This window comes from Streptomyces sp. NPDC046870 (assembly GCF_040704595.1).
Lineage (GTDB): Bacteria > Actinomycetota > Actinomycetes > Streptomycetales > Streptomycetaceae > Streptomyces > Streptomyces argyrophylli.
Genome location: NZ_JBEYXM010000003.1, coordinates 1 through 56,984 on the forward strand (window position 1 = coordinate 1; position 56,984 = coordinate 56,984).

The 56,984-nt window shown below is 71.8% G+C and carries 52 protein-coding genes, 1 pseudogene and 1 riboswitch (1 of these 54 running past the window's edge); of the genes and pseudogenes, 31 read left to right on the forward strand and 22 right to left on the reverse strand.

The window, feature by feature from the left end; translation table 11 throughout:
- Positions 1–337: 337 nt before the first annotated feature.
- Positions 338–1,468, reverse strand: coding sequence for a hypothetical protein (locus AB0946_RS08565; protein WP_366759833.1), 1,131 nt, complete (start codon positions 1,466–1,468; stop codon positions 338–340).
- A 373-nt stretch (positions 1,469–1,841) separates the two neighbouring features.
- Positions 1,842–3,275: a trypsin-like peptidase domain-containing protein gene (locus AB0946_RS08570; protein ID WP_366759834.1), complete on the reverse strand. Its 1,434-nt coding sequence runs from the start codon at positions 3,273–3,275 to the stop codon at positions 1,842–1,844.
- A gap of 238 nt (positions 3,276–3,513) precedes the next feature.
- On the opposite strand from AB0946_RS08570, the gene AB0946_RS08575 reads away from it, so the two are divergent.
- The 3 genes from AB0946_RS08575 to AB0946_RS08585 all read left to right on the forward strand — a co-directional run bounded on the left by AB0946_RS08575 (position 3,514) and on the right by AB0946_RS08585 (position 6,252).
- A complete protein-coding gene (locus AB0946_RS08575; RefSeq protein WP_366759835.1) occupies positions 3,514–4,341 on the forward strand; it encodes a glycerophosphodiester phosphodiesterase in 828 nt (275 codons plus the stop codon).
- A gap of 83 nt (positions 4,342–4,424) precedes the next feature.
- On the forward strand, positions 4,425–5,084 hold the full coding sequence (locus tag AB0946_RS08580) for an ATP-binding protein (protein WP_366759836.1): 660 nt from the start codon (positions 4,425–4,427) through the stop codon (positions 5,082–5,084).
- Positions 5,085–5,289: 205 nt separating this feature from the next.
- On the forward strand, positions 5,290–6,252 hold the full coding sequence (locus tag AB0946_RS08585; RefSeq protein WP_366759837.1) for a DUF5926 family protein: 963 nt from the start codon (positions 5,290–5,292) through the stop codon (positions 6,250–6,252).
- A gap of 262 nt (positions 6,253–6,514) precedes the next feature.
- Here the strand turns inward: AB0946_RS08585 and AB0946_RS08590 are convergent, their stop codons facing one another.
- Entirely contained in the window at positions 6,515–6,988 is a 474-nt protein-coding gene (locus tag AB0946_RS08590; protein WP_366760274.1) for a hypothetical protein, read from the reverse strand.
- A gap of 208 nt (positions 6,989–7,196) precedes the next feature.
- Positions 7,197–7,862, reverse strand: coding sequence for a bifunctional DNA primase/polymerase (locus AB0946_RS08595; RefSeq protein ID WP_366759838.1), 666 nt, complete (start codon positions 7,860–7,862; stop codon positions 7,197–7,199).
- Positions 7,863–8,474: 612 nt separating this feature from the next.
- Here AB0946_RS08595 and AB0946_RS08600 point away from each other — a divergent pair.
- From AB0946_RS08600 to AB0946_RS08610, 3 genes are all read left to right on the forward strand, one after another.
- On the forward strand, positions 8,475–9,860 hold the full coding sequence (locus AB0946_RS08600; protein ID WP_366759839.1) for a PP2C family protein-serine/threonine phosphatase: 1,386 nt from the start codon (positions 8,475–8,477) through the stop codon (positions 9,858–9,860).
- A gap of 157 nt (positions 9,861–10,017) precedes the next feature.
- The gene (locus tag AB0946_RS08605) at positions 10,018–11,502 is read left to right on the forward strand and encodes an aminopeptidase P family protein (RefSeq protein ID WP_366759840.1); all 1,485 of its coding nucleotides are present in this window, start codon (positions 10,018–10,020) and stop codon (positions 11,500–11,502) included.
- Between the two features lie 122 nt (positions 11,503–11,624).
- A complete protein-coding gene (locus AB0946_RS08610) occupies positions 11,625–13,022 on the forward strand; it encodes a PLP-dependent aminotransferase family protein (RefSeq protein WP_366759841.1) in 1,398 nt (465 codons plus the stop codon).
- On the opposite strand, the gene AB0946_RS08615 is transcribed toward AB0946_RS08610, so the two are convergent.
- On the reverse strand, positions 13,012–13,455 hold the full coding sequence (locus tag AB0946_RS08615; RefSeq protein WP_366759842.1) for an ATP-binding protein: 444 nt from the start codon (positions 13,453–13,455) through the stop codon (positions 13,012–13,014). The genes AB0946_RS08610 and AB0946_RS08615 overlap by 11 nt on opposite strands.
- A 186-nt stretch (positions 13,456–13,641) precedes the next feature.
- Here AB0946_RS08615 and AB0946_RS08620 point away from each other — a divergent pair, with 186 nt between their 5' ends.
- The 9 genes from AB0946_RS08620 (at position 13,642) to AB0946_RS08660 (ending at position 23,567) form a co-directional block, all read left to right on the forward strand.
- The gene (locus AB0946_RS08620) at positions 13,642–14,502 is read left to right on the forward strand and encodes a hypothetical protein (RefSeq protein WP_366759843.1); all 861 of its coding nucleotides are present in this window, start codon (positions 13,642–13,644) and stop codon (positions 14,500–14,502) included.
- A gap of 175 nt (positions 14,503–14,677) precedes the next feature.
- On the forward strand, positions 14,678–15,400 hold the full coding sequence (locus AB0946_RS08625; RefSeq protein ID WP_366759844.1) for a YcnI family protein: 723 nt from the start codon (positions 14,678–14,680) through the stop codon (positions 15,398–15,400).
- A 103-nt stretch (positions 15,401–15,503) separates the two neighbouring features.
- The gene (locus AB0946_RS08630; RefSeq protein WP_366759845.1) at positions 15,504–16,157 is read left to right on the forward strand and encodes an SCO family protein; all 654 of its coding nucleotides are present in this window, start codon (positions 15,504–15,506) and stop codon (positions 16,155–16,157) included.
- A complete protein-coding gene (locus AB0946_RS08635) occupies positions 16,154–16,618 on the forward strand; it encodes a copper chaperone PCu(A)C (protein ID WP_366759846.1) in 465 nt (154 codons plus the stop codon). Before AB0946_RS08630 ends, AB0946_RS08635 begins: the two co-directional genes overlap by 4 nt.
- Positions 16,619–16,631: 13 nt before the next feature.
- Entirely contained in the window at positions 16,632–18,551 is a 1,920-nt protein-coding gene (locus tag AB0946_RS08640; RefSeq protein WP_366759847.1) for a copper resistance protein CopC, read from the forward strand.
- Between the two features lie 8 nt (positions 18,552–18,559).
- The gene (efeB, locus tag AB0946_RS08645) at positions 18,560–19,840 is read left to right on the forward strand and encodes an iron uptake transporter deferrochelatase/peroxidase subunit (RefSeq protein ID WP_366759848.1); all 1,281 of its coding nucleotides are present in this window, start codon (positions 18,560–18,562) and stop codon (positions 19,838–19,840) included.
- A gap of 119 nt (positions 19,841–19,959) precedes the next feature.
- Positions 19,960–20,892, forward strand: a complete 933-nt coding sequence (gene pheA / locus AB0946_RS08650) for a prephenate dehydratase (protein ID WP_366759850.1) — start codon at positions 19,960–19,962, stop codon at positions 20,890–20,892.
- Positions 20,893–21,492: 600 nt separating this feature from the next.
- Entirely contained in the window at positions 21,493–22,770 is a 1,278-nt protein-coding gene (serS, locus tag AB0946_RS08655) for a serine--tRNA ligase (protein WP_171154776.1), read from the forward strand.
- Positions 22,767–23,567 carry an HAD family hydrolase gene (locus tag AB0946_RS08660; RefSeq protein WP_366759851.1) on the forward strand — a complete coding sequence of 267 codons (801 nt, stop codon included), beginning with the start codon at positions 22,767–22,769 and terminating at the stop codon, positions 23,565–23,567. Before serS ends, AB0946_RS08660 begins: the two co-directional genes overlap by 4 nt.
- 86 nt (positions 23,568–23,653) lie before the next feature.
- On the opposite strand, the gene AB0946_RS08665 is transcribed toward AB0946_RS08660, so the two are convergent.
- Complete coding sequence (locus AB0946_RS08665; protein ID WP_366759853.1) at positions 23,654–23,845, reverse strand: hypothetical protein; 192 nt, start codon at positions 23,843–23,845, stop codon at positions 23,654–23,656.
- A 62-nt stretch (positions 23,846–23,907) separates the two neighbouring features.
- Between AB0946_RS08665 and AB0946_RS08670 the strand changes: the two genes are divergently transcribed.
- Entirely contained in the window at positions 23,908–24,309 is a 402-nt protein-coding gene (locus AB0946_RS08670) for a hypothetical protein (RefSeq protein WP_366759854.1), read from the forward strand.
- A 220-nt stretch (positions 24,310–24,529) separates the two neighbouring features.
- Here the strand turns inward: AB0946_RS08670 and AB0946_RS08675 are convergent, their stop codons facing one another.
- From AB0946_RS08675 to AB0946_RS08695, 5 genes are all read right to left on the reverse strand, one after another.
- On the reverse strand, positions 24,530–24,772 hold the full coding sequence (locus AB0946_RS08675; protein WP_366759855.1) for a hypothetical protein: 243 nt from the start codon (positions 24,770–24,772) through the stop codon (positions 24,530–24,532).
- A 78-nt stretch (positions 24,773–24,850) separates the two neighbouring features.
- On the reverse strand, positions 24,851–25,570 hold the full coding sequence (locus AB0946_RS08680) for an ABC transporter permease (protein WP_366759856.1): 720 nt from the start codon (positions 25,568–25,570) through the stop codon (positions 24,851–24,853).
- Positions 25,571–25,580: 10 nt separating this feature from the next.
- Entirely contained in the window at positions 25,581–26,492 is a 912-nt protein-coding gene (locus AB0946_RS08685; protein WP_366759857.1) for an ABC transporter ATP-binding protein, read from the reverse strand.
- A 52-nt stretch (positions 26,493–26,544) separates the two neighbouring features.
- Entirely contained in the window at positions 26,545–27,462 is a 918-nt protein-coding gene (locus AB0946_RS08690) for an ABC transporter permease (protein WP_366759858.1), read from the reverse strand.
- Positions 27,452–28,456, reverse strand: a complete 1,005-nt coding sequence (locus AB0946_RS08695) for an ABC transporter ATP-binding protein (protein ID WP_366760275.1) — start codon at positions 28,454–28,456, stop codon at positions 27,452–27,454. The genes AB0946_RS08690 and AB0946_RS08695 overlap by 11 nt, the downstream gene beginning before the upstream one ends.
- Before the next feature lie 230 nt (positions 28,457–28,686).
- On the opposite strand from AB0946_RS08695, the pseudogene AB0946_RS08700 reads away from it, so the two are divergent.
- The 5 genes and pseudogenes from AB0946_RS08700 to AB0946_RS08720 form a co-directional block, all read left to right on the forward strand.
- Positions 28,687–28,955: pseudogene (locus AB0946_RS08700) on the forward strand (Xaa-Pro aminopeptidase); the annotation flags it as partial.
- Positions 28,952–30,706 carry an SDR family oxidoreductase gene (locus AB0946_RS08705; protein ID WP_366759859.1) on the forward strand — a complete coding sequence of 585 codons (1,755 nt, stop codon included), beginning with the start codon at positions 28,952–28,954 and terminating at the stop codon, positions 30,704–30,706. The pseudogene AB0946_RS08700 and the gene AB0946_RS08705, both read left to right, overlap by 4 nt.
- A gap of 136 nt (positions 30,707–30,842) precedes the next feature.
- Positions 30,843–31,391, forward strand: a complete 549-nt coding sequence (locus AB0946_RS08710; protein WP_366759860.1) for an RNA 2'-phosphotransferase — start codon at positions 30,843–30,845, stop codon at positions 31,389–31,391.
- 102 nt (positions 31,392–31,493) lie between these two features.
- The gene (locus tag AB0946_RS08715) at positions 31,494–32,396 is read left to right on the forward strand and encodes an LLM class flavin-dependent oxidoreductase (RefSeq protein WP_366759862.1); all 903 of its coding nucleotides are present in this window, start codon (positions 31,494–31,496) and stop codon (positions 32,394–32,396) included.
- Between the two features lie 101 nt (positions 32,397–32,497).
- Positions 32,498–33,370: a Cof-type HAD-IIB family hydrolase gene (locus AB0946_RS08720; RefSeq protein WP_366759863.1), complete on the forward strand. Its 873-nt coding sequence runs from the start codon at positions 32,498–32,500 to the stop codon at positions 33,368–33,370.
- A 180-nt stretch (positions 33,371–33,550) separates the two neighbouring features.
- Here AB0946_RS08720 and cydD read toward each other — a convergent pair whose 3' ends face one another.
- The 4 genes from cydD to hisC form a co-directional block, all read right to left on the reverse strand.
- Entirely contained in the window at positions 33,551–37,198 is a 3,648-nt protein-coding gene (gene cydD / locus AB0946_RS08725) for a thiol reductant ABC exporter subunit CydD (RefSeq protein WP_366759864.1), read from the reverse strand.
- A 52-nt stretch (positions 37,199–37,250) separates the two neighbouring features.
- Positions 37,251–38,270 (reverse strand): cytochrome d ubiquinol oxidase subunit II, encoded by a 1,020-nt coding sequence (cydB, locus tag AB0946_RS08730; RefSeq protein WP_366759865.1) that lies wholly within the window; start codon positions 38,268–38,270, stop codon positions 37,251–37,253.
- Positions 38,271–38,285: 15 nt separating this feature from the next.
- A complete protein-coding gene (locus AB0946_RS08735) occupies positions 38,286–39,794 on the reverse strand; it encodes a cytochrome ubiquinol oxidase subunit I (RefSeq protein WP_366759866.1) in 1,509 nt (502 codons plus the stop codon).
- 256 nt (positions 39,795–40,050) lie between these two features.
- Entirely contained in the window at positions 40,051–41,130 is a 1,080-nt protein-coding gene (gene hisC / locus AB0946_RS08740) for a histidinol-phosphate transaminase (protein ID WP_366759867.1), read from the reverse strand.
- A 453-nt stretch (positions 41,131–41,583) separates the two neighbouring features.
- Between hisC and AB0946_RS08745 the strand changes: the two genes are divergently transcribed.
- From AB0946_RS08745 to AB0946_RS08755, 3 genes are all read left to right on the forward strand, one after another.
- Positions 41,584–42,696 (forward strand): LacI family DNA-binding transcriptional regulator, encoded by a 1,113-nt coding sequence (locus tag AB0946_RS08745; protein ID WP_366759868.1) that lies wholly within the window; start codon positions 41,584–41,586, stop codon positions 42,694–42,696.
- Between the two features lie 337 nt (positions 42,697–43,033).
- Positions 43,034–44,113 carry a metallophosphoesterase gene (locus AB0946_RS08750; RefSeq protein ID WP_366759869.1) on the forward strand — a complete coding sequence of 360 codons (1,080 nt, stop codon included), beginning with the start codon at positions 43,034–43,036 and terminating at the stop codon, positions 44,111–44,113.
- Positions 44,114–44,294: 181 nt separating this feature from the next.
- The gene (locus AB0946_RS08755) at positions 44,295–45,158 is read left to right on the forward strand and encodes a hypothetical protein (RefSeq protein WP_366759870.1); all 864 of its coding nucleotides are present in this window, start codon (positions 44,295–44,297) and stop codon (positions 45,156–45,158) included.
- Positions 45,159–45,278: 120 nt separating this feature from the next.
- On the opposite strand, the gene thiC is transcribed toward AB0946_RS08755, so the two are convergent.
- The gene (gene thiC / locus AB0946_RS08760) at positions 45,279–47,063 is read right to left on the reverse strand and encodes a phosphomethylpyrimidine synthase ThiC (RefSeq protein ID WP_366759871.1); all 1,785 of its coding nucleotides are present in this window, start codon (positions 47,061–47,063) and stop codon (positions 45,279–45,281) included.
- Positions 47,056–47,233, reverse strand: a riboswitch (TPP riboswitch). (Overlaps the previous gene by 8 nt.)
- A gap of 72 nt (positions 47,234–47,305) precedes the next feature.
- Between thiC and AB0946_RS08765 the strand changes: the two genes are divergently transcribed.
- Entirely contained in the window at positions 47,306–48,700 is a 1,395-nt protein-coding gene (locus AB0946_RS08765; RefSeq protein ID WP_366759872.1) for a YibE/F family protein, read from the forward strand.
- Positions 48,701–48,831: 131 nt separating this feature from the next.
- Here AB0946_RS08765 and AB0946_RS08770 read toward each other — a convergent pair whose 3' ends face one another.
- The 4 genes from AB0946_RS08770 to AB0946_RS08785 form a co-directional block, all read right to left on the reverse strand.
- On the reverse strand, positions 48,832–49,269 hold the full coding sequence (locus tag AB0946_RS08770; RefSeq protein WP_030640078.1) for an SsgA family sporulation/cell division regulator: 438 nt from the start codon (positions 49,267–49,269) through the stop codon (positions 48,832–48,834).
- Between the two features lie 99 nt (positions 49,270–49,368).
- Positions 49,369–50,103: an IclR family transcriptional regulator C-terminal domain-containing protein gene (locus tag AB0946_RS08775; protein ID WP_366760276.1), complete on the reverse strand. Its 735-nt coding sequence runs from the start codon at positions 50,101–50,103 to the stop codon at positions 49,369–49,371.
- 466 nt (positions 50,104–50,569) lie between these two features.
- The gene (locus AB0946_RS08780; protein WP_356118675.1) at positions 50,570–50,782 is read right to left on the reverse strand and encodes a DUF5326 family protein; all 213 of its coding nucleotides are present in this window, start codon (positions 50,780–50,782) and stop codon (positions 50,570–50,572) included.
- Between the two features lie 134 nt (positions 50,783–50,916).
- Positions 50,917–51,234 (reverse strand): cupin domain-containing protein, encoded by a 318-nt coding sequence (locus AB0946_RS08785; protein ID WP_171154736.1) that lies wholly within the window; start codon positions 51,232–51,234, stop codon positions 50,917–50,919.
- 104 nt (positions 51,235–51,338) lie between these two features.
- Between AB0946_RS08785 and AB0946_RS08790 the strand changes: the two genes are divergently transcribed.
- From AB0946_RS08790 to AB0946_RS08810, 5 genes are all read left to right on the forward strand, one after another.
- Positions 51,339–51,716, forward strand: a complete 378-nt coding sequence (locus tag AB0946_RS08790) for a phage holin family protein (protein ID WP_366759874.1) — start codon at positions 51,339–51,341, stop codon at positions 51,714–51,716.
- A 4-nt stretch (positions 51,717–51,720) separates the two neighbouring features.
- Positions 51,721–52,212, forward strand: coding sequence for a low molecular weight protein-tyrosine-phosphatase (locus AB0946_RS08795; protein WP_366759875.1), 492 nt, complete (start codon positions 51,721–51,723; stop codon positions 52,210–52,212).
- Complete coding sequence (locus tag AB0946_RS08800; protein WP_366759876.1) at positions 52,209–53,354, forward strand: cystathionine gamma-lyase; 1,146 nt, start codon at positions 52,209–52,211, stop codon at positions 53,352–53,354. Before AB0946_RS08795 ends, AB0946_RS08800 begins: the two co-directional genes overlap by 4 nt.
- 214 nt (positions 53,355–53,568) lie before the next feature.
- Entirely contained in the window at positions 53,569–54,474 is a 906-nt protein-coding gene (locus AB0946_RS08805) for a LysR family transcriptional regulator (protein WP_366759877.1), read from the forward strand.
- An 85-nt stretch (positions 54,475–54,559) separates the two neighbouring features.
- Positions 54,560–55,042, forward strand: coding sequence for an NUDIX hydrolase (locus AB0946_RS08810; protein ID WP_171154728.1), 483 nt, complete (start codon positions 54,560–54,562; stop codon positions 55,040–55,042).
- A 45-nt stretch (positions 55,043–55,087) separates the two neighbouring features.
- Here AB0946_RS08810 and AB0946_RS08815 read toward each other — a convergent pair whose 3' ends face one another.
- On the reverse strand, positions 55,088–55,720 hold the full coding sequence (locus tag AB0946_RS08815; RefSeq protein ID WP_366759878.1) for an HAD-IB family phosphatase: 633 nt from the start codon (positions 55,718–55,720) through the stop codon (positions 55,088–55,090).
- Between the two features lie 146 nt (positions 55,721–55,866).
- Here AB0946_RS08815 and AB0946_RS08820 point away from each other — a divergent pair, with 146 nt between their 5' ends.
- Positions 55,867–56,733 carry a GNAT family N-acetyltransferase gene (locus AB0946_RS08820; RefSeq protein ID WP_366759879.1) on the forward strand — a complete coding sequence of 289 codons (867 nt, stop codon included), beginning with the start codon at positions 55,867–55,869 and terminating at the stop codon, positions 56,731–56,733.
- A 78-nt stretch (positions 56,734–56,811) separates the two neighbouring features.
- Here AB0946_RS08820 and AB0946_RS08825 read toward each other — a convergent pair whose 3' ends face one another.
- Positions 56,812–56,984, reverse strand: the 3' end of a protein-coding gene (locus tag AB0946_RS08825) for a heme-binding protein (RefSeq protein WP_366759880.1). It continues 247 nt past the right edge of the window; 173 of the gene's 420 nt are visible here — the last part of the coding sequence; its start codon lies off the right edge, out of view — the gene reads right to left on this strand; it ends in the stop codon at positions 56,812–56,814.

Consider the following 56,984-nt stretch of genomic DNA (forward strand, 5'->3'; position numbering starts at 1 on the left):
GTGACCGTCCGCGGTCCTTCATATACCGCTGCTTTCATGATGACTTCCCTCGGTGTCGCGGCACGACGACCGCGGCACGGCGCTGATGAGACGACGCGAAGAGCCCGGCACCCGAAAGTCGCCGTGACGGGGTCCCTGGCTCCGGCAACGCCTCCGCGGGCCGCTCACCCGGATCAGGTGGAACGGTGTTCCGCCGCCGGCCTGCCCGACGGAACTCCGGCACTCCGACGGCGTGCGGTGCGGGTCCCCGTCGGCCTCCGACGTGAAACAACCACCCACCGATCGATCAGCGGATTCTCGTCCCCGGACGGCCACCGGTCCGGGGCACGTCTCCGGCTCAGGTCACCGACCGGTCGTCGTGCTCGTCCGCCCGCATGCGGCGACGTTCCTGTTCGCGCTTGGAGAAGGCGGCCGCCCGGATCGCCTCGTCGCTCTCCAGACCGGATCCCAGCGCGCCGCCCACCGTGGCGATCGACGCGACGAACCAGGACAGCGTCCAGTACTCCGTGGCGTGCAGCGGGGTCCGGGTCATCGAGGCGAAGACCTTGTCGTTGAGGATGAAGAACGCCCACACCAGGTTGATGGCCAACAGACCCGCGTAACAGACGACCACGCCGATGCCCAGGGTCACGACCGTGGACGCGTTGTAGAGAGTCGTCCTCTTCCGCTCCTCCCGTGAGGCATCCGTCGATCGGTGCCACAGCTTCGCGTCCACGATCAGCCAGCCGATCATGAGCGCGATGGACCCGAACATGGCGATCACGAGACGCGGCGTGCTCAGCGCCTCGGACAGGCTCCAGAGGGTGGAGTTCACGGTGGCGATGGCTCCCGTGGCGAGGGCGGCCGCCAGGGCTTTCGACAGGCCCGGCACCAACCGCCACGGCTGGTTGGCGCGGACCATACCGCTGAGCACCCTCAGGTAACCGCCCGGCCCGCTGACGACGTACCGCAGATCGGCGGTCTCGTCCTCACCGATCGGACCCGGGTGGACAGGCGCGAGACGACTGGTGAAACGTCCCAGCGAAGGACGCCGGGAAGGTTCCTCCTCCCCGGTGGCACGCGGAGTCGCCAGGCTGAGGACGGCTTCTTCGACCGCCCGCAGGGCCCTTCTCCGAAGTCGCAGGCCCCCCAGCGACGGAAGGGACAGCAGCGCCACGCCGTGTTCATGACTCAGTTCCACGACGAGCTTGCGCCCGTGCGAGTGCAGGGGCAGGTCGGTGAGGGCCACGACGACGTCCCAATGTTCCCCACGCGCGCGGTCCATGATCCGGCGCGTCAACGTGGACAGGTCCTCGGTCCCCCCGGTGAAGGGCTCACTGACCACCTTGACGTCGAAGCGGCGCCCCTGGCCCGCTCTGTCGGCGAGCCGAGCGGGAAGTACACGGGCGATGCGCCGCGCGATCTGCGTCGGCGCGTCCGGATCCGCCAGGAGAGCCACGACCGTGACGCCCTGCGACGATTCCCGCATGACCGGACCCTTCTCGTCGGCTGCCCCCGCGCTCACGGGTCCCCCAGGATGCTCCCGGGACACCGGGGCGGGCGCCGGGAGGCGAAGGTGCGAGGCGCGCCGGGCGAACCGATCGACGCCACGCTCGGTCCGGCACCCGGGGACCGGCCCACGAACTACGAGGCCGGCAAGGCGCCGAGCTGAACCGCAGACCGCAGACCCATGGGCAGAAGACCGGACCACCCCTCGGCCTGGACGGCATGGGGGTGGCCCGGTCAGCGGAATCCCAGGTCGGGACCCGGTGTCGCGGTATCGGGGCGGTCGGCGTAGCCGGCCACGACGGCGGGCGCGCCGAACGAGCGCCCGTCACGTGAGGCGGCACGGCCCCCGTGGGTCAGCTGTCGCCCACCCGGGAACCCAGCGTCAGTTCCACCGTGTGCTCCTGGCCGCCGCGCTTGTAGGTGACCGTCACCTTGTCGCCCGGCTTGTGGGTCCAGATCTCGCCGATCAGGGTCGGGCCGCTGTCGATCACGTGGTCGTCGAGCTTGGTGATGACGTCACCGGACTTGAGGCCGGCCTTGTCCGCCGGCCCGCCCGCCTCGACCGCGGCGGAGCCGCCCGTGCCCTGTTCGGTGATCTGCGCGCCGTCACCGGAGTCCTGCAGGGAGACGGACGCACCGATGCGCGCGTACACCGGCTTGCCGGTCTTGATCAGCTGTTGGGCGACGTACTTGGCCTGGTTGATCGGGATGGCGAAGCCCAGGCCGATCGAGCCGGACTGACCGGTGCCGAAGCCGCCGCTGCCGGTGGACTGGATCGCGGAGTTGATGCCGATGACCGCGCCGGACGCGTCCAGCAGGGGGCCGCCGGAGTTGCCGGGGTTGATCGACGCGTCGGTCTGCAGGGCGCTCATGTACGACGACTTGCTGCCGGAGCCGCCGTCGCTGGAGGCCACCGGACGGTTCTTGGCGCTGATGATGCCCGTGGTGACCGTGTTGGACAGGCCGAAGGGGGCGCCGATGGCGATGGTCTCGTCGCCGACGGCCACCTTGTCGGAGTCGCCGAGGGCGAGCGGCTTGAGGTCGGAGGGGGCGTTCTTGAGCTTGATCACCGCGACGTCGTAGCCCTGCGCGTGGCCGACGATCTCGGCGTCGTACTTCTTGCCGCTCGGGAAGGTGGCCGTCAGCTTGCCGCCGTCCACCGCGTCCGCCACCACGTGGTTGTTGGTGACGATGTGACCCTGGGTGTCGAAGACGAACCCGGTGCCCGTGCCGCCCTCGCCGCTGGTGCTCTCCGCCTCGATGGTCACCGTGCCGGGCAGCGCCTTGGCGGCCACGTTGGCGATCGTCCCCGGCGCGCGCTTGACCTGCGTGGCACCGCTGTCGGTCGCGGAGACGGTGGTGGAGCCGCGGTCGTCGCGGTCCTTGGCCAGCGTGTAGCCGAGGCCGCCGCCCAGGCCGCCCGCCACCAGCGCGGCCACCAGGACCGCCGCCACGAGCCCGCCGCGTCCGCCGCGCGGCTTGGGTGCGGGCTGCTGGTAGGTGCTCCCCCAGCCGGTGCCCGGGACGCCGGAGCCGCCGTCGGCGTACGCCGGGGTGGCCTGCGGCGGAGGCGGCCAGGTGCCGTCGGGGGCCGGGCCGGGCTGGTGCGCGGCGCCGTAGTCCGCCGCCGAGATCGCCGGGGCCTCGTGGGGCACGGGCGGCAGCGGAGCCGTCGGCGCGTTCCCCTCCGGGGCGGGGCCCTGCGGTGAAGCGGCGGGAGAGGCCATCGGCACGGGAGGTGCGGACGGCGCCGGGGGTACCGCGTTGCCCTCGTTCTCGGTGCTCACAGGTCTTCTCCTCGATCCACGCCTGGTGTCGTCGGTCGCACTGGTCTGCGGTCAGCTTTTCCCACGGGCCGTCAGAGCACCATAAGCGGTGGCTGTGGGTCCGGCAGTCGTCTTTATATAGGTTTATATAGGATCTTCCGAGCAAAAGTTTTGTAACGTGCATGCCGCAGGGCCCCGTGCACCGCACGAACGCGCCCGCGCCGCCCCGTCTGCCCGGCGACGGTGGCACCATGACGCGGTGACCCACGCACGACAGCACTCCCTCCAGGTCGTCGCCCACCGCGGCGCCTCCGAGGACGCACCCGAACACACCCTCGCCGCCTACCGGAAGGCCATCGAGGACGGCGCGGACGCCCTGGAGTGCGACGTACGGCTGACCGCGGACGGCCATCTGGTCTGCGTCCACGACCGGCGGGTGAACCGTACCTCCAACGGCCGCGGCGCGGTCTCCGCGCTGGAGCTGGCCGATCTGGCCGCCCTCGACTTCGGCTCCTGGAAGACGCGCGAGGCCTGGCACGGGCGGGACGAGGAGCCCGACTGGGAACACCGGCCGGAGGACCGCGAGGAGACCTCCGTGCTCACCCTGGAGCGGCTGCTGGAGCTGGTCGCGGACGCCGGGCGGCGGGTGGAGCTGGCCATCGAGACCAAGCACCCCACGCGCTGGGCCGGCCAGGTCGAGGACCGGCTGCTGACCCTGCTGAAACGGTTCGGGCTGGACGCGCCGGCCTCTCCCGCCGAGTCACCGGTCCGCGTCATGAGCTTCTCGGCGCGTTCGCTGCACCGCGTGCAGGCCGTGGCGCCGACGCTGCCGACGGTGTACCTGATGCAGTTCGTCTCGCCCCGGCTGCGCGACGGGCGGCTGCCCGCGGGCGTGCGCGTCGCGGGCCCCTCGATCCGCATCGTGCGCAGCCACCCCGCGTACGTGGAGCGGCTGAAGCGGGCCGGTCACCAGGTCCACGTGTGGACCGTGAACGAGCCCGAGGACGTCGATCTCTGCGTGGGGCTGGGCGTCGACGCCATCATCACCAACCGCCCGCGCGCGGTGCTGCGGCGACTGGGCCGCTGAGCCGGCCGCCGCCACCCCCTGGCGCGCGCGTGCCCGTCACGGGGTGTGCTCCGGCGCGTTCGCCGCGTGACCGCCTGTGTCGAATGCGTCACCGGAAGAGGATTGGCCGGTTTCCGGCACAGGCCAGGAGGGCATCCACCCCATGGCGTGGGGCGAAGGAGGTCTCGGGGGTGGCGTTGGTGGTGGCACAGGAGGTGCCCACGTCGTCGAGCATGGCCGTACCCCATGGCCCTGCGGGCGTGGGGAAGGCGCGGCACCGGATGCGGGCGCAGCTGCGCAGCGGTGGCGTGTCCGAGTCGGTCATCGACGACGCCGTACTGATCCTTTCCGAACTGTTGAGCAACGCCTGTAAGCACGGGCGGCCCCTGGGGGACGCGCCGGCCGGGGACGGGGACGTCCGCGCCGCATGGCGGGTCGACGCGCGCGGGCGGCTCGTCGTGGAGGTCACGGACGGCGGCGGCCCGACCCGCCCGGCGCCGGCCACGCCCTCGGTGACCGCGCACGGCGGTCGCGGGCTGAACATCATCACGGCCCTCGCCGACGACTGGGGCGTCCGGGACGACGTCCAGGGCGAGGTGACCGTCTGGGCGCTGGTCCACGAGGACGTCCACGATCCCGATGCCGGGTGCCGCCGCGACGGTTTCGCTACGCGCGTCACCAGATCCGCGCCGCTGCCGGGCCTGTCCGGTCTGTCCGGCCTGTCCGGCCTGGACTTCACCGAGACGTTCGACGAACTGGACTGAGCCGGGGCGGTCCCGCGTTGTCGAGGGCGGTGCGGTCCCGCGTCGTCGGGGACGTACGGGCGGACGACGTGTCTCCCGTCCACCGTCCGCGGATTCACCCGCCGGCGTCGAGCGCGCGTGCGTTGTCCACAGGTTCCCGTCGGCCATGGTCGGAACGGCTAGGCTCCGGACGTACGAGAAGAGCCGTAACCGGGAGACACCCACCATGGCCAAGAAGCGACCCCAGACGAAGGCCAAGCCGCAGCCGATCGACGGGGAGATCCCGGTTGTCGGCGCCCGCGAGCCCTGCCCCTGCGGCAGCGGCCGGCGCTACAAGGCATGTCACGGCCGGGCCGCCGCGCACGCCGCGACCGAGCTGGTGCAGCGCCCGTTCGAGGGACTGCCCGGCGAGTGCGACTGGGTCGCGCTGCGCGAGCTGGTCCCGGCCGCGACGGCCGGGCTGCCCCTGCGCGACGGCCTGCCCGAGGGCGTCCCGTCGGTCACCCTGGCCACCGTGCTGCCGATGGCCTGGCCCGCGCTGCGCCGCGACGACGGCTCCGTGCTGCTCGGCCTGCAGAACGACACGGCGTCCGGTGACATCAGCCGCGACCTCGCCGACACGCTGCTGCGGGCGCTGGAGGCCACGCCCGGCACCCCGGTGCAGGGCCGCCGGGCCCCCGCCGAGGGTCCGCGCCTGCAGGATCTGCTCGACCCGGAGGGTGCGTTCGAGCCGGTCGTGCACAGCGGCTTCGAGTTCTGGGTGCCGGACGCGGAGAACGCCACGCCGGAGGTGGCGGCCTCCCTGGAGCGGGCCAACGCCGCCGCCATCCCGACCGTGAAGCTGTCCGGCGTGGACGCCGCGTACTGGTGCGAGACCCCGGAGAAGAACCACCTGCGCTGGGTCATGCCCCACCCGGAGGAGCAGCTTCTGGACGCCCTCGCGCGGTTGCACGCGGCGGGCCGGTCCAGCCTCGGCGAGGGCACCAGGCTCGTGGGCTCCTTCCGTGCTCACGGACTGATCGTGCCGGTCTGGGACCTGCCGACCGGGGTCACCGCGGAGGACGTGGAGAAGCCGGCCGCCGAGTTCGCCGAGCGCCTCGCCGCCGCCCTCGCCGTGCAGGAGCCGCTGACCCCGGACGAGCGCCGGGCGCGCGGCGGCCTGACCAACCGGCAGGTCACGCTGAGCTGACTCCCGCGCCCCGGTGTCACGGCTGACTGGTCGGTCAGCCGTGACACCGGGCCGTGCGGCAGGTGACTCCTGTCACAACTGCCGGTTCGGACAGGGCAATCGGTGTCCGAATAGCCAACCCGGAATTTGCGAACCGCCGATCTCTTGTTACCGTTCCAGTAGCCCGGTTGCTGGTGCATCCCCCGTCGCCAGCAACCGGGTCTTTCCATGCCCGCGTACGGTGGGCCCGCGCGGCGATCGGCCGCCAACTCCCCCTGCGGGTTCAGGAGTTGCTGCCGGAGCGGAGCAGCAGCGCCCCCGCCGGACCGCGCTCGGCGAACTCGGTGACGGCCGTGTACGCGTCCGGGCCGCCCCGGCTGCGCTCGCGCGGCGTCTCACAGGTGGCGGGCTCGTCGTCGGCCCCGGTGGCGCAGCGCATCTGCACGGTCCGGTCGTCCGGGCCCATGAGGCTCAGCACGGAGTCCAGCGACTCGCCGGTGGCGTTGCGGTAGTAGGTGCGCGCCCAGGTGTCCTCGCCCTGTGTCAGCACACAGGTCTGCGCCTCGATGCCCTCGGGCGAGGTGACTTCGGGACCGCAGCGGGCGGCGGTGGCGAGCCCGAGGCCGAGCAGGCGGGGGGAGTGGCCGCCGGCGTGGGGGCGGGTTCCGGCGTCACCGCGGGAGACGGCCGGTACGGCGGGCCGGCCGGTGCCGCCCGGCTGCCGCGCGGAGGCCACGGCCAGCGGCAGCGCGGCCATCACCGCCACGAAGCCCACGAGGGCGAGCAGCCGGAACCGCCGGGGGTCGGGCTTTCGGTGGTTCCGCCGGCCTCGGTGCGGCCGTGGCGCGCGGTGCGGCCGTGGCGCGCGGTGCGGCCGTGGGGCTCGGTGACCGCCGGGTTGACGCTGCATATGCGGACGATAACGAGCGAGCGGGGCTCGCCCGCCCCGCCCGCGCCCGACACCCCTACAACTCGGGCGCGCTCACACCCGTACGAGTGAGGGCGTCGACCACGGCGTCCACGACGGCCTCCACATCGGGCACCCACGGCGCGGCCGAGCCGGGCAGCGGCGCGCGCTCCCAGCGGACGGCGCCCTGGCCGGTCTCGGACGGGGGCAGCGCGAGATAGCCGCCCTCGCCGTGGAAGCGCAGGGAGCCGGGGACGAAGTCCTTGGCGTAGAGCAGTTCGCCGAGCTGCTCCAGGGAGTACGGCTTGACGAGCAGCGCCCAGCGGGTGGGCGAGGCGATCACCGGTCCGAGCCGCATGCCGCGCCGGTCGAGCAGGGCGAGGGCGCGGGAGGCGGCGAGCGCCGGCAGGCTGACCGCGCAGGGCGCCTTGCCCCCGGTGGCCAGGACGATCGGGGCGGCCGGCCGGTTGGTCCACCACCAGCGCACCATGCGCGCGTCGGTGCTGGCGGCGAGCAGGCCGGGGTCGAAGGGGTGCGCGCCGGGCACCGTGCACTCCGGGTCGGGGCAGGCGCAGCGGGCCCGCCCCTGCGGGTCCGGCGCCACTCCGGGGAGCACCGGCCACTGCCACTGCGTCGCGAAGGTCAGGGCCGCGCCGATCAGTTCAGGCCTCCCGCCGTTCCGCCTGGACAGAAGCCTGCGTCGCCTTCCGAGGATCTCGCGCATGAGCGCTCGTTCCTTTCCGTTGCACCGCTGGCAACACCGTGGACCACATCACACCATGTGTCGATCACTTCACTGGGCGTACCTGTTGGCGCATCACACCCCCGCGCACGGCAGGGGGAACCCCGTGGGGTCGAGCGTTGGCCGCGTCCGCGTCCATAGTGCGTCTATCAAAAGCACGGCTGCGGCGTGGGGGTGGCGAAGTCTGGCGTTTTGCCGTCGCGCGTATTTCTCTCCGCCTCCGCCACGGGAGGATGGGGCTCGGCCGTCGGTGGCTATGACGCCCGGGTCCGTCGCCAGGTTCCGGGTGGCCCCCAACCACCCCTGGCCTTCTCCGAGTACGTACCCATCACGACCGCTGTGACGCTCCGTGGAGCAAGGCCAGTCGACCGCAATGAACCGATACCTAAGGCAGTTTTGAGCCAACTTGGCAGTAAGGCAAGGGGTTCGAGGAAAACCCTCACGAACCTCATGGACACCAGGAATCCCCGCAGGACAATGCTGGACATCCCCTCACGAGTGCGTGTACATGTGGAGACACTGCTAGCGGCGCAGAATGACATGGGGGTTTGCGATGCTTTTCAGCAATACGCACCGGTCTGAAGGCCGGACGCCATGAACGCCCCGCACCCTCCGAAAGTGGCTGGAATCGATTCAACGGTTCCCACTCCCGCCCACACTGCCGCACCCGTCTCCCCCGCCACAGGTCCCGCGCCAGCGGTCCCCGCGCCGCACAGCCCCGCCCCCGGCGCCCTGCTCCAGGACCGGCTGGCCGGCTGGGTCTCCGACCTCACGACCCTCCACGAACTCACCGAGCGCCTCTCCCGCACGAGCGCCCTCGACCCCGCGCTGCACGAACTCCTGCGCGGCGGTGCCGCCCTGGTCGGCGCCCGCCGCGGCCTGGCCGTCCTGGAGCCCGCCGACGGCGACGGTCCCCGCACCACCCTCGGCCTCGGCCTCGGCCGCGCCGACCTCGGCCACCTCGAGACCGTGCCGGGCTCCGCCCTGCCGTACGACACCCGCGGCGCCGCCGAGACCGTGCACCCCGACCTGTTCGCCGAGGAGGGCCTCGACCCGCGCCACCGCGAGGTGGCCGCCCGCCTCGGCTACGCCGCCAGCTACTCCCTCCCGCTCGCCACCGATTCCGCCGGCCGGCTCGGCGCCGTCGTCTGGCTCTACGACGAACCGGCCGAGCCGCACGAGCGCCGGCGCCACCTGGCGGGCCTGTACATCCGGCACGCCACCGAGCACCTCGCCCGGCTGCTGGAGGTGGAGCGCACGCGCGCGTGCGTGGCGACCCTCACCGAGGAACTGCTGCCCGCCCGGCTGCCCCGGGTGCCCGGCGTCCAGCTCGCCGCCCGGCACCGCACCGGCCCCCGCGGCGGCGGGGACTGGTACGACGCCCTGCCGCTGCCGGAGGCGGCCCTCGGCCTCTCCGTCGGCTCGGTCACCGGCTCCGGGCCGAGCGCGGTGGCCGCCATGGGACGGCTGCGCGCCTCGCTGCGCGCGTACGCCGTGATGGAGGGCGAGGACCCGGTCGCCGTCCTGTCCGACCTGGAGCTGCTTCTGCGGCTGACCGAGCCGGCCCGCTCGGCCACCGCCCTGTTCGCCTACTGCGAGCCCGCCGTGCGCAAGGTCACCCTGGCCGGTGCCGGGCACAGTCCGCCGCTGCTGATCGGCGAGCGGCGCACCGAGTTCGCCGAGACCTCCGTCTCCGCCCCGCTCGGCATGCTCGCGTGCTGGGAGGCGCCCAGTGCGGAGATCCAGGCGGAGGCCGGGGAGACCGTCCTGCTCTACACCGACGGGCTGCTGCACCGCACCGGCGACCCGATGGACCGGGCCTTCGCCCGGCTGCACGCCGCCGCCGCGGGTGTTCCGCGCGCGCTGCGGCAGGATCCGGGAGCCGTCGCCGACCACGTCCTGCGCGCGGTCCTGCCGGACGGCCTGGACGCGGCCGACAGCGAGGAGGACGTGGTCCTGCTGGCGGCCCGCTTCGACTGAGCCGCACGCTCCGGGCGGCCGGCATGACCGGGCATAACAGGTCATCCGCCCCCGCCCGCTCCTGGTACGACCGTACGATGATGGTGGTCCCCGCCCGGCCACAAGCAGGAGCGTCGCGGGCCCCGGGGGAGATCACTGGCGTATCGAGGAGGATCACGTGTCCGACGAGCTCAACCCGGCCGTCCCCGACTCCGCTACCGCGGAGGGCCCGGAGACCGAGGCCGAGGAGACCGTCAAGCAGCGGAAGAACGGCCTGTACCCGGGCGTCTCCGACGAGCTTGCCGAGAACATGAAGTCCGGCTGGGCCGACACGGAGCTGCGTGACCTGGAGCCGATCCCGCAGGCCGCCGAGACCGCGCGCCGCCGCGCCGCGCTCTCCGCCCGCTTCCCGGGCGAGCGCCTGGTGATCCCGGCGGGCAACCTGAAGACCCGCTCGAACGACACCGAGTACCCCTTCCGCGCCTCCGTCGAGTACGCCTACCTCACCGGCAACCAGACCGAGGACGGCGTCCTGGTGCTGGAGCCCAGGGGCGACGGCCACGAGGCCACCCTCTACCTGCTGCCGCGCTCCGACCGCGAGAACGGCGAGTTCTGGCTCTCCGGCCAGGGCGAGCTGTGGGTAGGCCGCCGGCACTCCCTCACCGAGTCCGAGACGCTGTACGGCATCCCGGCCGCCGACGTGCGGGAGCTGGCCGACCAGCTCCGCGAGGCCACCGGCCCGGTCCGCGTGGTGCGCGGCCACGACGCCGGCATCGAGGCGGCCCTGACCGACAAGGTCACCGCCGAGCGCGACGAGGAGCTGCGCGTCTTCCTGTCCGAGGCCCGTCTGGTCAAGGACGAGTTCGAGATCGGCGAGCTGCAGAAGGCCGTCGACTCGACGGTCCGCGGCTTCGAGGACGTCGTCAAGGTCCTCGACAAGGCCGAGGCGACGAGCGAGCGCTACATCGAGGGCACGTTCTTCCTCCGCGCGCGCGTGGAGGGCAACGACGTCGGCTACGGCTCCATCTGCGCGGCCGGCCCGCACGCCTGCACCCTGCACTGGGTCCGCAACGACGGCCCGGTCCGCTCCGGCGACCTGCTGCTGCTGGACGCGGGCGTGGAGACCCACACCCTCTACACCGCCGACGTCACGCGCACGCTGCCGGTCAACGGCACGTACAGCGAGATCCAGAAGAAGATCTACGACGCCGTGTACGAGGCCCAGGAGGCCGGTATCGCGGCCGTGAAGCCGGGTGCCAAGTACCGCGACTTCCACGACGCCGCACAGCGCGTGCTGGCCGAGCGGCTCGTCGAGTGGGGCCTGGTCGAGGGACCGGTCGAGCGGGTCCTGGAGCTGGGCCTCCAGCGCCGCTGGACCCTGCACGGCACCGGGCACATGCTCGGCATGGACGTCCACGACTGCGCCGCCGCGCGGACCGAGACGTACGTGGACGGCACGCTGGAGCCGGGCATGGTGCTCACCGTCGAGCCGGGGCTGTACTTCCAGGCCGACGACCTGACCGTGCCGGAGGAGTACCGGGGCATCGGCGTCCGGATCGAGGACGACATCCTCGTGACGGAGGACGGCAACCGGAACCTGAGCGCCGGGCTGCCCCGGCGGTCGGACGAGGTCGAATCCTGGATGGCCTCCCTGAAGGGCTGATCTGCGTTTGAATGGCCGGGCACCGGGGAGGTGCCCGGCCATTTCGTCTGCGGGTGGCGCCGTGGCCGGCCGCGCGGTTCCCCGCGCCCGCTCGGGGCGCGGGCAGTGACGGGGGTGGAAACGTGGACGACTTCTGGTCGGGCGTCGGTGTCGACCTGCATCTCGAACCCGACGCGGCCGACGGTCGCCGGGCCGGGCTCGAACGGGCCCTCAGGGACGCCGTACGGGACGGGCGGCTCGGGCCCGGCACCCGGCTGCCCGCCACCCGGCGGCTCGCGGCCGACCTCGGGATCTCCCGCGGCACCGCGAAGGCCGCCTACGACCAGCTGGTCGCCGAGGGCTACCTGACGGCACGGCAGGGTTCGGGCACCCGGGTCGCCGAGCTGCCGGCCGTGCAGGCGGAGGAGCCGGGGACGGACACGCGCGCGCGGGCGCCGCGCCTGGACCTGCGTCCCGGCAGCCCGGACGTCGGCGCCTTCCCGGCGGCGGCCTGGCTGCGGGCGCTGCGCCGCGCCATAGCGACGGCACCCTCGCTGGCGTACGACTACGGCGACCCGCGCGGCCGGATCGAGCTGCGCACCGCGCTCTCCGGCTACCTGGGGCGGGCGCGCGGGGTGCTGGCGCCGCCGGAGCGCATCGTCATCACCTCCGGCTACGTGCAGGGCCTGGCGCTGCTCACGCGGGTGCTGGACGGTGCCGCCGTCGCCATGGAGGACCCGGGGCTGCCCTTCCACCGGGAGGTGGTGCGGCACAACGGCGGCACGGTCCTGCCGGTGCCGGTCGACGCGCGCGGGGTACGGCCCGAGGAGCTGGGCGGGGCCGCGGCCGTGGTGGTCACGCCGGCCCACCAGTACCCGACCGGGGTGACCCTGCACCCCGAGCGGCGCCGGGCGCTCACCGACTGGGCACGCGCGCGGGGCGGGCTGATCGTGGAGGACGACTACGACGGCGAGTTCCGCTACGACCGCCAGCCCGTGGGCGCGGTGCAGGGGATGGCGCCGGGCCAGGTGGTGTACCTGGGCACCGCGTCCAAGACGCTGGGCCCGGCGCTGCGGCTCGGCTGGATGGTGCTGCCGCCGCACCTGGTCGACGCGGTCGCCGACGCCAAGCTGCACAGCGACCACCACACCGAGACCATCGGCCAGCTCGCGCTCGCCGAGCTGATCGACAGCCACGCGTACGACCGCCATGTGCGCGCGTGCCGGCTGCGCTACCGGCGGCGCCGGGACCAGCTGCTGGACCGGCTGGGGGCGCGCCGGAGCGTGCGCGGGATCGCGGCCGGACTGCACGCGCTGATCGAGGTGCCGGACGAGGCGGCCGTCCTGGAACGCGCGGAGGCGGAGGGCCTGGCGCTGGGCGCGCTCGGCGACCACTGGCACACCCCGGGCCCCGGCCGGCCCCAGGGCCTGGTCGTCGGCTACGGCACCCCCAGGGAGCGGCTGTACCCGGAGGCCCTGGAGACGCTGGCGAAGGTCCTCGGCCGGCTCGGCGGCACCGGCAGGGCGACCGCTAGGCCGTGAGCAGGGACGGGTCCTTCCGCCATTTGAGGATCTTGTCGAAGCTGACGACCGTCCCGCCCCGGCCGGCCTTCGGGCCGATGTGCACGTGGTCGGCCAGTTCGCGGATGAGACAGAGGCCGCGCCCGTGCTCGGCGTCGGGGCGGGCCGGCCTGGGGTCGGCCGGGCGGGTGAAGCCGGGACCCGCGTCGGTCACTTCGATACGGCACTTCTCCCCGTCGAGGTAGGCGGTCACCCGGTACGCCTCCGAGGCGCCACGGGCGGTGTCCCCGCCGTGCTCGACGGCGTTGGCGCAGGCCTCGCTCAGGGCGACGGACAGGTCGTAGGAGATCTCCGGGTCGACCCCCGCCGTCTCCATCGTGCCGATCAGCAGCCGCCGGGCGAGCGGCACACTGGCGGCCTCGCGCCGCAGATGGAGTGACCACCAGATGCTCATGCTCCAGCCTCCCGGCCGCGGCTCGACATACCGTTACGTATTGCCGCCCGTAGGCGGCCGTAAGCACTCCGTCGACATCTCAGCGCCCATCCGGCCGATGCGCCGGGGGAGGAATCGGTGTATGAGGGACGCCTCAGGCGCCCTGCCGTAGGCACGCGGTGAGGGCAGTGCGATGATGACCCCGCCATGACTGCCCCCCACCCGCGCACGGCGCACTCCGGAGCCGGGCTCCGGATCCTGCGGGCCGCGGTGTTCGCCGCGGTCTGCGTCGCGCTGGCCGCCGGCGGGCACTCCCTGGCCTCCTGCGCGCGCGTGCCGCTGTGGACGCTCGGCGCGGGCTTCCTCGGCGCCCTGCTGCTCGTGGCACCGCTCGCCGGGCGGGCCCGCTCGCTGCCGGGCATCGCCGTGCTCCTCGCCCTCGGCCAGACCGTGCTGCACACGCTGTTCGGGCTGGGCCAGCACGGGGTGACGATGGCCTCCGCCGGGATGTCGACGGCCGCGACGGGGCCGGCGGCCGGCGGGCCGGCGGGCGCCGCGCTGAGCGACAGCGCGCTGGTCGAGCGGGCCGCGCGGCTCGTATGCGGCTCGACCGCCGCGTCCATGACTCCGGGACACGCCTTCCGCCTGCTGCTCGACGCGCGTCTCATCGACCGCGCCGGCCGGCCGACGTCCGCCCTGGCCGGCCACCAGCACGTCCACGACGCCACCGGCGCCTCGGCCGGTCTGCTGCCCTCGCTGCCGATGCTGCTCGGCCATGTGCTCGCGGCCGTCGCCGCCGGCTGGCTGCTGCGCCGCGGGGATCTCGCGGTGCTGCGGCTGATCGAGCTATCGGCGCATGGAGTCGCGGAGGGGGCGCTCGTACGATCCCTGCGCGCGGCTCTCGCGCTGACGCGCGCCCTGTGCGCCGGGCTGCTGCCCGCCACCGGGCCGGGCCCGCGCCGTCCGCGTCCCGACCGGGACGGGGCACCGGCCCCGCACACCGCCGTACTCCAGCACACGGTGATCCGGCGCGGCCCGCCCGCCGCCGCCCTCCTCCTCGCCGCCTGACGCGGCCACTGCTCCCCCGACACGGACCCGGTGCGCCGCCGACGCGCGGCACACGCGCGTGCGCGTTCCCGGTCAGCCGAACGGCCGATTTCCGTGCCGTACCGCCACATCACCCGGCCCACGCGCGTATCCCTCTTCATCACCGGTTCCCACTCGAAGTGGAGTGCTTCCTTCCATGAAGGCTTCTCGTATCGCCGCCGCCGCCGCTGTCGCGGGTACTGCCGTCCTCACCCTGTCCGCCCCCGCCTTCGCGCACGTCTCCGTGCAGCCGGAGGGCACCGCGGCCAAGGGCGGTTACGCGGTCGTGGACTTCAAGGTCCCGAACGAGCGCGACAACGCCTCGACGACCAAGCTCGAGGTGAACTTCCCGGCCGACCACCCGATCGCCTCGGTGATGCCGGAGGCGATCCCGGGCTGGAAGATCGACATCACCAAGTCCAAGCTGGCCAAGCCGCTGACCATGCACGGCGAGAAGATCGACGAGGCCGTCACCAAGGTCACCTGGACCTCCGACGGCAAGGGCATCGAGCCCGGCTACTTCCAGAAGTTCCCGCTCTCCCTGGGCGCGCTGCCCGAGAACACCGACCAGCTGGTCTTCAAGGCGGTCCAGACGTACTCCAACAAGGAGGTCGTCCGCTGGATCGAGGTGCCGCAGGAGGGCCAGGACGAGCCGGAGAACCCGGCCCCGGTCCTGGAGCTGTCCGCCGCCACCGACGACCACCACGGCACGGCGAGCGCGGAGAAGACCTCCGAGAAGACCGGGCAGACGGCCGCCGCCGCTGACTCCGGCGACGACAGTGACACCACCGCGCGCGTGCTCGGCGTGGTCGGCATCGTCGTCGGCGTCGCGGGCGTGGCCTACGGCGTCCTCGCGGGCCGCCGCCGGACCGCCGCCTGATCCTCCGTTCCACCGCGCGCACCGGGGGCCGTACGACCCCGCCACCCGGACCGTCGCACGACCCCGGTGCGCGCCGGAGTACACACATCTGGGACATTTCTCTATGCGCAAGAAGACGTTCACCGCGGCCGTGCTGCTCGCCGCCGCCACCCTGACCCTCTCCGCCTGCGGCAGCGACGACGACGGCAAGCCGCCGGTCACCGTGGTCTCCGGAGGGTCGGACGCGGACAAGGCCGCCACCGTGCTGGACCAGCCGTTCGACAAGCCGGACCTGGTCCTCACCGACACCCACGGCCGGAAGTACGACCTCCGCAAGGCGACCCAGGGACACCCGACCCTGGTCTACTTCGGCTACACGCACTGCCCCGACATCTGCCCGACGACGATGAGCAACATCGCCGTCGCCAAGAAGGCGCTGCCCAGGGCCGAGCAGAACGACCTGCGGGTCGTGTTCGTCACCACCGACCCCGGCCGCGACACCCCGGCCGAGCTGGGCAAGTGGCTCAAGGGCATCGACCCGCAGTTCATCGGCCTGACCGGCGACTTCGCCAAGATCCAGGCCGGCGCCCGGTCCGTCGGCATCTCCGTGGAACCGACGACGAAGGACAAGAACGGCAAGCTCGTCTCCGTCCACGGCACCCAGGTCGTCGCCTTCTCGCCGAAGACCGACGCCGGGTACGTCCTCTACGGCGAGGACACCACCGTCGACGACTACACCAAGGACCTGCCCAAGCTCGTCGAGGGAGCCACCCCGTGAGGCGCCGCGCCGCCGTGCTGACCACGGGCGCGCTCGCCGGGGCCCTGGCCCTCACCGCCTGCTCCGGGTCCGGCTCGGAGCCGGACAGGGCCGAGCTGTCCGTCGGCTCCTCCTACATGCCCCAGCCCGTCTCCGCCGACATGGCCGCCGGGTTCCTGACGATCACCAACAAGGGCGGGACCGGGGACGAACTGACCTCGGTCACCAGTGACGTCGCCGGCGAGGTCACCATGCACAGCACGGTCGGCGGGGCCATGACGGAGAAGTCCTCCTTCGCGATACCGGCGCACGGGCGGCTCGTGTTCCGAAGCGGCGGCAACCATCTGATGTTCGAGCGGCTGAAGCGCGCGCCGAAGCAGGGCCAGACGGTCACCGTGAAGCTCACCTTCAGCAGGTCCGGGCCGGTCACCGTCGAGATGCCCGTGAAGTCCGCCACGTACAACCCGTCGACCGGCCACTGAGGGAGGGACCACCGTGACCCGGACCATCACCCCCCGCGTGCGGATCCTGGTGCTGCTGTTCATCGCCGTCACCGGCGCGCTGCTGGCGGGCGCCGGACCGGCCTCCGCCCACGCGGCGCTGACCGGCAGCGACCCCGCGCAGGGGGTGGTGGCCGCCAAGGCACCCACCCAGGTGTCGCTCACCTTCTCCGAGAAGGTGGCGCTGAACGACGACTCCCTGCGCGTCCTCGACCCGAAGGGCAAGCCGGTCCAGACCGGCGGCCCGGCCAACGTGAGCGGGACGACCTACGCCGTACGGCTCAAGAGCGGCCTGGCCGACGGCACGTACACCGTCACCTACCAGGTCGTCTCCGCGGACAGCCACCCCGTCGCCGGCGCCTACACCTTCTCCATCGGGGCGCCCTCGCGGACCGTCGTCTCGGGCACCGGCCCGGCCGCGGGCGGCGGGGTCGTGGGCGGGCTCTACGCGTTCGGCCGGTACGTGTCGTACGCCGGGTTCATCGTGCTCGCCGGCGGCGCCGCCTTCGTGCTCGCCTGCTGGCGGCGCGGCGCGGGCGTACGGCCCCTGCAGCGCCTGGTCGTCGGCGGCTGGGTCGCGCTGACGGCGGCCACCTTGTGGCTGCTGCTCCTGCGCGGCGCGTACACCGGCTCCGGGAAGGTCGCCGACGTCTTCGACCTCGAACTGCTCGGCCAGGTGCTGCAGACCAAGACCGGTGCCGCGCTGGTGTCCCGGCTGCTGCTGCTCGCCGCCGCGGCGCTGTTCGTCGCCGTCCTCTTCGGCGCTTACACCCGGCGGTCAGAGGGCGAGGAGAAACGCGACCTGACCTTCGGGCTCGCCGTCGGCGGCGTGGTCGTCGCGGCCGGACTCGCCACCAGCTGGGCCATGGCCGAGCACGCCTCGACCGGGCTCCAGCCGGGCATCGCCATGCCGGTCGACGTCGTCCACCTGCTGGCCGTCGCCGCCTGGCTCGGCGGCCTCACCGCCCTGCTGACCGCGCTGTACCGGGCACCCGCCGAGACCCCGGTCGAGGCCGCCGCCGTACAGCGCTTCTCCCGGGTGGCCTTCGGAAGCGTCCTCGCCCTCGTCGTCACCGGCGTCTACCAGTCCTGGCGGCAGCTCGGCTCGTGGTCGGCGTTCACCGAGACCCGCTACGGACAGCTGCTGCTGGTCAAGATCGGGCTGGTGGCGGTGCTGGTCGGCATCGCGGCCGTGTCCCGGCGGTGGACGGGGCGGCTCACGGACCCGGCCGTCCGCACCGGGAGGACGGAGAAGGACCAGGCCCGCAAGGAGCGGGTCGCCGCCTCGAAGGCGACCGGCGGCAAGGGCACCGGCGCCGGTTCCCGGGACACCCGGCGCGCCGCCCAGCTCGCCCGGCAGCGCGCGGCCGTCGACGCCGCCCGGGAGAAGCGGCTGCGGGACGGCGACCCGAACCGCTTCGGCCTGCGCCGCTCGGTGCTCGCCGAGGCCGGCGTCGCCATCGTGCTGCTCGCCGTCACCACCGCGCTGACACAGACCGAGCCGGGCCGCACCGAGCAGGAGGCCAAGGCGGCCACCTCCACGTCGGCGGGCTCCGGCACCTCGGCGACGTCCGGCGCGCTCACGCTGGACATGCCGTTCGACACCGGCGGCACCGACGGCAAGGGCGTCGTCAGCATCGACCTCGACCCCGCGCGCGTGGGCGGCAACGAGATGCACGTCTACGTCCAGCGCCCCAACGGCCGGGCCTTCGACGTCCCGGAGGTGAAGGTCTCCTTCACCCAGGAGGCGAAGAAGATCGGTCCGCTTCCCGTGAACCCCGACCACATCACCACCGGCCACTGGTCGGCGAACGGAGTGCAGATCCCCGTGGCCGGCGACTGGAAGATCGCCGTCACGGTCCGCACCTCCGACATCGACCAGGTGACCGTCTCCAAGAACGCTCAGATCGGCTGAACCACACCATGCCCGACCAGTCCATCCCCCAGGCCCGTACGCCCGAGACACCGACAGCGGAGCCCGTGTCCGGGGCGAGCGGCATCTCGCGGCGCGCCCTGCTCGGCACCGCCGGCGCCACCGGTCTCGTGCTCGGCACGGCCGGCGGGGCCGTGGGCTACGCCTCCGCGCCCGCCGGGACCACCCCGCTCACCTCGGTGGGTGCGGGGCGGGCGATGTTTCACGGGAAACATCAGCCCGGTATCACCGACGGCCTCCAGGCGCGCGGCCACCTCGTCGCCTTCGACCTGGCGGCGGGGGCGGGCCGCAAGGAAGCGGCCGCCCTGCTGCGCCGCTGGTCCACGACCGCCGAGCGGCTGATGGCGGGCGAGGCAGCCCCGCACGGCGACACCGATGTGGCCCGGGACGCGGGGCCCTCCTCGCTGACCCTCACCTTCGGCTTCGGGCACAGCTTCTTCGGCAGGACGGGCCTGGAGAAGCAGCGGCCCGCCGCGCTCGACCCGCTGCCGGACTTCTCCTCCGACCACCTCGACAAGTCCCGCAGTGACGGCGATCTGTGGGTGCAGATCGGCGCGAACGACGCCCTGGTCGCCTTCCACGCCCTGCGCGCGATCCAGAAGGACGCGGGCTCGGCCGCACGGGTGCGCTGGCAGATGAACGGCTTCAACCGCAGCCCCGGCGCCACCGCCCACCCCATGACGGCCCGCAACCTCATGGGCCAGCTCGACGGCACCCGCAACCCCAAGCCCACGGACACCGACTTCGACCAGCGGATCTTCGTGCCGGACCCGGGCGAGCCGGCCTGGATGGCCGGCGGCTCCTACGCGGTCGTACGCCGTATCCGCATGCTACTGGACGACTGGGAGAAGCTCTCGCTGACCGCGCAGGAGCAGGTCATCGGGCGCCGCAAGGCCGATGGGGCACCGCTGTCCGGCGGCGACGAGACGACCCCGATGGACCTGGAGAAGACCGACGCCCACGGCGACTACGTCGTCCCGCTCAACGCGCACGCCCGGATCACCCGGCCCGAGAAGAACGGCGGCGCGGCCATGCTGCGGCGCCCGTTCTCCTACCACGACGGCATCGACCCGGACGGCACGCCCGATGCCGGTCTCCTGTTCATCTGCTGGCAGGCGGACCCCCTGCGCGGTTTCGTCCCGGTGCAGCGCAAGCTCGACCGGGGTGACGCGCTGTCGACGTACATCCGGCACGAGGCCAGCGGCTTGTTCGCGGTGCCGGGCGGGGCGGCGAAGGGGGAGTACGTGGGGCAGCGGCTGCTGGAGGGGTGAACCGGGGAACCAAGGGGCGAACCAGCCGTATGCGGGGTGACCGGGGTTCAAACCACCCGGTCGAGTGGTTGTCGCCGGACGCCTCGGCCGGCCGGGCCGACGGCCATTAGGGTGAGGACATGCCAGCGAGCTACGCCTATCTCGGCCCGGAGGGCACCTTCACGGAGGTCGGCCTGCGCACGCTCCCGGAGGCGGCCACCCGGGAGCTGGTCCCGTACGTCTCGGTGCAGTCCGCGCTGGACGCCGTACGGGCCGGCGAGGCCGAGGCCGCGTTCGTGCCCATCGAGAACTCCGTCGAGGGCGGCATCACCACCACCCTCGACGAGCTGGTCGCGGGCGAGCCCCTGATGATCTACCGCGAGGTGCTGCTGTCGATCACCTTCGCGCTGCTGGTGCGCCCGGGCACGAAGCTCGCGGACGTCAAGACGGTCTCCGCCCACCCGGCGGCCCAGCCGCAGGTGCGCAACTGGCTGCGCGCGAACCTCCCGGAGGCCGCCTGGGAGTCGGCGGCCTCCAACGCCGACGCCGCCCGCCTGGTCCAGGAGGGCCGCTACGACGCCGCCTTCGCCGGCGAGTTCGCCGCCGCCCGGTACGGTCTCGAAGCGCTGGAGACCGGGATCCACGACGCGGAGAACGCGCAGACCCGGTTCGTGCTGGTCGGCCGCCCGGCCCGGCCGGCCGCGCCCAGCGGTGCCGACAAGACCTCCGTGGTGCTGTGGCAACGGGACGACCACCCCGGCGGCCTGCGCGACCTGCTCGGCGAGTTCGCGTCGCGCGGCATCAACCTCATGCTGCTCCAGTCGCGGCCGACCGGCGCCGGCATCGGCAACTACTGCTTCTGCATCGACGCCGAGGGGCACATCGCCGACCGGCGGATGGCGGAGGCGCTGATGGGCCTGCGGCGGATCTGTCTCCAGGTGCGCTTCCTCGGCTCCTATCCGCGCGCGGACATCGCGCCGGACGGAGCCCGGCCGACGCTGCCGGGAACGTCGGACGAGGAGTTCATGGCGGCGGCGGACTGGGTGGCGCGCTGCCAGGACGGCCGGTTCTAGCGGGTCGTACCCACGGACGCCGACCGGACGTACCTGCGGACGAGGTTATCCACAGAAGTTATCCACAGGTGCCCTTCTCGACCTGGGGACAAGTCGACAGAGCGGCGCCACGGGGTCGACAAATCGCCCTGGAAGCCCCACCCGGGGGCTCCGGCGGCCGACTCACCCTTCGTCCACCCGTTTCCTTTGGTTCATCTTTTGAGGCGACCGTTTTCCACCCGAAAGTGGGCGTCGGCGCGGTATGGCCCGGGAATTCTTCAGTCCGCTCAGGCTTTCCGGAGTGATCAATTCCGAAGTCCACAGATCTTCCACACAGCCTGTGGATAACTCCCCCGAGGGTGTGGATCACTGTGGACAACCGGACCGCCAAATCCCGTTCTCCACAAGGAAGTCGGGTCAACCGCGCGCTCGGGACGTGGCCCGTCCCAGGGAGTGAGACACTTTTCCCTTGACGTCCGGCATGGCATACGGGCAGCGCGTACAGGCGACACAGCGGGGCATGCTCGGCAATTACCGCATACCGGAACGTACGCCGCTTGATCAGAACTCCCCGGATGAGTGATTCGTGAGCCGCGACCTCGCACCGGTAGCCTTGCCCTCGTGATTGACCTTCGCCTGCTCCGTGAGGACCCCGACCGTGTGCGCGCGTCCCAGCGCGCCCGTGGAGAGGACGTCGCGCTCGTCGACGCCCTCCTGTCTGCCGACGAGCGGCGCAGGTCCTCCGGCGTCCGCTTCGACGAGCTGCGCGCCGAGCAGAAGCAGCTCGGCAAGCTGATCCCCAAGGCCACCGCCGAGGAGAAGGCCGAACTGCTGGGCCGCGCCGAGCAGCTGAAGGCGGACGTGAAGGCCGCCGACGCCGAGCGCGACGCCGCCGACGCCGAGACCCAGGAGCTGCTGCTCAGGCTCGGCAACCTCGTCCACCCCGACGTGCCCGTCGGCGGCGAGGAGGACTTCGTCACGCTGGAGACGCACGGCACGATCCGCGACTTCGGCGCCGAGGGCTTCGAGCCCAAGGACCACCTGGAGCTGGGCCAGCTGCTCGGTGCGATCGACGTCGAACGCGGCGCCAAGGTCTCCGGCTCCCGCTTCTACTTCCTCACCGGTGTCGGCGCCCTGCTGGAGCTGGCCCTGGTGAACGCGGCGATCGCGCAGGCCACCGCCGCCGGCTTCACGCCGATGCTCACCCCGGCGCTGGTCCGCCCGCAGTCCATGGCCGGCACCGGCTTCCTCGGCCAGGCCGCCCAGGACGTCTACCACCTCGACAAGGACGACCTGTACCTGGTCGGCACCTCCGAGGTCCCGCTCGCCGCGTACCACATGGACGAGATCATCGACGCGGACCGGCTGCCGCTGCGGTACGCGGGCTTCTCCCCGTGCTTCCGCCGCGAGGCCGGCTCGCACGGCAAGGACACCCGGGGCATCTTCCGCGTGCACCAGTTCGACAAGGTCGAGATGTTCTCGTACGTCGCTCCCGAGGACTCGCAGGCCGAGCACCAGCGCCTGCTGGAGTGGGAGAAGCAGTGGCTGACGTCGCTGGAGCTGCCGTTCCGCGTCATCGACGTGGCCTCCGGTGACCTCGGCTCCTCGGCCGCCCGCAAGTTCGACTGCGAGGCGTGGATCCCGACCCAGGGCAAGTACCGCGAGCTGACCTCGACCTCGGACTGCACCGAGTTCCAGTCCCGCCGGCTGTCCATCCGGATGCGGGACGGCAAGCAGGTCAAGCCGCTCGCCACCCTCAACGGCACGCTGTGCGCCGTACCGCGCACCATCGTGGCGATCCTGGAGAACCACCAGCAGGCCGACGGTTCCGTTCGGGTCCCCGAGGTGCTGCGCCCCTACCTGGGCGGCCGTGAGGTGCTGGAGCCGGTCGCCAAGTGACCGGGTTCCCGTACCGGCTGATCGCCACCGATCTCGACGGAACGCTCCTGCGCTCCGACGACTCGGTCTCGCGGCGCACCCGTGACGCGCTCGCCGCGGCCACCGCGGCGGGCGCCGCGCACATCGTCGTCACCGGCCGCGCGGTCCCCTGGACCCGGCCCATCCTGGACGACCTCGGCTACGACGGCCTCGCCGTCTGCGGTCAGGGCGCCCAGGTGTACGACGCCGGCTCCCACCGCCTGCTGACCTCGGTCACCCTGGACCGGCAGCTCGCGGGCGTGGCCCTGGCCAAGATCGAGGCCGAGGTGGGTCCGCTGTACCTGGCGGCCAGCCGGGACGGCCTGGACGGCGAGGTGCTGGTGGGCCCGGGCTACGCGGTCACCGGCAAGCTGCCCGCCACCCCGTTCACGGACGCCTCCGACCTCTGGACGGCGCCCCTGAACAAGATCTACATACAGCATCCGACGATGGGCGACGACGAGCTGGCGGAGGCGGCCCGGCAGACGGCCGGCGGCTTCGTCACGGTGGCCATGGCGGGCGAGGGCATCGTGGAGCTGCTCCCGCTCGGTCTGTCCAAGGCGACGGGCCTGTCCCTGGCAGCCCGCCGCCTGGGTCTGAAGGCCGCCGACACGATCGCCTTCGGCGACATGCCCAACGACATCCCGATGTTCGCCTGGGCGGCCCGCGGCGTGGCCATGGCCAACGCCCACGCGGAACTGCGGGCGGTGGCCGACGAGATCACGTCCTCCAACGACGACGACGGGATCGCGGTCGTCCTGGAGCGGCTGCTCGGCTAGCGGGCCGCCGCGTCGGGGCAGGTGGCGGGCCAGGGCAAGGCACGCATCGGCGTCTGCGGCGGCCACGACCCCGCCGTCGGCCTGGATCACGCATCACGCGCGTGACCGGCCACGCCGGGGGTGAAGTCGGTGATCACCCTGCCGTCGCCGTCGAAACCGGTGCCCAGGGAGCCGTCGGCGTTGAGCCGGGCCGGCGCGAACCGGCTGCTGCCGCCGGAGGAGTGCTCTTTCGCCCGCCATGCCTCGGCCGGGTGACTCTGCGCCGGACATACGCTCATACTCCGGTCCGGCTCGTACGCCTCGACCCCTGCCCGTGCGGCGGTTGCTACATTCGGCGGCCATGCGATCACGCGAGTACGACCTCGACTTCCGCGACCGTGCGAGCCGGATACGCGCCTGGGGCATCGGCCTGCTCGCCCTGGCGGGGCTGCTGTGGACCTGGTGCGCCGTCCTGCTGCTCACGCCGTACGAGGCGGAGCGTGAGCCGGGTGACCGGCACCCCGACCAGTGCGAATCCCGCCTCTTCACGGACCGGGGAACCGCCAACGACGGCGTCCACAGGGGCGACTACTGCGCCGACGAACGCGACTGGCCCGAGGCCCTGGCCGTCCTCGGCCTCTCCGTCCCGCTCTCCCTCGCCGGCGCGATCCTCGTCACGACAGGCACGGTCCACCGCACGATGAGCGCCCACGCGGAGGCGATGCGGGAACTGGACAGGATCGCCGACGCCAGGGGGGCTTGACCACCAGGGGCGGCCGAGCCCCCCGTGGCAACGGCTGGGTGGGCGGCCCACGCGAGAGCGACATCGCGTGCTCGAAGCGGCCGCCCCGGGCAGCCCCCGCGGCCTCACGGAGACGCTCCCCAGTCGGTGACGCCGGGACGATCCCGGCAGATGGGGCACAACCACTGTGCCCCGCGCCGGCGTTGGACGCCACCGAATAAGACGCACAGGCGGACGACCGCTAACGGCGGCGCCACCTGCGGCGGCGCGCCTTGCTGAAGAACCAGCCGGCCGGCGGCTCGTCGGAGCGCCAGGGCCGGGGCTCGGGCGCCTCGGCCCGCCAGCGCGCGGCGAGCATCCGGGCCCGGGCCGACGGCTCGGAGACTCCGGCCGCCCGGACGAACGTCTCGTCCAGGACGACGTCGTCCCACCCGTCCTCGCCGGTCCGCTCCCGCTCTTCGTGCCGCGGCGTCTTCTCAGCCATCTCCGGCCTCCTACCCGTACGTCCGCCGAGCCCAGTGTGCGCGGGCCGGCGTGAAGCCCCCGTCAGGGCCGGGGCCCCTCACTCCTCGCCCGCGAGCGTCAGCGACCGCAGCTTCTGGCCGGCGTACCAGGTGGCCAGCACGGTGACCGCCACGAGCAGCACGGTGGCCGTCGGCAGGCCCACGTCGGAGGTCACCAGGTCCCCGCCGGCCAGCTTGTGCGCGACGGCGAGCGACCACTGCTGGACGCTCAGCGTGCGCGCGCCGGGCACCAGGGAGCCGAACAGCGCCTCCCAGACCAGGGCGTAGACGAGCCCGAAGACCACCGCGTGCCGCGAGACCGTGCCGAGCAGCAGGAAGAGCGCCGAGTAGGCGATGGAGGAGACCAGCGCGGCGACCGTGTAGGCGACCGCGATCTGCTGGCCGTTGCCGTTCAGGATCAGACCGGCGACCAGGGTCGGCACCGCCGAGAACACCATGGTCACGGCGATGGCGACGATCAGCTTGGTGAAGATGATCGTGGGGCGCTTGAGCGGCTTCGACAGCAGGTAGACGACGGAGCCGTCGTCGATCTCCGGGCCGATCGCGCCGGTGCCCGCGATGACGCCGATGATCGGCACCATGGTGGCGAGCGCGAAGCCGCCGAGGACGTCCGAGGCCGTCTGGTCGTCGGCTCCCGTCAGCGCGCGGACGGCCACGGAGATCACGATCAGGAGCAGCGGAAGCGCGCCGAGGATGAGGGCCCGGCGGCGGCCGAGCAGGGCCCGGTAGGTGAGCCGGGCGACGGTGGGGTCGTACATCTTCGGCCTCCTACGCCGCGACCAGGTACGAGAAGACGGACTCCAGGGACTCGTCGGACGGCGAGACCGTGAGGAGCCGGATGCCGTGGTCCCTGGCGACCTTCGGCAGCAGGGCGGTGAAGCGGCCGAAGTCGACGGCCTGGATACGCAGGGCGCCCTCGGCGAGGTCGACCTCGATGCCGGCCGTCGAGGGGTCGGCGATCAGCGCGGCCGCGAGGGCCCGGTCGTCGCTGGAGCGGACCAGGTAGCGGTGCGGGCGGTCGGTCATCAGGCGGCGGATCCTGCGGAAGTCACCGCTGGCCGCGTGCCGTCCGGCGACCACGACCTCGATGTGCCAGGCGAGCTGCTCGACCTCTTCGAGGATGTGGGACGAGAACAGCACGGTGCGGCCCTCGTCGCCCATGCGCCGCAGCAGGTCCATGAGCTGCATGCGCTGGCGCGGGTCCATGCCGTTGAAGGGCTCGTCCAGCAGGAGCAGCGAGGGGTCGTGGACCAGGGCGGACGCCATCTTCACGCGCTGGCGCATGCCCTTGGAGTACGTCGCGATCTTCCGGTCCTGCGCGTACTCCATCTCCACCGTCGCCAGGGCGCGCTGGGCGGCCTTCTCCCCGAGGCCGTGCAGTTCGGCGTTGGCCACGACGAACTCACGGCCGGTGAGGAAGTCGTACATGGCCTCGCGCTCGGGAACGATGCCGATGTGCCGGTAGATCGCCTCGTTGCGCCAGACCTGCTGCCCGTCGAGGGTGACGGTGCCGGTGGAGGGGGCGAGGAAGCCGCCCATCATGTTGATGAGGGTGGACTTGCCGGCGCCGTTGGGGCCGAGCAGGCCGGTGACGCCGGGGCCGATGGTCATGGTGATGTCGTTGACGGCGACCACGTTGCCGAACCAGCGGGAGACATGGTCGATGACGAGGGTGCTCATGGGCGCGGCCCATTCCTTAGGAGGGTGGTGGTGGCCGGACGGGCGGGCGTGGTCACAGTCCCACCTTCCGGTAGCGGCGCATCAGCAGGCCGTAGCTGGCGGCGATCAGGCCCAGGACGACCAGGACGTACACCGCGCCCTCGCCGCTGCCGGGGCCGGCCGCACCGGGGAACGCCGAGCTCGCGCCGAGGAAGGCCGACTGGACGCCGTCGATGAGCGTGACGGGCGAGAAGAGGCCGATCCAGGGGATGGCGCCGGTGCTGTTCTGCGCGTCGGCGATGGCCTGGAGCGTGGAGACGGCGCCGTAGGAGATGGTCAGTACGGCGATGACGGCCGCGATGCCGAAGCCGCGCCGCGGGGTGACCGAGGCGATGACCAGGCCGATGCCGGCGAAGAGCAGTGAGAGCAGTGCCACGGAGACGAGTCCCTGCGCGAATCCCTTGGTCTGGTCGGCGAAGTCCAGCTTGGCCAGCAGCGCGCCCACGTAGAGGACGAGCAGCGGTGCCGCGGTGAGGACGAACATCGCGGAGGCCAGCGCCGCGTACTTCGCCCGGACGTAGTCGGCGGTCTCGATCGGCCGCGAGAAGTACAGCGGGACGGTCTTGAAACGCAGGTCCCGCGAGACCGACTGGGGCGCCTGCGAGGCGACGTACAGGCTGATGACGGCCTGCATGATGATCGCGTAGCGCGTGTAGTCGACGGGCAGTTCCCTGGCCTTGGTGGCCACCGCGACGGCGACCATGATGGCCGCGGGCACGCACATCACCACGAACAGCAGCATCGGCAGCACCTTGGACTTCACGGAGCGGCCGAGGCCGTAGGCGCCGCGCAGCGACTGCGAGTACAGGGAGCGGGTGGCGTAGGAGCGGCCGAGGCGGGGGCCGTCGTAGTTGCGGTAGCCGATGTTGTGGATGCGGGTCTGGTCACCCGGGGTCGCGGCGGATGCCGGCAGGGGCTGATCAGCTGCCATGGACGGCCGCCTCCTTCCGCTGCTCGTCCTCGGTGAAGACCTCCGAGATGTGGTGCCGGCGCTGCTCCATGCGCACCAGTCCGAGGCCCAGGTCGGCGACGACGTCACGGACCAGGTCGTACGTCTCCTCGCCCTGCGCCGTCAGGAGCAGGATGTGGCCGGCGCCCGGCAGGCCGCTGCCGGCCTCGACGCTCACCCCGCGCGCGTGCAGCGCCTCGCGCAGCGCACGCGTGCCGTCGGGGTGCTCGTCGGTGTCGGTGACCTCGACGGCGAGGGTGGTCGTGGTCTGGGTGAAGTCGGTGGTGGAGCTGGAGCGCAGGAGCTTGCCGCCGTCGATGACGACGACGTGGTCGCAGGTGCGTTCCAGCTCGCCGAGCAGGTGGGAGGTGACGAGGACCGAGATGCCGAAGTCGGTGTGGATGCGGCGGATCAGGCCGAGCATCTCGTCGCGGCCGACCGGGTCGAGGCCGTTGGTCGGCTCGTCCAGGAAGACCAGCTGGGGGTCGTGCACCAGCGCCTGGGCGAGTTTCACCCGCTGCTTCATGCCGGTCGAGTAGCCGCCGATGGGGCGGTACCGCTCCTCGTACAGCCCGACGTGGCGCAGGGTGTCGGCGGTGCGCTCGCGGGCGGCGGCGGGCGGCAGGCCGGACATGCGCGCCATGTGGACGACGAACTCGGTGGCCGAGACGTCCGGCGGCAGGCAGTCGTGCTCCGGCATGTACCCGACGCGCTCGCGGATGTCGGCGCCCTTGGCGGCGACGTCGAGGCCGAGCACCTCGGCGCGGCCCTCCGTGGCGGGGGACAGACCCAGCAGGATCTTGATCAGGGTGGACTTGCCGGCGCCGTTGGCCCCGACGAGTCCGGTCACACCGGGTCCGATGTCCACGGACAGCCGGTCGAGCGCGGTCACCCGGGGGAACCGCTTGCTCAGGCTTTCGGTCGCGATCACAGTCACGTCGTCGACGGTAGTGACGCGGACCACGTCCGTCGTCAGACCGAAGAGCAGTCTTGGCGTCAGCCTCCAGATGTAGGGGGTCCGTAAGGGACCCCCTCCTTGAGAGGTACGGGCACCCCTGTTGACGCTCGGTCTAACAAGTGCGAGATTCTCGGTGTCACGTCACGGGCGCGTACGGCGATGGGGGCGGGGGGCGGGGTGCATGGCGACGGGGCCGGCCAGGCAGCACCCGGCGGAGCCGTGGCAATCCCCGGTCGCGTGCGAGGCGCTACGCCGACCGGCATCTCGCGCGCCCCTTCGGGGTGATCACCCACAAGGCGGACCGGGTGGAGCGGCACCACGGGTCCCCCACCCGTCCGGGACCGGCACACCGGCCCTGAGGGGCCTCCGGGCGGTCGAACCCCGCCCCGGCTTCCGGGTGACGGGCACGAGGTTCGAGGAGATCCTGGTGGTCACCGACGTCCGGGACCCCGGGGAGAGCGCGTTCCGGCTGGACGACGATCTGCCGCACAGGCGGCGCTGGGCGGAGGAGGAGTGACCGTGAAGGGTGCACGCGAGCGCTGGGTGCGCACGGGCGGCGTCGAGCTGTGCGTCGCCGAACTGGGCGACCCCGGCCGGCCGACGGTGGTGCTGGTGCACGGCTACCCGGACAGCAAGGAGGTCTGGTCGGAGGTCGCCGTCCGGCTCGCCGGCCGCTTCCACGTCGTCCTCTACGACGTCCGGGGCCACGGCCGCTCCACCACGCCCCGGCCGCTGCGCGGGGGCTTCACCCTCGCCAAGCTCACCGACGACTTCCTGGCCGTCGTGGACGCGGTCAGCCCGGACCGGCCGGTGCACCTCGTCGGGCACGACTGGGGCTCGACGCAGTCCTGGGAGTTCGTCACCACGAGCCGGACGGAGGGCCGCATCGCCTCCTTCACCTCGATCTCCGGGCCGTCGCTCGACCACCTCGGGCACTGGATCAACGCGCGCGTGAAGCGCCCCACGCCCCGCCGGGTGGGCCAGCTCCTCGGCCAGGGCGCCAAGTCCTGGTACGTGTACGTGCTGCACACGCCGGCCCTGCCGGAGCTTGCCTGGCGCGGGCCGCTCGGCGCGCTCTGGCCGAAGATCCTGGAGCGGGTCGAGCGGGTCCCGGGCGGCGACTACCCGACCGCCTCGCTCCCCACCGACGCCGCGCACGGCGTCTGGCTGTACCGGGACAACGTCCGCGCCCGGCTGCGCAGGCCGCGTCCGGACGCGTACGCACACGCGCCCGTGCAGCTCATCGTCCCCGAGGACGACGCGTTCCTCTCCGCGCGGCTCCACGACGACCTGGACCGGTGGGTGCCCCGGCTGACCCGCCGCACCATCCCGGCCGGGCACTGGGTCACGCGCACGCGTCCCGACCAGGTGGCCGCCTGGATCGAGCAGTTCGCGGCCTCCGTCGAGGGCGGCCGTCCCGCCCCGGCGGCCACCGGGCGCCACGCCGACCGGTTCGCCGGGCAGCTGGTGCTGGTCACCGGCGCGGGCAGCGGGATCGGCCGGGCCACGGCGTGCGCCTTCGCCGAGGCCGGTGCGCGCGTGATCGCCGTCGACCGCGACGCCGAGGCCGCCGCCCGCACCGCCGAACTGTCCCGGCGGGCCGGCGCTCCCGAGGCCTGGGCGGAGCCGGCCGACGTCTCCGACGAGCAGGCGATGGAGAAGCTCGCGGAGAAGGTCCACCACGAGTACGGCGTGCTGGACGTACTGGTCAACAACGCGGGCATCGGCCTGTCGGGCTCCTTCTTCGCCACGACGACCGACGACTGGCGCAAGGTGCTGGACGTGAACCTGTGGGGCGTGATCCACGGCTGCCGGCTGTTCGGCGCGCGGATGGCCGAGCGCGCCCAGGGCGGCCACATCGTCAACGTGGCGTCGGCCGCCGCCTACCAGCCCTCGCGCGCGCTGCCCGCCTACAGCACCTCCAAGGCGGCGGTCCTGATGCTCTCCGAGTGCCTGCGCGCCGAGCTGACCGCCCAGGGCATCGGCGTCACGGCGGTCTGCCCGGGCTTCGTCAACACCGACATCACCTCCACGGCCCGCTTCGCCGGCGTCGACGAGGAGGAACAGCGCCGCCGCCGGCGGAAGACGGCCCGCCTGTACGGTCTGCGCAACTACCCGCCGGAGAAGGTGGCCGGCGCGGTCCTGGACGCGGTGGCCGACAACAGGGCGGTGGCGCCGGTGACCCCGGAGGCCCGGGGTGCCCGTCTGCTGTACCGCTTCGCGCCGGGGCTGCTGCGGAGGATCGCGCGGGTGGAACCGAGGCTGTGACGCGAAACGCCTCCGGACGAACGGCAGTTGTCCACAACTTCGCCCATCCGCCTGTGGATAACAGCACTTGGCTGTGGATCAAACATCGGGGCGAAAACAGGCTGCGTGATCCGCGTCTCTCCCACACGCTGGACCCATGGACGAACGCCGCACCGTGAAGGTGTCGAAGTACCTCTCCAGACACCTGCGGCACCAGCCCGAGAGGATCGGGCTCACGCCGGACCCGGGCGGCTGGGTGGAGATCGGCACACTGATCGACGCGGCCGCCGTCCACGGGTTCCCCTTCACGCGCGAGGAACTGGACCACGTCGTCGCCGCGAACGACAAGCGGCGTTTCGCCGTCGAGGACGGCAGGATCCGCGCCAGCCAGGGCCACAGCATCGAGGTCGACCTCGGCCTGCCCCCGGCGACCCCGCCGCCGTACCTGTACCACGGCACGGTCGCCCGTCACCTGGACGCGATCCGCGCGGAGGGCCTGCGTCCGATGAACCGGCACGCCGTGCACCTCTCCGCCGACCGGGAGACCGCCACCCGCGTCGGCGCCCGCCGGGGCAGGCCCGTGGTGCTGTCCGTGGACTCCGGCGCGATGCACCGCGACGGCCACGTGTTCCACGTCAGCGCCAACGGCGTCTGGCTGACCGAGACCGTACCCGCGCGCTACCTGCGCTTCCCCGACCGGCACTGAGCCCGGCCTGGCCACCGCCCGTCACCGAGCCCGCCGTGACCGCCGGACCGCACACGGTGACCGTTTCGTCCGCCGCCGCCCGAGCCGCTTACGCTCGGACGCATGAGTCTGCGTCTGAGCACCGTGATCCTGCCGTACCGCCGCTGGCACGAAGGTGGCCGTGCGGCCTGGGTGCGTGCCGAGCAGCTGGGCTTCCACACGGCGTACACCTACGACCACCTGTCCTGGCGCAGCTTCCGTGACGGCCCCTGGTTCGGCGCGGTCCCGACGCTGACGGCGGCCGCGGCGGCCACCGACCGGCTGCGCCTCGGCACACTGGTCACCTCGCCGAACTTCCGCCACCCGGTCACCCTCGCCAAGGAACTCATCTCGCTGGACGACATCTCCGGCGGCCGGGTCACCCTCGGCATCGGCGCGGGCGGCACCGGTTTCGACGCCACCGCCCTCGGCCAGGAGCCCTGGAGCCCGCGCGAGCGCGCCGACCGGTTCGCCGAGTTCGTGCCCCTGCTCGACCGGCTCCTCACCGAGGACGCGGTGTCGTCCGAGGGCCGTTTCTACTCGGCGCACGAGGCCCGGAACATCCCGGGCTGCGTGCAGCGGCCCCGGCTGCCGTTCGCGGTGGCGGCCACCGGCCCGCGCGGCCTGCGGCTCGCCGCACGGTACGGCCAGGCGTGGGTGACCACCGGCGACCCGAAGCTGTACGAGACCGGCACGCCCGAGCAGTCCGTCACGGCCCTGCGCGGCCAGATCGGCAAGCTGGCCGAGGCCTGCGAGGCCGCCGGGCGGGACACCGCCGAGCTGGACAAGGTGCTGCTCACCGGCTTCACCCCGGACCGCCGCCGGCCGCTCGCGTCCCTGGACGCCTTCGTGGACTTCGCCGGCCGCCACCGGGAGCTGGGCTTCACCGAGATCGTGATCCACTGGCCCATCCCGGACTCCGACTTCGCCGCCGACGAGAAGGTCTTCGAGCGGATCGCCATGGAAGCGCTCGCCCAGCTGGACTGACCCCCGGACCGGACGTCCGCGCCGGTCGCCCGGGCGTCGCCTGTGTCTCATCCGTGCGGACTCCCGCACGGCCGTGCGAGGGCCTGGGTGAGAATGGCCGGGTGACCTCAGCGACCAGACAGCCCGGGACCCCTGCCGCCGCCCTGCCACCGCGGCTGATCGCCACCGACCTGGACGGCACTCTGCTGCGCGACGACAAGTCGGTCTCCCCACGGACCGTCGCCGCGCTGGCCGCCGCCGAGGAGGCCGGGATCGAGGTCTTCTTCGTCACCGGCCGGCCGGCCCGCTGGATGGACGTGGTCAGCGACCACGTCCACGGCCACGGCCTGGCGATCTGCGGCAACGGCGCCGCCGTGGTCGACCTGCACGGCGGCCCCGGCGCCCACCGGTTCGTGAAGGTCCGCGAGCTGGCCCGGGACAACGCCCTGCACGCGGTACGGCTGCTGCGCCAGGCGGCGCCCGGCACGGTGTTCGCGGTCGAGCAGACGTACGGCTTCCACCAGGAGCCGGACTATCCCAAGCTGCACATGGAGACACCCGACCATCTCCTGCCCGCCGAGAAGCTGCTCGCGCCCGACGGTCCCGGCGCCGACCAGCCCGTGCTCAAGATCCTCGCCTACCACCCGTCCCTGGACCCCGACGCGTTCCTCACCCTTGCCCGGCTGGCCGTGGGCGAGCACGCCAACGTCACCCGGTCCAGCCCCAGCGCCCTGCTGGAGCTCAGCGGCCCCGGCGTCTCCAAGGCCAGCACCCTCGCGCTGTGCTGCGCCGAGCGCGGCATCTCGCACGAGGAGGTCGTGGCGTTCGGGGACATGCCCAACGACGTCGAGATGCTGACGTGGGCCGGCCAGTCCTACGCGATGGGCAACGCCCACCCCGACGTCGTCGCCGCCGCGTCGGGCCGCACGGTCGCCAACAACGACGACGGCGTGGCGGTGGTGATCGAGCACCTGCTCGCCGACCGGCTGCGGTAGCGCTCCGCGTGGCTGCCGACGACGCCGGGACAACCGGGGCCCGTCAAGTCGGCGCTCAGCGGCCCGGCCGGGCCCGTCGGTGCGGGCGGAGCCACCGGTGTGGCGGGCCATCAGGCTCCTGGAGGCCGATGGCCCTCGAAGCGGCCCCGCCCAGAGCCGCGGGGTGCGCGGGGCGAGCCCTCAGCCCACCCCCACCAGTGCCTCCGCCTCGGCCTCCCGGCGTGCCATCTCCCGCAGCGGTCCGTCCTCGGTGATCAGCCGCTCGTACGGGCCTCGCTGCACCACCCGGCCCACCTCGAGCACGATCACCTCGTCCACCGCGTCGAGTCCCGCCAGCCGGTGGGTGATCAGCAGCGTCGTACGACCCTCCGTGGCGGCCAGCAGATCGGCGGTCAGGGCGTCCGCCGTCGGCAGGTCCAGGTGCTCGGCGGGCTCGTCCAGGACCAGCACGGGGAAACCGGCCAGCAGCGCGCGGGCCAGCGCCAGCCGTTGCCGCTGCCCGCCGGACAGCCGCGCCCCGTGCTCGCCGACGAGCGTGTCCAGGCCGTCCGGCAGCGTGTCCACCCAGTCCAGCAGCCGGGCCCGGGCCAGTGCTCCGCGCAGGTCGGCCTCGGTGGCGTCCTTCCTGGCGAGGAGCAGGTTCTCCCGCACCGAGCTGTCGAAGAGATGCGCGTCCTGCGCGCACAGCCCGACGAACCGCCGTACGTCGTCGCCGTCCAGCGCGCACGCGTCCACCCCGGCGAGCGTGTACGAGCCCGCCTCGGGGTCGAGGAACCGCAGCAGCACCTGGGCGAGGGTCGTCTTGCCGGAGCCGGAGGCCCCCACCACCGCCACCCGGCGCCCCTCCTGAAGCGTCAGGTCCACCCCTGCGAGCGCCTCCCGCCGCTGCCCCGCGTACCGCGCGACCACGCCCTTGACGACCACCGGGAACGGCGAGGCGGGCGCCTGCCGCGGCGGGACGGGCTCACGCACGGGCTCGGGGGCGTCCAGGACCTCGTACACCCGCTCCGCGCTGCGCCGCACCCGCTGCCGGTACCGCGCGGCGAGCGGCAGCCCCAGTACGGCCTCGAAGGCGGCCAGGGGGGTCAGGACGACCACGGCCATCGCCACGTCGCTCAGCCGGCCGTCCGCCACCGCCTGGGCACCGCACGCCGCGGTGGCCGTGACGGTCAGCCCGGAGACGAGCGCGGTGAGCCCGTCGCCGAGCCCGGTGACGGCGGCGGCGCGCGCGGCGATCCGGGTGAGGGTGCCGTCGGCCCGCCGGGTCGCGTCCTCACGGGCCGGCAGCGCACCGGCGACGGTCAGCTCGGCCGTGCCGGTGAGCAGGTCGGTCACCCGGGTGGCGAGGACTCCCCGGGCGGGCGCCAGCCGCCGCTCGGTCCGCCGGGCCGCGGTCGCGGTCAGCAGCGGGACACCGGCACCGGCGGCCAGCAGGCCCGCGGCGAGGACGGCACCGGCCTCGGGCAGCAGCCAGGCCGTGAAGCCGACGGAGGCGGCGGACACGGTGAGGGCCACTCCGGCGGGCAGCAGCCAGCGCAGCCAGTAGTCCTGGAACGCGTCCACGTCCGCCACCAGCCGGGTGAGCAGATCACCGCGCCGGGCGCCGCGCAGCCCCGCGGGGGCCAGACGCTCCAGCCTCCGGTACACCGCGACCCGGGTGTCGGCCAGCATCCGCAGGACGGCGTCGTGCGACACCAGCCGCTCGGCGTACCGGAAGACGGCCCGTCCGATGCCGAACGCCCGGGTCGCGGTCACGGCCACCATCAGGTACAGCACCGGCGGCTGCTGAGAGGCACGCGAGATGAGCCAGCCGGAGGTGGCCATGAGCCCCACGGCACTCCCCAGCGCGAGACTCCCGAGCCCCAGGGCCCCGGCCAACCGACCCCGCCACCGCCCGCCGGTCCCCCGGACCCGCCGCAACACGCCGTTCCCGGCCCGCTGCTCCACCCCACGGTCCAGCTGACCAAGCCCGGCCCCCACCGGCCCACGGTCCAGTTCCCCGGTCCGGCCCTCCACCGGTCCACCATCCAGCCGACCGGACCCAGGCCCCACCGGCCCACCGTCCAGCCCGCCGAGCCGGGACTCCGTGGGCTCACCTTCCAGCCGGCCGAGGCGGGTGGCAGGTGGACGAGGGCAGGGGTCCAGGGGCCGCCTGATGGGCCCACCGCGCACCGGGGAGGGAACCGCAGCGGCACCTCCGAGCCGTACCACCCGGTCAGCCACCCCCAACAACGCAGGCCGATGCACGACAAGCAGCACGGTCCGCCCGGCGGCAAGCCTCCGCACCGCGGCCACCACCTCCCCCTCGGTCCCCCCGTCCAACGCAGCCGTCGGCTCGTCCAGCAACAGCACAGGCCGATCGGCGAGAAACGCCCGGGCCAGCGCCAGCCGCTGCCGCTGCCCCGCCGACAACCCCGCCCCGTCCTCCCCGAGCACGGTGTCGACCCCCTCCGGCAGCGCCGCCACGAAATCCCACGCCCCCGCGTCCCGCAACGCCCTCCGCACGGCATCGTCGTCGGCGTCGGACCGGGCCAGCCGCACGTTCTCCGCGATCGTCCCGGCGTACAGATGCGGCCGCTGCGGCACCCAGGCGACCCGCGACCGCCACTCCTCCAGGTCCAGCCCGGCGAGATCCGCGCCCCCGATCCGCACCCGCCCCGCGGTAGGCCGCACGAACCCCAGCACCACGCTCAGCAGCGTCGACTTGCCCGCCCCGCTCGGCCCGACCAGCGCGACGGTCTCGCCGGGCCCGACGGCGAACGACACCCCGGTCACCGCATCCGAGGAACGCCCCGGATACCGCACGGTGACCCCCTCGAACGCCACCCCACCCGCCGGCACCGCACCGGTACCCGACTCCGGCACCGCCGTCTCCAGCACGGTGAAGATCTCCTCCGCCGCGGCAAGCCCCTCCGCCGCCGCGTGGTACTGCGCGCCCACCTGCCGCAGCGGCAGATACGCCTCGGGTGCCAGCACAAGGATGACCAGCCCGGTGTACAGATCCATGTCTCCGTGGACGAGCCGCATCCCGATCGTCACGGCGACCAGCGCGACCGACAACGTGGCCAGCAACTCCAGCGCGAACGAGGACAGGAAGGCGATCCGCAGCGTCCGCAGGGTGGCCTGCCGGTACTCGCCGGTGATCCGCCGGATGGACTGCGCCTGCGCCTTGGCCCGGCCGAACACCTTCAGCGTGGGCAGTCCCGCGACCACGTCCAGGAAGTGGCCGGACAGCCGCGACAGCAACCGCCACTGCCGCTCCATCCGGGACTGGGTCGCCCAGCCGATCAGCATCATGAAGACCGGGATCAACGGCAGGGTGCAGACGATGATCGCCGCCGACACCCAGTCCTCGGTGACGATCCGGGCCAGCACCGCCACGGGCACCACCACGGCGAGCCCCAACTGCGGCAGGTAGCGCGAGAAGTAGTCGTCCAGGGCGTCGACACCGCGCGTCGCCAGGGTGACCAGTGAGCCGGTCCGCTGACCGCTCAGCCAGCCCGGACCGAGCGCCGCCGCCCGATCGAGCAGCCGCCCGCGCAGTTCCGACTTCACGGCCGCGCTCGCACGATGCGCCGCGAGTTCGGCCAGCCACGCGACCAACGATCGCCCGACGGCCACGCCGGCCAACAGCAGCAGGGGAGTACGCAGCTCGGCGACCGACTGCCCGTGCTGGAACGCCCCGACCACGATCTCGGCGACGAGCATGGCCTGAGCGATGACCAGTCCGGCACCGACGGCCCCCAGACCGACGACCGCGACGAGGAAGAGACGGGTGGCGCGGGCGTACCGCAGAAGGCGGGGATCGATTGGTTTCACGTGAAACATGCCCTTCGGTTCCGAGGGTGCTGTTTCACGTGAAACCGCACCCTCGGCGGACTCAGTGCGCGGCGCCGGCCGCAGCGTCAGGAGCGATGTGCTGTGTGCCGATCCGCTTACGGAAGACCCAGTAGGTCCAGCCCTGGTAGAGCAGAACGAGCGGTGTGGCGATCGCCGCGCACCACGTCATGATCTTCAGGGTGTACGGGCTCGACGAGGCGTTGGTGACCGTCAGGCTCCAGTCCCCGTTCAGGGTGGACGGCATGACGTTCGGGAAGAGCGACAGGAAGAGCATCGCCACGACCGCCACGATGGTGACGCCGGACAGCGCGAACGACCAGCCCTCCCGCCCGGCCTGGTTGGCCACGACAGCCGCCACCAGGGCGACGACGGCCACGACCAGAGCCACCAGGCTCTTGCCGTCACCGCTGTCGGCCTGCGTCCACAACAGGAAGGCGAGCGCCACGACGGTCGCGACCAGACCGACCCACAGGGCCAGCTTCCGGGCCCGGACCCGGATCTCCCCGAGCGTCTTGAGCGCGGTGAACACCGCTCCGTGGAAGGTGAACAGCGTGAGCGTCACCAGGCCACCGAGCAGGGCGTAGGGGTTGAGCAGGTCCCAGAGGTTGCCGACGTACTCGAAGTTCCGGTCGAGCTTCACTCCCCGCACGATGTTCCCGAAGGCCACACCCCACAGGAACGCCGGGAGCAACGAGGTCCAGAAGATCGCCGTCTCCCAGTTGCGCTGCCAGTTCTCCTCCGGCCGCTTGGCCCGGTACTCGAAGGCGACACCCCGGACGATCAGGCAGACCAGGATGAGCAGCAGGGGCAGGTAGAAGCCGGAGAAGAGGGTGGCGTACCACTCGGGGAACGCGGCGAAGGTCGCGCCGCCCGCGGTGAGCAGCCACACTTCGTTGCCGTCCCAGACCGGGCCGATGGTGTTGATCAGCACCCGGCGCTCGGGCCGGTTGCGGGCCAGCAGCCTGGTGAGGATGCCGACCCCGAAGTCGAATCCCTCCAGGAAGAAGTAGCCGGTCCACAGGACGGCGATCAGGACGAACCAGACGTCGTGTAGTTCCATGACTGTTCCCTCGGCCTAGTACGAGAAGGCCATCGGCTTGTCGGCGTCACGAGTGTCGCCGCCGATCTTCGTGGGCGGGTTGAGGTCGGCCTCGGTCAGCTCGGGCGGGCCGGCCTTGACGTACTTCGCGAGCAGCTTGACCTCGACCACGGCGAGGATGGCGTACAGCGCGGTGAAGACGGTCATCGAGGTGAGGACCTCGCCCTGGGAGACACCGGGGGAGACCGCGTCCCGGGTCTGGAGGACGCCGTAGACGACCCACGGCTGGCGGCCCATCTCGGTGAAGATCCAGCCCCACGAGTTGGCGATCAGCGGGAAGGCAAGGGTCCAGGTCGCGATGCGCCAGTACCAGGGCGTGAGCTTCGGGCTGAGCGCCTTGTTCCTGAACAGCACCAGGTGTGGCACCTCGTCCTCGCCGACCCTGAGCGCTTGCGGCAGCATGAACTTCTTCCGGGTCAGCCAGAGCCCGGCGAGCCCGATGGCGAAGGAGGCCATGCCGAAGCCGATCATCCACCGGAAGCCCCAGAAGGCGACGGGGATGTTGGGCCGGTAGTCACCGGGCCCGAACTTCTGCTGCTCGGCCTTGTTCACGTCGTTGATGCCGGGCACGTACGAGCTGAAGCTGTCGTCTGCGAGGAAGGACAGCAGACCCGGGATCTCGATGGCCACGGAGTTGTGGCCCTTGTCCACATCGCCATAGGCGAAGATCGAGAACGGCGCCGGCTTCTGGCCGTCCCACAGTGCCTCGGCGGCGGCCATCTTCATCGGCTGCTGCTTGAACATCACCTTGCCGAGGGTGTCGCCGCTGACCGCGGTGAGCAGGCCGGCGATGACCACGGTGACCAGGCCGAGCCGCAGCGAGGTCTTCATCTCGCGGATGTGCTTCTTGCGGGCCAGGTGGTAGGCGGAGATGCCCACCATGAAGGCGCCACCGGTCAGGAACGCCGCGGACAGGGTGTGGAAGGCCTGGCTGAGGGCGGTGTTCTGGGTCAGCACGGCCCAGAAGTCGGTCAGCTCGGCCCTCCCCCTGGCCTTGTCGATCTTGTAGCCGACCGGGTGCTGCATCCAGGAGTTCGCCGCGAGGATGAAGTACGCCGACAGGACGGTGCCGATCGAGACCATCCATATGCAGGCCAGATGGATCTTCTGGGGCAGCTTGTCCCAGCCGAAGATCCACAGGCCGATGAAGGTGGACTCGAAGAAGAAGGCGATCAGCGCCTCGAAGGCGAGCGGAGCGCCGAAGATGTCACCGACGAAACGCGAGTAGTCGGACCAGTTCATGCCGAACTGGAACTCCTGCACGATGCCGGTGACCACGCCCATCGCGATGTTGATCAGGAAGAGCTTGCCCCAGAACTTCGTCGCCCTGAGGTACTTCTCCTTCTCCGTGCGCACCCAGGCCGTCTGCAGCCCGGCCGTGAGCGCGGCCAGGGAGATCGTCAGCGGAACGAACAGGAAGTGGTAGACGGTGGTGATGCCGAACTGCCAGCGCGCCAGTGTCTCCGGCGCCAGAGCCAGGTCCACGTCGTCACTCTCCTTACTACGGCGTGGTACAGCGGCGGTTTGCCCCTTTTACTGCACACATACGGAACAAACGGGACGCGCTTGTGAAAGCGTTCACATTCACAAGCCATTATGACGCACTGATTTTCGGACCGCGTAGGGGGGTCCCTCCCTGGCTCACTGTCAAGAGCATGACAGAGATGGAGCCGGGGGCGGACGCGTGAGGCGAAGAGGTGCCGCCTCGCGCGTCCGCGCCCTGTGCGGAGCTGCCTCGGGACTACAGCCCCTTGCGGAACACCTCCGCCACCTTCAGGAAGATGTCGTTCGCCTCGGGCTCCCCGACCGTCACCCGCACACCCTCGCCCGGGAACGGCCGGATCACCACGCCGTGCTCCTCGCAGGCCTGTGCGAACGGGACCGTGCTCTCCCCCAGCCGCAGCCACACGAAGTTCGCCTGCGTGTCCGGCACCGTCCAGCCCTGGGCCCGCAGCGCGTCGACCACGCGTGTGCGCTCGCACACCAGCGAGCCCACCCGGCCCAGCAGCTCGTCCTCGGCCCGCAGCGAAGCGATCGCGGCCTCCTGGGCCAGCTGGCTCACCCCGAACGGCACCGCCGTCTTGCGCAGCGCCGCCGCCACCGACTCATGGGCGATCGCGAAACCGACGCGCAGCCCGGCCAGCCCGTACGCCTTGGAGAAGGTCCGCAGGACACAGACGTTGGGCCGCTTCCGGTACAGCTCGACACCGTCGGGCACCTCGGGGTCGCGGATGAACTCCCGGTAGGCCTCGTCCAGCACCACCAGCACATCAGTGGGCACCCGGTCGAGGAACCGTTCCAGCTCGGCCCGTCGCACCACCGTGCCGGTCGGGTTGTTGGGGTTGCAGACGAAGACCAGCCGGGTCCGGTCGGTGATCGCGTCCGCCATCGCGTCCAGGTCGTGCACATCGCCCTGCGTCAGCGGCACCTGCACCGAGCGGGCACCGCTGATCTGCGTGATGATCGGGTACGCCTCGAACGACCGCCAGGCGTAGATCACCTCGTCGCCGGGGCCACTGGTGGCCTGGATCAGCTGCTGGGCGACACCCACCGAGCCGGTGCCGGTGGCCAGGTCGGACAGCGGCACACCGAAGCGGTCGGACAGCTCGTTCATCAGCCCGGTGCAGGCCATGTCCGGGTAACGGTTGAAGTCGCAGGCCGCCGCGCTCACGCTCTCCAGCACACCGGGCAGCGGCGGGTACGGGTTCTCGTTGGAGGACAGCTTGTAGGCGACCGGTCCGCCGGCCGCGGCCGGCTTGCCCGGCTTGTAGGTGGGGATACCCTCCAGCTCGGCGCGCAGCTTGGGGCTCGTCTCGCTCACCGCAGTCCTCCTCGCGACCACCGGCGGCCCGTCGACACCGCCGACATCCAATACTCCACACCTTAAGAGGATTCGGCGCCGCTGCGAACAGGTTCGGGACGCCCGGAAATGCGGCCACCACCACGGGAAGAGGCGAAGCTCACGTCTTCGGCCGACATCAAGGGCATCCTCGTACGAAGGCGTACGTTTCGGGGGGCGCGCCGTACATATATCTATGCGCCGGTAGCTTGCGCCGTGGCGCGCGTCCCCCGTGCAGGTGAGTTGAGACCTCTTCGAGACATCGGGGGCTTGGTAGGTCCATCCGCGTCGACAAGTCACGTCTTACTATTGGATCGCTCAACAACCTTGTTTTCCAAGGAAGTTGACACCCAATGACCATGCAGAAACGTGCCTGTCAACGCGTGCATATGCGTCCGCACTACCCCACCGTATGAGCCCTACTATCGGCTCGCCATGACAGCAGCAGGGAAGCACCAGGTGAGCCGCGCGGAAACCTCACGCCGAGGCAGCCGGCCGGGTCGGGCGGGCATCAGGGACGTCGCCGCCGCCGCCGGGGTCTCCATCACGACCGTGTCCGACGCCCTCAACGGCAAGGGCCGGCTCCCGGACGCCACCCGACGCCATGTCCGCGAGGTCGCCGACCGGCTCGGGTACCGGCCGTCGGCGGCCGCCCGCACCCTCCGTACCGGGAAGTCGGGTCTGATCGGCCTGACCGTGACCACGTACGGGGATGAACCTTTCACCTTCACGGAGTTCGCCTACTTCGCCGAGATGGCCCGGGCCGCGACCTCGGCCGCGCTCGCCCGCGGCTACGCCCTGGTCATCCTGCCCGCGACCTCCCGCCACGACGTCTGGTCCAACGTCGCCCTGGACGGCACGGTCGTCATCGACCCCTCCGACCAGGACCCCGTGGTCAGCGAGCTGGTCCGACAGGGACTGCCGGTCGTCTCGGACGGCCGCCCGGCCGGCGCGCTCCCCGTGACCGCCTGGGTCGACAACGACCACGAGGCCGCCGTACTCGGCATCCTCGACCACCTCGCCGCCGCCGGCGCCCGCCGCATCGGCCTGCTCACGGGCACCACGACGGACACGTACACCCACCTGTCGACCACCGCGTACCTGCGCTGGTGCGAGCGGGTCGGCCAGGACCCCGTCTACGAGGCCTACCCGGCCCACGACCCGTGCGCGGGCGCCGTCGCCGCCGACCGGCTGCTCGCCCGCCCCGACCGGCCCGACGCGGTCTACGGGCTGTTCGACCCCAACGGCACCGACCTGCTCGCCGCCGCCCGCCGCTACGGCCTGCGCGTCCCCGACGACCTGCTGCTCGTGTGCTGCAGCGAGTCCACCGGGTACGCCAGCACCGAGCCGCCGATCACCACCCTGTCCCTGAAGCCGCGCCGCATCGGCACCGCGGTCGTCCAGCTCCTCATCGACGCCATCGAGGGCGTCGAGTCGGACCAGCCGGTCGAGCAGGTGATACCGACCGAACTGATCGTGCGCACCTCGTCCCAGCGGCGGCCCCCACGCACGACGGTCAGCCCGCCGCGGACACCGGACGACACGTAGGGTCTTTCGTTTGGATCATGCCGGGCTGCGGGCCCTGGCACCGCCCGCCGCACCGACCCTCCCCGTGGACCCGGCCGGTGCGGCACAGGGTGACCCGTCGGCGCATCCACGGGCGGGGCGGACCCGGTGGACCGAGGGCCCGGCCGGCCGACAGCCCGTCGAACATCTGCCCAAACGGGGCGAATGCCGCGGCGAACTGGAGTCTTGTTCCGATTCACCACCCCTGGGTCATCACACGGCGCGACGCGCGTTCCTATGATGGGCCCACGACACCGCGGACCGCTGCGACCAGGCAGTCCGAAGCGGTGCAGATGCGGCGCGATGGTGGAGGGGTCTGATGACTCAGGGGGCCGGTCAGGGACCCGAGGCGGAGCGGACGGCGACGCTGCGCGATTTCCGGGTACCCGCGTACGTCCACGAGACCGGTCCGTACGTCCAGCAGATCCACCCCGGCGACGTCGTACCGCCCGCCGACGAGGCGTATCCCGAGGGCTACACCCCGACCCAGCGCGACCTGCCCGTCATCAACCGCGGCGACACCCTCCAGCTCCCCGTCGAGCCCGCCCCCGCCGCCCCGGTCCCGCAGCCCGCGACCGGGCCGGGCCCGCTCTATGTCGTCGGTGACGTCCACGGCTACCTGGACGAGCTGGTGGCGGCCCTGCAGGAGCAGGGCCTGATCGACGCCTCGGGGCAGTGGTGCGCCGGCACCGCCCGCTTGTGGTTCCTCGGCGACTTCACCGACCGCGGCCCGGACGGCATCGGCGTCATCGACCTGGTCATGCGGCTGTCCGCCGAGGCCGCGGCGGCCGGCGGCTACTGCAAGGCCCTCATGGGCAATCACGAGCTGCTGCTCCTCGGCGCGAAGCGGTTCGGCGACACGCCCGTCACCTCCGGCGCGGGAACCGCCACCTTCCAGGCGGCCTGGCTGCTCAACGGCGGCCAGAAGACCGACATGGACCGCCTCCAGGACCACCATCTGCAGTGGATGGCCCGCCTCGACGCCGTCGAGGAGGTCGACGGCTATCTGCTCCTCCACTCGGACACCACCGCCTACCTCGATTACGGCGACTCCATCGAGGCGGTCAACGACACCGTCCGCGAGGCTCTGACCCGCAACGACGCCGACGAGGTCTGGGACCTGTTCCGCAAGTTCACCAAACGCTTCTCCTTCCGCGACGAGGGCGGCGCCGACGCCGTACGCTCGCTCCTCGATACGTACGGCGGCACCCGGGTCGTTCACGGGCACAGTCCCATTCCCTACCTCCTCGGCCAGGTCGGCTCCGAGGACGGCGAGGAGAGCACCCGCCCGGTCGTCGAGGGACCGCACGTCTACGCCGACGGACTCGCCATCGCCATGGACGGCGGAGTGACCATGGCCGGGAAACTGCTGGTCCAGCAACTTCCCCTGGACGGCTGACCGTTCGGCCGGCAGGCATCCCCCAGCCGCGTACGCGCAGGCCGGACCGCAATTTCCGGCAATCCCCTGTCACCGCGCGCCGTCACGGCTCTACCATCGGCTTATCCGTAGCAGGCTCCCCTCCGTTTCTGCCCGACGGCTCGCCGGCGTGCGAGCCCCAAGCCCTACGGAGCATCGGGGGATGCACATGAACAGCGTTCCGCAGCACCTGCAGAGCGAGGACCGCCAGGAATTCGAGCGGCTCCTCGATGAGGCGCTGCGCTCCGCACCGCACCGACCGGAACTGGCCGCTGTCGGACAGCGGCTCAACTCCGAACAACTGCGCACCATGGCGCTCGCCGCCTCCGCCCTGATCACGGCAGCGGCGGCGGCCGAGTACCAGCACTACGTCAAGCTGCGCGACGAACTGCGTCACCCGGCGCTGTCCGGCCCGCCGGCCGTCGGCAACTCCGAGGAGGACGACTCCGGTTCGGCCACCGCGGGCCTCGCCACCGCTCTCGGGGAGGCCGCCGAGAACACCGGCGCGGGCGCCATCGCGGTCATCGCCGTCCTGGCTCCCGTCCTCTCCGGGACCGCCGCGGTGATCTTCCTGCTCGTCGGCTACGTCCTGAAGGCGCTCGACCCCGGCCAGACCTTCGCCCGGACCATGCTCACCGCCGGATGGGTGTTCGGTGCCATCACCGCGGCGGCCGTCCTCGTCGCCGCGGTCGGACTGCTGCTCACCGCTCTGCGCAACAGCACCCCGGCGGACGACCGGGCACGGGACGCGGCCCGCGAGGAGCTGGCCAGGGCCAGGGAGGCATGGCGGGACGCCCTGCTGGAGCGCGGCATCCTGCCCTTCCTCCGGGAGGCACTCGCCGAGCCCGGCACGGCCGCCGGGCACTCGTCGATTCCGCCCGCACCGACCGGCCGCATACCTCGCCTCGGTTACGACCGCCCCGGCTTCAGCAGCCCCGGCGACGGCACCGCGACCGGCCGTCCGAGCTTCACCAGCCCCGACTACACGAGCCCGGACTTCGGAGGCCCGGACCACCAGCCCGAGTGATCCGGGCCGGCCCACCGGTGTGCTGACACCACACCGGCCGGCCGTCGACCCGCTGCCCCGCCGCACCAGCCGGCCGTCAGGGGACCGGCCGGCGCGGCGAGTTCAGCGTGCTGCGCTCAGTCAGTCCGCGATCGGCAGGTACACCCGGTTGCCGGCGGCCGCGAACTCCTGCGACTTCTGGGCCATGCCCTCCTCGATCTCCGCCCGGCTGCCGCCGTGCTCCCGCCGGATGTCCTGCGAGATCTTCATGCTGCAGAACTTCGGCCCGCACATGGAGCAGAAGTGCGCCGTCTTGGCGGGCTCGGCCGGCAGGGTCTCGTCGTGGAACTCCCGAGCCGTGTCCGGGTCCAGCGCGAGGTTGAACTGGTCCTCCCAGCGGAACTCGAAGCGGGCGTCGGACAGCGCGTCGTCCCACTCCTGCGCACCGGGATGCCCCTTGGCGAGGTCCGCCGCGTGTGCGGCGATCTTGTAGGTGATGACGCCGGTCTTGACGTCGTCCCGGTTGGGCAGGCCTAGGTGCTCCTTGGGCGTGACGTAGCAGAGCATCGCCGTGCCCCACCAGGCGATCATCGCGGCACCGATGCCGGAGGTGATGTGGTCGTACGCCGGCGCGACGTCCGTGGTCAGCGGGCCGAGCGTATAGAACGGGGCTTCATCGCAGATCTCCTGCTGAAGGTCGATGTTCTCCTTGATCTTGTGCATCGGGACGTGTCCCGGGCCCTCGATCATCGTCTGTACGTGGAAACGCCTGGCGATCCGGTTGAGTTCCCCGAGCGTCCTCAGCTCCGCGAACTGCGCTTCGTCGTTGGCGTCCGCGATCGACCCCGGCCGCAGGCCGTCACCCAGCGAGTACGTGACGTCGTAGGCGGCGAGGATCTCGCACAGCTCCTCGAAGTTCTCGTACAGGAACGACTCCTTGTGGTGCGCCAGGCACCACGCGGCCATGATCGAACCGCCGCGCGAGACGATGCCGGTTTTGCGATTCGCGGTGAGCGGCACGTACGGCAGCCGGACGCCCGCATGGACCGTCATGTAGTCCACGCCCTGCTCGGCCTGCTCGATGACGGTGTCCTTGTAGATCTCCCAGGTCAGTTCCTCGGCCTTGCCGTCGACCTTCTCCAGGGCCTGGTAGAGCGGCACCGTGCCGATGGGGACGGGGGAGTTGCGCAGGACCCACTCGCGCGTGGTGTGGATGTTGCGGCCGGTGGACAGGTCCATGACCGTGTCGGCGCCCCAGCGGGTCGCCCAGGTCATCTTCTCGACCTCCTCCTCGATGGAGGACGTCACCGCGGAATTGCCGATGTTGGCGTTCACCTTCACCAGGAACCGCTTGCCGATGATCATCGGCTCGATCTCCGGGTGGTTGACGTTGGCCGGCAGCACCGCCCGGCCCGCCGCGATCTCCTCGCGCACCACCTCGGGGGAGACGTTCTCCCGGAGGGCCACGAACTCCATCTCCGGCGTGATCTCGCCGCGGCGGGCGTACGCGAGCTGCGTCACCGCCTGGCCGTCGCGGCCCCGCCGCGGTTGTCGCGGGCGTCCGGGGAAGACCGCGTCCAGGTTCCGCAGCCCGCCGCGCGGCGCGGTGTGCTTGATGCCGTCGTCCTCGGGACGGACCGGACGGCCCGCGTACTCCTCGGTGTCGCCGCGGGCGATGATCCAGTTCTCCCGCAACGGCGGCAGGCCACGGCGGACGTCCGTGTCGACGAGTGGATCGGTGTACGGGCCGGATGTGTCGTACAGCGTGACCGACTGCCCGTTGGTGAGGTGCACCTGACGGACCGGCACGCGCAGATCGGGGCGCGAGCCCTCGACGTACGCCTTGTGCCAGCCGATGGACTTCCCGGCCTCCTGTGACTTCTCGTCCTGGACGGAGGCAGGCGTGCGTGCGTCCTTGTTGGCCATGAGACCTACTCCCTACGCCGGCATTACCCGGTAACAGGTTCGGCGGTCGACGCAGCGGTGTCCGTCTGCCGACGTTTCCTGTGGAACGCCTCTTGTTCCACGTGAAACGTCGCGTGTACGGAGTTCAGCGCCCTCTCAGCCCGGTGCTCCGAGCTCCCGCGTGTACAAAGGTGCTCCCACGCTAGCGTCATGTGTGGCGCGGTGAACAGTGGGCCCCCCGCCGTTCTTGCGATGATCGGGCGGTGACCAGGATCGAGCAGTACCCTTACCAGCCGCCCGAGCCGCCCCGCCGAGACGGCCCGGAGCAAGGGGATGGACACGGCCACGGGCCGCGCGGCCATGGTCACTCACATGGCCACAGCCACGGCCCCGCCACCCCCGTCTCCCAGCACCTGCGCAAGGTCATCGCGGCGATCCTGGTCCCCTTCACCGCGGCGGTCCTGGTCGGCCTCGTGGTGCTCTGGCCGGGGCAAGCTCCCTCCCACAAGCGCACCGGCGTCGGCTTCGACCGGCAGACCCAACAGGCAACGGTCAGCCGGGTCGTCGAGGTCAGCTGCAAGTCGGTGAACGCCTCCGGCGGCACTCCGGCCGGCGACACCTCCAACACCGAGGGCACGTCGGCGGAGGCCAACAGAACCTGCAAGAGGGCCACCATCCGGATCGACACCGGTAAGGACAAGGGCCGTACCTTCACCGAGATCGTGCAGCCGGACCAGTCGCGGCAGCTGCACCAGGGCGAGAAAGTCGTGGTCGCCTATGAGCCCTCGGCCCCCAAGGACCTGCAGTACTCGGTGACCGATGTGAACCGGACGTTCCCCATGGCACTGCTCGCGGGGATCTTCGCGGTGGCCGTCGTGGTGGTGGGCCGGCTGCGCGGAGTCATGGCGCTGGTCGCGCTCGCCGTGAGTTTCCTCGTGCTGACCCTGTTCATCCTGCCGGCGATCCTGGAGGGGGCGAACCCGCTGCTGGTCGCCGTGGTGGGGTCGAGCGCCATCATGCTCATCGCCCTGTACATGTGCCACGGGCTGTCGGCGCGCACGTCGGTGGCGGTGCTCGGCACACTGATCTCGCTCTGCCTGATCGGCGTGCTCGGGTCGCTGTTCATCGGCTGGGCCGCGCTGACCGGTAACACGGACGACAGCACCGGCCTGATCCACGGCCTGTATCCGTCGATCGACATGAGCGGTCTGCTGCTGGCAGGCGTCATCATCGGTTCGCTCGGCGTCCTGGACGACGTGACGGTGACACAGACCTCCGCCGTCTGGGAGCTGCACGAGGCCAACCCGTCGATGGGCTGGCGCGGGCTGTACCGGGCGGGCATCCGCATCGGCCGCGACCACATCGCGTCCGTGGTCAACACCCTGGTGCTCGCCTACGCCGGTGCCGCACTGCCGTTGCTGCTGCTGTTCTCCATCGCGCAGAGCAGCGTCGGCACCGTGGCCAACAGCGAGCTGGTGGCCGAGGAGATCGTGCGCACGCTCGTGGGCTCGATCGGTCTGGTCGCCTCCGTCCCGGTCACCACCGCACTGGCCGCGCTCGTCGTGTCGGCCGACCGGACCGGTCCCGGTGTCCCTGCGCCCGCCGGGGCACAGCCCGCGCCGGCACGCGGCGGCCGGGGCCGACGCCGGAAGCGGTGACGCAGGGAGGAGGAGCCGGGAGGGGTGACGCGAGGAGGGAGGAGCCGGGAGCGGTCAGCCGCCCCCCGCAGAAGCGTTCCTGCACAGTTCCGCGTGGCATGGCGGACCGCCCGCCACCCCTTCCCCATCGTTCAGCCGGCGCTCTGTTCCTCGGCCAGGATGCGGTCCAGGGCCTCGTCGAGGTGGGCGTCGAAATCGGCGAGCGCGCCCTCCTGGCCGAGCGGCACGAGCTTGTCCGTCCGGTCGAGGAAGGCCACGAGCGGTGGCGCCGACGACCGGAACAGGGCCTGGTCGCCGCCGACCTGAAGCCGGATCAGCACCTCGCCCAGCACCTCGGACTCCACGGGGGCGATGTGCACGTCGCCCTCCCCGCACGGGCGGCCGACCCCGTCGATGAGCAGCTCCCGTCCGAAGGCCCAGGTCACCGGCGCGTCGCCGGGCAGATGGAAGGTGAGGCGTACGGCATACGGATCACAGGTCTCGTAGCGCAACTCCACCGGGATGCGGAAGGAGAGCTCCTCCGACACGAGAAAGCTCATCATGACTTCTGCCTGTACGGACTCGCGCATTGCCTATCCCGTCATATGACATCGACTGGCCGGGATTGATCCCTCTGACCGTGGTCAAATCTTGCTGAAAGTACACGAGAGATCACAAGGAGTGAGTTTTCAGATACTGATAGAGAGAGTGAGCGACCCCAGATGCCGCCCGATCTCCGCCTGCAGCCGGTGCGCCGCGGGCATCAGCCGGTCGGCCTGGTGAACGGGCAGGGAGATGGCCATGGTGGCCGCGGTGGTACCGACCGTGATCGGAACCGCCGCGCAGACGGTGCCGACCGCGTACTCCTGGCGTTCCACCACCGGTTCCATGCGCCGCGTCCGGGCGAGCCGGCGCAGCAGCACGTCGTTGTCCCGCACCGTGTACGGCGTGAGGGGCCGCACGGGATACCGGGCGAGGTGGTCACGCCGCGCGTCCTCGTCCAGCTGGGAGAGCAGGCACTGTCCGATCGCGTGCGCGTGGCCGGTCTCCCGGAAGTCCGCCCACTCCTCCACCGCGGGCGCCTGACGGGAGGCGGAGACGCACATGACCTCGATCTCGCCGTTCCGGTACATCGCGTAGTACACCGGCACTCCGATGGAATCGCGCCAGTGCGCGAGCGTGTCCGCCACCGTGCTGCGACGTTTCTGCTGCGCTCCGCTGCGGCCCAGTCGCTCCGCCGCGTCACCGAGGAAGAACAGCCCCTTCTCGCGGCGCAGATAGCCCTCGTGGACCAGGGTGCGCAGCAGGTGGTACGTCGTGGGCAGGGCGAGGCCGGTCTCACGGGCGAGTTGTTTGGCGGGCGCGCCGTACGCGTGCGCGGCGACGGTCTCCAGCAGGCGCATGGCGCGCTGGACGGACCCGATGAGCGTGGCCGCGGGTGCGGGGGCGGCCGGTGGTCCCGGCCGGCCGGCGGCGGGCGGTGGTCCGGGGCGGCCCGCCGCACGCGGGGGTCCGGGGGCGTCCGCGCCGCGTGGGGGTCCCGGAGCGTCCGCGGCACGTGGGGGTCCGGGGATGCCCGTCGCCTGCGGCTGGCCCGGGACGGCCAGCGGGACCGGTCGCTGGACGGGGGGCACGCACGAACGCGGCGGGGCGGGGGGTGCGTGGGATTCTGCCGGTGCGGTGTCAACCGTGGCCAAGGATCACTCCCGGAGCGCGAGGGACAGCCCGTGCGACAAGAGCACGGAGGGGGGTCTGCGCCGCCCACGGGGCCGGACCCGTGGGAGTTCCGGACTTTAACCGCCCGCCACCGCCCGCAGACGGCTCCCGGGAGAAACTTCCCTCCCCCGAGGGAACCGGCACTCCGTCACGGGTGACCGGCTCCCGGGCGCCTCACCAGTCGCTGCGCGACGAGGAGTTCCCCATGAACTTGCGGACGACGTAGATCAGTCCGCCGACCAGGGCGACGAAGACCAGCGCCTTGAACAGCAGGCCGATCACGAACCCGACCACCGTCGCTATCAGGCCGCCGAACACGACCAGGGCGATGACCGGCACCGCGACCCACTTCACCCACCACGGCAGCCCCGCGAAGATCTCTCGCATCGCCCTCGTCCTTTGCGTTCATGTGCGTTGTCGATGTTCCGCACTCGATGCTAGGGCCGCGGAGGGCCCTCAGGGGGCCCTCGCATCCCTTGTCCTCCCCTGACCCGTCCCCTAGGGAACCCGGGGCTGCGGGGTCACGCCTCGGGTGGAGAGAACACGACGAGCACCCTGAGGTCCTCGCTGATGTGGTGGAACTTGTGGGGGACCCCGGCGGGCACGTACACGACGCTGCCCCGCGCCACCTGCGTCGTCTCCAGACCGACGGTGATCGACGCCCGGCCGCTGACCACGACGTACACCTCGTCCTGGCCGTGCGGGTTCTGCGGGTCGTGCTCACCCGCGTCGAGGGCGTAGAGACCGACCGACATGTTCCGCTCGCGCAGGAACTGCAGGTAAGCGCCTTCGTTGGCGGCTCGTTCCGCCTCCAGATCATCCAGCCGGAATGCCTTCATCGCCGCTGCCGCCCTCGCCTCACTGCTCGCTGTTCCGCTGCCCGCCGTCGCACCGCTCACCGTCCGTCCGGCCACGGTCCGCCCGGTCTGCCACGATCAGACACATGAAGAATTTCGTAGTCAAGACGATCGCCAACGCGGGCGCCCTGGCGGTCGCTGTGTGGCTGCTCGACAAGATCACTCTGACGGGTGACAGCACCGCCAAGAAGGCCGGCACGCTGATCGTCGTCGCGTTGATCTTCGGCCTGGTGAACTGGTTGGTCAAGCCGATCGTGAAGGTGCTCACCTTCCCGTTGTTCATCCTCACCCTGGGGCTGATCACCCTGGTCGTGAACGCGCTGATGCTGCTGCTGACCTCCTGGGTCTGCGGCAAGCTGGACCTGAGTTTCCATGTGGACGGTTTCTGGACGGCCGTCCTCGGCGGTCTGATCGTCTCCGTCGTCTCCTGGGCACTGCACGTCGTCCTGCCCGACGAGGACTGAGCACATGACCTACCGCGTCTGTTTCGTGTGCACCGGCAACATCTGCCGCTCCCCGATGGCCGAGTCCGTCTTCCGCGCGCGCGTGGCGGAGGCCGGGCTGGAGGAGCTGGTGGCGGTCGACAGCGCCGGCACCGGCGGCTGGCACGAGGGCGAACCCGCCGACCCGCGTACCGTCTCGGTCCTGGAGGAGCACGGCTACGACAGCGAGCACGTCGCCCGCCAGTTCCTGCCGTCGTGGTTCGCCGGTCTCGACCTCGTGATCGCCCTCGACACCGGCCATCTCAAGGCCCTGCGCCGCCTGGCGCCCACCGCGGATGACGCGCGCAAGATACGCCTGCTGCGCTCCTACGACCCCGCCGCCGGCGACGACCTCGACGTGCCGGACCCGTACTACGGGGGCCGGGACGGCTTCGAGGAGTGTCTTGAGATGGTGGAGGCGGCGAGCACCGGTCTGCTCGCCGCCGTGAGGGACGAGCTGGAAGGACGGGCCGCATGAGCGATGCCACGAAGAACGAGGGTCCCGTCGGCGACGGCACGCGCGCGGTGCGGGCGGGACTGCCCGAGCCTGCCAAGAACGAGCCGACCCTGCCAGGACCGGTGTTCGCGGCCCACTTCCACCTGCCCGGCGAGGTCTCGGGACCGTATGCGTACGGCCGTGACGAGAACCCGACCTGGACGCTGCTGGAGCGGGCCGTCAGCGAGCTGGAGGCACCCGGGCAGGACGCCGAGACGCTGGTCTTCGCCTCCGGCATGGCGGCGATCTCCGCCGTGCTGTTCTCGCAGCTGCGCGCCGGGGACGCGGTCGTGCTGCCGTCCGACGGCTACCAGGTGCTGCCGCTGGTCGGCGCCCAGCTGGAGGCGTACGGCGTGGAGGTCCGCACGGCCCCGACCGGCGGGGACGCCCAGCTGGAGGTGCTCGACGGGGCCCGGCTGCTGTGGATCGAGTCGCCGTCCAACCCCGGGCTCGATGTCTGCGACATCCGGCGCCTGGCCGAGGCGGCCCACGCGCGTGGCGCCCTGGTGGCCGTCGACAACACCCTCGCCACCCCGCTCGGCCAGCGTCCGCTGGAGCTGGGCGCCGACTTCTCCGTGGCGAGCGGTACCAAGCAGCTCACCGGCCATGGCGATGTCCTGTTGGGTTACGTCACGGGTCGCGACACCGAGGCGATGGCGGCCGTGCGCCGCTGGCGCAAGATCGTCGGCGCCATCTCCGGCCCCATGGAGGCCTGGCTCGCGCACCGGTCCATCGCCACGCTCCAGTTGCGCGTCGACCGGCAGAACGCCACCGCCCTGGCCGTCGCTCAGGCACTGCGACAGCGGCCCGAGGTCTCCGGCCTGCGCTACCCGGGCCTGCCCGACGACCCCTCGCACAAGATCGCCACGCAGCAGATGCGGCGCTACGGCTCCGTCGTCTCCTTCACCCTGCCCACGCGCGCGCGTGCCGAGCGTTTCCTGGCTGCCCTGCGGCTGGTGGAGGACGCGACGAGCTTCGGCGGGGTGCGGTCCACGGCCGAACGCCGCCGCCGCTGGGGCGGGGACGCCGTCCCGGAGGGCTTCATCCGCATGTCCGTCGGCGCGGAGGACCCGGAGGACCTGGTGGCAGACGTGCTCCGCGCCCTGGACGAGTCCGCCGAGTAGCGTCCGTGTCCCCCGCCGCTGTCGTCAGGACGGTCCGAGCCTCCCCCCTCGTGGCTCGGACCGTCTGCGGCTTTCCCAGGGGAAGAACCGTGCGAACCAGGCTAGTTGACTCTGGGTCAGTGTCCAATCACGCTAACGACAGAGGCCTATCGACATATTTATACTTAGTGCCTGCCTAAGGGCCGGACGAGGCAGCGACAGGGGAGGGCGTGCCATGGATCTGGCCTTGCTGCGGACCTTCGTCGCCGTGCACAGAGCCGGCTCCTTCACCCGCGCCGCAGCCCTGCTCGGCCTCTCCCAGCCCGCCGTCACCTCGCAGATCCGCACGCTGGAGCGTCAGCTCGGCAGACCGCTGTTCCTCCGCCAGGCGCGCGGAGTGACCCCGACGACCGTCGGCGACGAGCTGGCGCACAGGGCAGCACCGCATCTCGACGCCCTGGTGGAGATAGTCGAGAGCGGCCTGGACGACGAGTCGTCGTCACGGACGCTGCACCTGGCGGGTCCCGCGGAGTTCACCGCCGAACGTGCTCTGCCGGCACTCAGCGAGCTGACCGGCGACGACGGCCGGAGCCTCGCGTTACGTGCCTCCTTCGGGACGACCGAAGAGGTGCTGGAGGGGCTGGCCTGCGGCCTTCATGACCTGGCCATCAGCACGGCATGGCCGCGCGGTGCGCTGCTGACCGCCACTCCGCTCTGCGACGAGGAGCTGGTGCTGGTCGCGGCCCCACGCTGGGCGGAACGGATCGGCTCGGCCACGCTGCGGCTGAAGGGTGCCCCGGCCCTGGAGCACCTGCCGCTCGTCGAGGTCCACGAATCGCTGCCGTTCGTCTCCCGCTACTGGGCCTCCGTCTTCGACTCCCGCCCGGCCGCCACGGGCACGGTCATCGCCCCGGACCTCCGGGCCGTGCTCTCCGTGGTCACCGCCGGTGCCGGACTGGCGGTACTGCCCCGCTACCTGTGCGCCCCGGCACTGGAGAACGGCACGATCGTCACCCTGCACGATCCGGTGGTCCCACCCCTGCGGACCTACTTCCTGGTGGTGCGGACCGGCACGCTCGCACTGCCTCATATCGCCCGGGCCCATGAGTGGCTCCAGCGCGCCGCCACGGCCTGGTGCTGACTCCGTCCGGCACGGGTACACGCTGTGGTCAGGTCGTGGCACTTTGCGATGTTTCACGTGGAACCAGCGGGGCCACATTTCTCCCATGACCGTCCGACCCGTGGTCAAGCGCACCGCCCGTGCCGTTCTCCTGGACGGTGACGACCTGATCCTGATCAAGCGCACCAAGCCGGGTGTCGATCCCTATTGGGTCACTCCCGGCGGGGGCGTCGAACCCGGGGACTCGACCGTCGTGGACGCCCTGCACCGCGAGGTGGAGGAGGAACTCGGCGCCAAGATCACCGACGTGGTGCCGTGTTTCGTGGACACGGTGGAGCACATCGGTGAGGACGGCGGTGCGACCGGGGTGAAGGTGCAGCACTTCTTCGTCTGCCGGCTGGAGTCCATGGACCCCTCCCTGCGTCACGGTCCCGAAGTGGACGAGCCCGCCGGCGAGTACGAGATCGTCCGCGTTCCGTTCACCCGCGTCGGCATCGCGTCCGTCCATCTCGTCCCGCTGTCCCTGCGCCACTACCTGGACGGAAACATCGAAGGGGTGCGGGCCATGCACGCCCCCGACCTCGGTTAGGCACGGTCAGCCCGGCGCAAGACGTCGATCTCGCTAATGGATCCCTCACCGGGCCGGCCCGACCAGTTCATAGGCATCCCACAGATCGCGTCCTGTGTACACGTGGGTCGCCAGTCCGGTCAGGTGTGCGTCGGCGTTGACCGCCACGGAAACCGGTACGACGGCGAACAGCTCCTTGTCCGACGACGAGTCGCCGTACGCCACGCAGTCGGCTGGTGTCACCCCGAACTCCGCGCACAGCCGGTGCGCGATGATCACCTTGGCCGCTGCGCTGAGCGCCCCGGAGGGATCGACGGGCTCGGTGAACGGTACGGCCGGGAAGCGCGACCCGTGCGCCGCGTGGGCACCCCAGTCGAGGAGACGTTCGACGAAGAAGGAGGGCGACAGGGACACCACCGCGCAGTACTCGCCCGCGCTTCTGATCGCCGCCCAGACCTCGCGGATCCTGCTCAGCCAGGGAGCCGCCTCGAACACGGCCCGCACATGGTCCTCGGTCAGGCCTGCCCAGAGGTCGTACACCTGAGCCGCGTACTGTGGCGGATCGATTCGGCCCTCCGCGATCGCACGGTCCAGCGCCACCGTCTCTGCCTCAAGACCCAACTGGCGTGAGATTTCCACTGGAGCGGTCGTTCCATGCAGCAAGGTGCCGTCGAGATCGAAGAGATGAAGTCTCGCCATGACCCGAGGCTAGTGGACTGTCGCTGTTTCACGTGAAACACGCAGCCGTCCGTGGGCTTGTACAGGGCTACGAGATGGCCAAAAGCACGTGCGTCCGCGTCGAAACGGGTGGACGGCGTGGGTGCCCGTCGGACAGCCTGACCTGCGTGCCGACTCCTTCCCTCACCGCTCTGCCCATTCGCCGTCTGACGCCTCGCGATCTCGTTGCCTGCGCCGACCTGTCCGAAGACCGGGGGTGGCCACGCGAGGAACACAAGTGGGGGTTCCTCCTCACGGCCGGCAAGGGCGTCGGCATCGACGACCCTGAGGGCGGCCTTGTCGCCGCGTGTGTGGTCACGGAGTACGGCGCGTGGGGGCGGCCGGATCTCGGCGCCATCGGCATGGTGCTGGTGGCCCGACGACACGCCCGTCAGGGCGTCGGTCGCCGGTTGATGCGGCATGTGATGTCCACCATGGGGACGACTCCCCTGACCCTGCACGCCACCCCGTACGGCCGTCCTCTGTACGAAGAGCTGGGCTTCAAGGTCACGGGCCGGGCGGAGATGCTGAGGGGCCGCTTCATCCCCGGCGGCCGGCATTCCGGGATCTCCACGCGCGCGGCCACCGCAGAGGACGTCCCGGCGATCCTGCGCCTCGACGAGGAGGTGTTCGGCACCGATCGCACCTCTCTCATCACCCGCCTGCCCGCCTTCGCCGATCAGCTCCGGGTGGCCGAGGAGGACGGCTGTCTCATCGGCTACGCCGCCGCGTGGCCCAACATGGACACCCATGTCGTCGGCCCGCTGATCGCCCGGGACACGGGGACCGCCAAGGCCCTGATCGCCTCGCTGGCGGCCCACACCGACCGGCCACTGCGGACCGACATCGACGTACGCCATGACGAGTTGCTGGCCTGGGTGAAGGAGCGTGGCCTGGCCTCCGTGGCGTTCAACTCGGTGATGACCTATGGCATCACGGACCTGCCGGGGGACTGGACCCGGCGGTTCGCACCACTGACGGTCGCCGCGGGCTGAGTCGGCCTGTGACACGCACCGGCCCCGCCGCTCGGAGCGGCGGGGCCGGTGTCATGACGTCCGGGCTGACGGTGTGGCTCAGACCAGGGCCTGCACTGCCGCGGTGGCGAAGCCGTGGTCCTGGTCGGGAGCACCGCCCCCGACACCGATCGCGCCGACCAGCCGGCCGTCACGGTGGACGGGGATGCCGCCCGCGATGAACAGCAGGGGGCGGTCGAGTGCCGTGGGCAGGGTGTGGAAGAGGCCGCCGG

Coding starts and splice junctions, on each gene's coding strand:
- AB0946_RS08565 (WP_366759833.1), bottom strand. CDS start 1,468: ATGCGGGAATCGTCGCAGGGCGTCACGGTCGTGGCTCTCCTGGCGGAT.
- AB0946_RS08580 (WP_366759836.1), top strand. CDS start 4,425: ATGCGTCACCGGAAGAGGATTGGCCGGTTTCCGGCACAGGCCAGGAGG.
- AB0946_RS08585 (WP_366759837.1), top strand. CDS start 5,290: ATGGCCAAGAAGCGACCCCAGACGAAGGCCAAGCCGCAGCCGATCGAC.
- AB0946_RS08590 (WP_366760274.1), bottom strand. CDS start 6,988: ATGGCCGCGCTGCCGCTGGCCGTGGCCTCCGCGCGGCAGCCGGGCGGC.
- AB0946_RS08595 (WP_366759838.1), bottom strand. CDS start 7,862: ATGCGCGAGATCCTCGGAAGGCGACGCAGGCTTCTGTCCAGGCGGAAC.
- AB0946_RS08600 (WP_366759839.1), top strand. CDS start 8,475: ATGAACGCCCCGCACCCTCCGAAAGTGGCTGGAATCGATTCAACGGTT.
- AB0946_RS08615 (WP_366759842.1), bottom strand. CDS start 13,455: ATGAGCATCTGGTGGTCACTCCATCTGCGGCGCGAGGCCGCCAGTGTG.
- AB0946_RS08620 (WP_366759843.1), top strand. CDS start 13,642: ATGACTGCCCCCCACCCGCGCACGGCGCACTCCGGAGCCGGGCTCCGG.
- AB0946_RS08625 (WP_366759844.1), top strand. CDS start 14,678: ATGAAGGCTTCTCGTATCGCCGCCGCCGCCGCTGTCGCGGGTACTGCC.
- AB0946_RS08630 (WP_366759845.1), top strand. CDS start 15,504: ATGCGCAAGAAGACGTTCACCGCGGCCGTGCTGCTCGCCGCCGCCACC.
- efeB (WP_366759848.1), top strand. CDS start 18,560: ATGCCCGACCAGTCCATCCCCCAGGCCCGTACGCCCGAGACACCGACA.
- pheA (WP_366759850.1), top strand. CDS start 19,960: ATGCCAGCGAGCTACGCCTATCTCGGCCCGGAGGGCACCTTCACGGAG.
- AB0946_RS08665 (WP_366759853.1), bottom strand. CDS start 23,845: ATGAGCGTATGTCCGGCGCAGAGTCACCCGGCCGAGGCATGGCGGGCG.
- AB0946_RS08670 (WP_366759854.1), top strand. CDS start 23,908: ATGCGATCACGCGAGTACGACCTCGACTTCCGCGACCGTGCGAGCCGG.
- AB0946_RS08675 (WP_366759855.1), bottom strand. CDS start 24,772: ATGGCTGAGAAGACGCCGCGGCACGAAGAGCGGGAGCGGACCGGCGAG.
- AB0946_RS08680 (WP_366759856.1), bottom strand. CDS start 25,570: ATGTACGACCCCACCGTCGCCCGGCTCACCTACCGGGCCCTGCTCGGC.
- AB0946_RS08685 (WP_366759857.1), bottom strand. CDS start 26,492: ATGAGCACCCTCGTCATCGACCATGTCTCCCGCTGGTTCGGCAACGTG.
- AB0946_RS08690 (WP_366759858.1), bottom strand. CDS start 27,462: ATGGCAGCTGATCAGCCCCTGCCGGCATCCGCCGCGACCCCGGGTGAC.
- AB0946_RS08710 (WP_366759860.1), top strand. CDS start 30,843: ATGGACGAACGCCGCACCGTGAAGGTGTCGAAGTACCTCTCCAGACAC.
- AB0946_RS08715 (WP_366759862.1), top strand. CDS start 31,494: ATGAGTCTGCGTCTGAGCACCGTGATCCTGCCGTACCGCCGCTGGCAC.
- cydD (WP_366759864.1), bottom strand. CDS start 37,198: ATGTTTCACGTGAAACCAATCGATCCCCGCCTTCTGCGGTACGCCCGC.
- cydB (WP_366759865.1), bottom strand. CDS start 38,270: ATGGAACTACACGACGTCTGGTTCGTCCTGATCGCCGTCCTGTGGACC.
- AB0946_RS08745 (WP_366759868.1), top strand. CDS start 41,584: ATGACAGCAGCAGGGAAGCACCAGGTGAGCCGCGCGGAAACCTCACGC.
- AB0946_RS08750 (WP_366759869.1), top strand. CDS start 43,034: ATGACTCAGGGGGCCGGTCAGGGACCCGAGGCGGAGCGGACGGCGACG.
- AB0946_RS08755 (WP_366759870.1), top strand. CDS start 44,295: ATGCACATGAACAGCGTTCCGCAGCACCTGCAGAGCGAGGACCGCCAG.
- thiC (WP_366759871.1), bottom strand. CDS start 47,063: ATGGCCAACAAGGACGCACGCACGCCTGCCTCCGTCCAGGACGAGAAG.
- AB0946_RS08770 (WP_030640078.1), bottom strand. CDS start 49,269: ATGCGCGAGTCCGTACAGGCAGAAGTCATGATGAGCTTTCTCGTGTCG.
- AB0946_RS08780 (WP_356118675.1), bottom strand. CDS start 50,782: ATGCGAGAGATCTTCGCGGGGCTGCCGTGGTGGGTGAAGTGGGTCGCG.
- AB0946_RS08785 (WP_171154736.1), bottom strand. CDS start 51,234: ATGAAGGCATTCCGGCTGGATGATCTGGAGGCGGAACGAGCCGCCAAC.
- AB0946_RS08790 (WP_366759874.1), top strand. CDS start 51,339: ATGAAGAATTTCGTAGTCAAGACGATCGCCAACGCGGGCGCCCTGGCG.
- AB0946_RS08795 (WP_366759875.1), top strand. CDS start 51,721: ATGACCTACCGCGTCTGTTTCGTGTGCACCGGCAACATCTGCCGCTCC.
- AB0946_RS08800 (WP_366759876.1), top strand. CDS start 52,209: ATGAGCGATGCCACGAAGAACGAGGGTCCCGTCGGCGACGGCACGCGC.
- AB0946_RS08805 (WP_366759877.1), top strand. CDS start 53,569: ATGGATCTGGCCTTGCTGCGGACCTTCGTCGCCGTGCACAGAGCCGGC.
- AB0946_RS08810 (WP_171154728.1), top strand. CDS start 54,560: ATGACCGTCCGACCCGTGGTCAAGCGCACCGCCCGTGCCGTTCTCCTG.
- AB0946_RS08815 (WP_366759878.1), bottom strand. CDS start 55,720: ATGGCGAGACTTCATCTCTTCGATCTCGACGGCACCTTGCTGCATGGA.